We start from the raw sequence: 55,228 nt of genomic DNA on the forward strand, positions 1-55,228 counted from the left end.
CGGCGTCGGCGGTGGAGGCGGCGGGCGAAGGCTTCGCGGGCGGCGTGGTGGACATGTCTGCTCCTGAGGTTCGTACTTAGTACTGGTGGTGGACATGAGACTATTCGTACTTAGTACGTCTCGTCAAGGCCTTTCACTTTGACTTCTCGTACTAAGTACGTCTACCGTGAGGTCCCGACCTCGTCCAGAGCGACCGACGGACGCGACGGAGGTGCTCCCTGCTCGCGGGGAGGGGCTCCTCCTCATGCGGCGCGCGAGATGTGCGCGTCGTCGCAGGGCCCGAGGCGGAGCTGATGCAGAATGACTCGACGCTTCCACGCGGGAGCGCTGCGGGAGAGGAGCACGATGGCCGGGACCAGGACGCCAGGGCGGCTGTCGCCTGCGCGGATCGTCGACGCCGCACTCGGCCTCGCCGACCGTGACGGCATCGGCGCGCTGACCATCCGGGCGCTCGCCGAGGAGCTCGGCACCAAGCCGATGTCGATCTACCACCACGTCGCTGGCAAGGACCAGCTGCTCGGCCTCATGGTCGAGTCGGTCTTCGACGAGATGGGCCTGCCGGACGAGCGACTGGACTGGAAGGACGCGGTGCGCGACCGGTGCCTGAGCGCGCGTGCGGTGCTGGTGCGCCACCCGTGGGCCGTGCCGCTGCTCGAGTCGGGCACGACCCCGGGGCCCGTGTCGCTGCGTCACCACGAGGCGGTGCTCGCCACGCTCGCGCGCGGCGGCCTGCCGCTGCCGCTCATGGCGCACGCGTACGCGGTCCTCGACAGCTTCATCTACGGCTTCGCGATCCAGGAGTCCAACCTGCCCGTGCAGGGCGGAGAGGGCAGCGACGAGCTCGCCGCGGAGATCTCCCAGGCCTTCGACCCGGAGCAGTACCCCATGCTGGTGCGGCTCACGGTCGAGCACGTCATGCAGCCCGGCTACTCGTTCGGGTCCTCGTTCGAGTACGGCCTCGATCTTCTGCTCGACGGGCTCGAGCGGGCGATCCCGCGCGGCTGAGAGCGGCGAGGCGCGGCAGCCGCGTCCGGTCGCGGGGGACAATGGGGCCGTGCCCCTGTACCGAGACGATGCGATCGTGCTGCGCACCCACAAGCTGGGTGAGGCGGACCGGATCGTCACGCTGCTGACCAAGCGCCACGGCAAGGTGCGCGCGGTCGCCAAGGGAGTGCGACGCACTTCGAGCAGGATCGGCTCGCGCGTCGAGCCGTTCATGCTCGTGGATGTGCAGCTCTACGAGGGGCGCAACCTCGACATCGTGAGCCAGGTCGAGACCAAGGAGCCGTACGCCCGCCGGATCGCCGAGGACTACGCGCTGTTCACCTCGGCGACGGCGATGGTCGAGACGGCGGACAAGCTCGTCGACCACGAGAAGGAGCCCGCCTGGGACCAGTTCCGCCTCCTGCATGGCGGCCTCGGCGCGTTGAGCCGCCGCGAGCATGACCCCGGGCTCGTGCTCGACAGCTTCCTGCTGCGCTCGCTCGCGCTCGCGGGATACGAGCCGAGCTTCGACCTGTGTGCGAGCTGCGGCAGAGAGGGCCCGCATCGTGCCTTCGTGGTCGCCGCCGGCGGCGCGGTCTGCGAGAGCTGCCGTCCTCCCGGTGCGGCCGCTCCGGCGCCGGAGACGTTCTCGCTGCTGGAGGCGCTGCTGTCGGGCGACTGGGCGGGAGCGGAAGGATCCGAGCCGCGCCATCGTCGCGACGCGGCGGGCCTGATCGCCGCCTACGCGCAGTTCCACCTCGAGCGCAAGGTGCGGTCGCTCTCGCACGTCGACCGCGCGTGACCTCGCACTCTGCGGGGTTCGTGTAGGTCTCGCCCACATTCGGCCCCCTCGGGCGCCGAGCGTGTCGATCAGGGTTCGCCGCCTCGTGCCTTCTCCCACGGCGCCGAACCCACACTGACACGCCAGAGGCCAGGCATGCCCGAATGTGGGCGAGACCTACACGAACCCGGGAGGGGAACGAGGTTCGGCGCGGGATAGGGTGACCAGCGTGAGCCATGCCCGACCCTTCCCCCATGCCGGGGGAGCGACGCCGCCAGCCCTGCCCGCATCGGCCGTGCCGCGGCACGTGGCGGTGGTGATGGACGGCAACGGCCGCTGGGCGAAGGAGCGCGGGCTGCCGCGCACCGCGGGCCACGAGCGTGGAGAGGCCGCGTTGCTCGACGTGGTGGCCGGCGCCGTCGAGGTGGGCGTCAAGCACGTCAGCGCGTACGCGTTCAGCACCGAGAACTGGAAGCGCAGCCCCGACGAGGTCAGGTTCCTCATGGGATTCAATCGCGACGTCATCCGGCGCCGCCGCGACCAGATGGGCGAGTGGGGGGTGCGGGTGCGCTGGGCGGGGCGGCGTCCCCGGCTGTGGAAGTCCGTCATCGACGAGCTCGAACGCGCCGAGCGCATGACCGCCGACAACGACGTGCTCACCCTGACGATGTGCGTCAACTACGGCGGCCGGGCTGAGATCGCCGATGCTGCACGCGCCATCGCGCTCAAGGCGGCGGCAGGGGAGATCGACCCGGCGCGAGTGTCCGAGAAGACGCTCGCCGCGCACCTCGACGAGCCCGACATGCCGGACGTGGACCTGTTCTGGCGCTCGAGCGGTGAGCAGCGTAGCTCCAACTTCCTGCCGTGGCAGGCGGCCTACGCGGAGTACGTGTTCTCCGACGTGCTGTGGCCGGACGTCGACCGCACGCACCTGTGGGCGGCGATCGAGGAGTACGCGCGGCGCAACCGTCGGTTCGGCGCGGCCTAGCGGCGGTCAGGCCTCGACGACCGGGGCCGATGCGGTCGCTGGCTGGGCCTCGTCCGCCGCCTGGCGACGGCGCCGGCGCACGACGAGCACGGCGACCACCGCGCCCACCAGCACCACGCTGCCTGCGAGCACCCACGGCGACGTGGTGAAGGCACGCCACGCGGAGAACCCCACGAGCTCGTACGCGCCGGCCCACAGCAGGCAGCCGGGGATCATCGCGAGCGTGTAGCGACCCCAGTGCATGCGCGCGTAGCCAGCGCCGCCGTTGACGAGCGACTGGATCCCGATCGTGAGGAACGACAACGGGATCGCGATCCACCCCCACCGTTCGGTAAAGGCCTGCGCCTTGGTCATGCCGGGCCCCGAGAACCGGCGCGCGATGCGCGCACGCTTGCTGTCCTGCTTCTCGGCGCGGTCGGCGACGGCATCCGCGCCGGCGCGCGCCCACCGGGCGAGCCAGTAGGTCGCCTGCGTGCGGACGAACACGATGAGCACGAGCGCCAGGAACAGCCACCACCAGGGGCCGTCCATGACGAAGTCGGGGATGCCGGGCATCAGCCTCGGCCCTCGGCGGCACACGCCTCGCACACGCCGGTCAGCTCGACGGTGTGGTCGATCCGCGAGTAGCCGTGCTGGCTCGCGATCCGGTCCGCCCACCGCTCGAACTCAGGCATGTCGATGTCCTCGGCACGCCCGCACAGACGGCATCGCAGGTGGTGGTGGTGCTCCTCGCCGGCCTCGCAGCGCCGGTACAGCGTCTCGCCGGAGTCGGTGACGACCGCGTCGACGTCGCCCGACTCCGCGAGCGCCTGCAGCGCGCGATAGACGGTGGCGAGGCCCACGGTCGAGCCGTCGTGCCGCAGCCGGTCGTGCCACGCCTGCGCAGACCGGAACTCGGTGCTCGCCTCGAGCGCCTCGAGCACGGCGGCACGCTGCTTGGTCATGCGCTGCTGAGGCGCGGGGGACGGAGTCATCGGTGACTCTCCTCGGTCTCGTCGTGGGTGATGCGCGCCGGCGTGTGCGGGGGCGTGACGCGGTGACGGCCGCGGGCCCGGAGCATCGCGGCGATCGCTGTCACGACCACGTACAGCACGACTCCGAGCACGATGATCAGTGCGCCGGGCTGCAGGTCATGCTCGAGGGTGATGCCCACTCCGGTGACGCACAGGAGGACGCCGGTGATCATCGCGAGCGACATGGTGCGCGTGAACGACCGCGTCATGAGCTGTGCGATCGCGACGGGCAGGATCATCAGGCCGGACACGAGCAGCACGCCGACCACGCGCATCGACACCGTGATCGTGACCGCCGCGAGGATCGCGACGGTCATGTTCAGCGCGCGCACCGGCAGCCCGGTCGAGGACGCGAACTCCTGATCATGCGTGACCGCGAACAGCGCCGGTCGCAGGCCCAAGCCCACGGCCATGATCACGGCGGAGAGCCCGACGGTGACCCACACGTCGGTCCACGTCACCGTCGAGATCGACCCGAACAGGTAGCCCATGAGGTTGGCGTTCGAGCCGCCAGCGACCGAGATCAGCAGCACGCCGGTGGCGATGCCGCCGTAGAACATGATCGCCATGACGACGTCCGCGCTGGCGGTGCCGCGCGAGCGCATGTGCTCGATCACCACGGCGCCCGCGATGGCGAACACGATGGCGCCCGGGATGGCGAGAGCGTCCTGCTTCGCGAGGTCCGCCACGGAGCCCGCGAGCCAGCCGGCCGCGACACCCGCCAGCGCCACATGGCCGATGCCGTCTCCGAGCAGCGCCATCCGGCGCTGGACGAGGTAGGTGCCGACGATGGGCGCGCTCGCGCCGACCAGCAGCGCGACCAGCAGCATGCGCTGGACCAGCGGGTCGCTCAGCAGTGCCATCACAGCGAGTCCAATCCGAGGGTGCTCTGCGCGGGCTCGGGGTCCTCGTGCGCGTGCTCGTGGTCGTGGCCGGGAAGCGCATGGACGCCGAGGTCGGCGGGCGGCCTGCCGGCGTAGGTGACGCACCCGTGCTCGAGGACCACCGCGGTGTCGATGTGCCGGGCGAGGGCGCCGAGCTCGTGGAGGACGATGACGATCGCCGTACCGTCCTCCTTGAGGTGGCTCAGCGCGTGCGCGAAGGCGACCTGCGACTCCAGGTCGACCCCCGCCATCGGCTCGTCGAGCACGAGGATGCGAGGCTCTCGGACCAAGGCGCGAGCGATGAGCACGCGCTGCTGCTGGCCGCCGGACAGCCGGGCGACGTCGCGCCCGGCGAGGTCGGCCACGCCCATCGTGTCGAGCGCCGCGGCGATGCGGGCCGAGGCCCGGCGCGGCGGACGCAGGTGCGAGCGTCCGAGCAGGCCGGACGCGACCACCTCGGTGACCGTCGCGGAGACGCCGCCGGCGGCGCTGAGGCGCTGCGGGACGTAGCCCAGCGCCGTGCGGGCGGCCGCGCTCGCGGGAGCCCCGCCGATGCGGATCTCGCCGGCCGCGAGCGGGAGGGCGCCGACGATCGAGCGCACGAAGGTCGACTTGCCTGAGCCGTTGCCGCCCATGAGCGCCACGACCTCGCCGTCGTGGGCGTCGAGGGACACCCCGTGCAGGATCTCGGTGCCGCCGAGGGTCACGCGCACGTCCCGCGCCCGCACCGCGGGCGCGGAGACGCGTGAGGTGGCGTGGAGGTCAGGAGCAGCCAAGTCCGTCCTTCAGGGCGTCGAGGTTGCGGGTCATGACAGCAATGTAGTCGTCGTCGCCGGTGACGCCCTCGACGGGGTCGAGGACGGCGGTCTGGACGCCCGCGTCGGCGGCGAGCGCCTCGATCGCGGACGCGTCGACCAGCGACTCCGAGTAGACGGTGGTCGCGCCCGTCTCCGCGACCAGCTCGCGGATCTCGCGGATGCGCGCGGGGGAGGGCTCGGCCTCGGGGTCGAGGCCCGCGACGCCCTCCTGGTGGAGGTCGTAGCGCTCGGCGAGGTAGCCGAACGCCTCGTGGCTCACGAAGATGTCGTCGCGCTCGCACGAGGCGAGGCCCGCCTGGAAGTCCTCGTCGAGCGCGGTGAGCTCCGCGACGAGGGCCTCGGCGTTCGCCGCGTACGTGTCCGCGCCCGCCGGGTCGAGCTCGGCGAACTCGGCGGCGACGTCCTCGGCGTAGGCCGCGAGCAGCGTCGGGTCGGTCCAGAAGTGGGGGTCCGAGGACCCGTGGTCGTGGCCGTCCTCATCCGCGTGGTCCGCCTCGTCCTCGTGAACCTCGTCCTCGTGGCCCTCGTCCTCGTGAGCCGCGGCGTGCTCGTCCACGATGTGGTGGGCGTCGAGCGCGCGGGCATCCGTGGTCGCGATCGCGTCGTCGACGGCGGGCTGGAACTCGCTGAGGTACAGGACGGTGTCCATGGTCTGCAGGCTCCGCACGACGGCGGGTGACAGCTCGGCGTCGTGCGGCTCGACGCCAGGGGGCATGAGCGCCTCGACCGCGACGAGCTCGCCACCCACGTGCTCCGCGACGTACTGCAGCGGGTAGAAGGCAGCGGCAACGGTGAGCGAGGCGTCGGACTCGGGCGACGCCTCCCCGTCGGCCTCGGCGCCGGAGCAGCCGGCGAGCAGGAGGGTGCCGAGCGAGGCCGCGGCGATGAGGGGAGTGCGGAGCGTCATGACGGCAACTTTAAGTCTTACTGATAATCATTGTCAAAACGAGGGTCGGGCGACGGCGAGATCGCCCGAGCGCGCATCGGCCGTCTGGCGCACCCGCCGCGAGGCGGCGCGCCGCTAGACTGTCCGCGCACCCAGCCCTACCCCCGAGGAGCACCTCAGTGGCACAGCCGTCCCGTCTCGACAACGTGATCTCCCTCGCGAAGCGCCGTGGCTTCGTGTTCCCCTGCGGCGAGATCTACGGAGGCACGCGCTCAGCGTGGGACTACGGGCCGCTCGGCGTGGAGCTCAAGGAGAACATCAAGCGTCAGTGGTGGCGCGCGATGGTGTCGAGCCGCGACGACATCGTGGGGCTCGACTCGTCCGTGATCCTGCCACCCAAGGTGTGGGAGGCCTCCGGCCACCTCAAGGCGTTCGTCGACCCGCTGGTCGAGTGCCTGTCGTGCCACAAGCGCTTCCGCGAGGACCACCTCATCGAGGAGTTCGAGGAGAAGAAGGGTCGCGCCCCCGAAGGCGGGCTCGCGGGCATCGCGTGCGGCAACTGCGGCACCCGCGGCCAGTGGACCGAGCCCAAGATGTTCAATGGCCTGCTGAAGACCTACCTCGGCGTCACCGAGGACGAGTCAGGGCTGCACTACCTGCGTCCCGAGACCGCGCAGGGCATCTTCGTCAACTACGACAACGTCCAGCGGACCTCGCGCATGAAGGTGCCATTCGGCATCGGCCAGATCGGCAAGTCGTTCCGCAACGAGATCACGCCCGGAAACTTCATCTTCCGCACCCGCGAGTTCGAGCAGATGGAGATGGAGTTCTTCGTCAAGCCCGGCACGGACGACGAGTGGCACCAGTACTGGATCGACACGCGTCTGGCCTGGTACAAGGACCTCGGCATCTCCGACGACAACCTGCGCCTGTACGAGCACCCGCAGGAGAAGCTGTCGCACTACTCCAAGGGCACCACGGACATCGAGTACCGGTTCGGCTTCACCGGCTCCGAGTGGGGCGAGCTCGAGGGCATCGCCAACCGCACCGACTTCGACCTGTCGACGCACTCGGAGCACTCCGGCAAGGACCTGTCGTACCTCGATCCCGCGACCAACGAGCGCTACACGCCGTACGTCATCGAGCCCGCGGCGGGCCTCACGCGTTCGCTCATGGCGTTCCTCGTGGAGGCCTACGACGAGGACGAGGCGCCCAACACCAAGGGCGGCGTCGACAAGCGCACGGTCCTCCACCTCGACCCGCGCATCGCGCCCGTCAAGGCTGCGGTGCTGCCGCTGTCCAAGTCCGACGAGCTGCTGCCGACCGCCGACGCGCTCGCGAAGGAGCTGCGCGGCGCCTGGAACGTCGAGCTCGACGTGACCCAGGCCATCGGCAAGCGCTACCGCCGCCAGGACGAGATCGGCACGCCGTTCTGCATCACGGTCGACTTCGACACGAAGGATGACCAGGCGGTCACGATTCGCGACCGAGACACCATGCAGCAGGAGCGCGTCGCGCTGTCGCAGGTGCAGGCGTACCTCGCGACCCGCCTGATCGGGGCCTAGCAGCTCGATGACGGTCGACCGACGCCGCAGGGCCGATGCGCGTGCCGGCCGGGCGGCGACCGCGGTGGCCCTCGTGGGGGTGAGCTGATGGGGGCGGGTCACTCGCACGGGCTCGAACGGGCGCCCCAGGCGTCCGAGCGCACGACGATCATCCTGTCGTCCATCGTCGGCGCGGTGCTGTTCCTCACCGTGCTCGGCGCGATGGCGGTGTGGCCGACGGACTGGTCGTTCATGCGGTCGGTGCCGACGACGTACGAGGGAGCGACCTGGGTGTCCGTCGAGGTCGTCGACGTCGACCCGACCTCGGAGGCCGCGCAGGTCGTCGTGGACGGCCAGGAGGACGCCGGTGCCCAGGAGCTCGCTGCGCCGGCGCTCGGCACCTCGGCGTACGAGGTCGGCGACCACATCCGCGCCCTCCAGCTCGACACCGGCGAGCTCATCTTCGGCGACTTCGAGCGCGACGGGCCGTTGCTGCTGCTGCTCGTCGTGTACGTGCTGCTGGTCGTCGCGATCGCCTGGTGGCGGGGGATCGGCGCCCTGCTGGGCCTCGTCGCCGCCTTCGGGATCATCATCTTCTTCACGGTGCCGGCGCTGTTCGGCGGCGCCGATCCGCTCATCACCGGTCTCGTCACGGGCTCGGGTGCCCTCGCGGTGCTGCTGTACCTCGCGCATGGCTTCAACGCGCGCACCACGACGGCCTACCTCGGGACGCTCGCCGGCCTCACCATCACCGCGCTGCTCGCGTGGTGGGCCGTGGACGCGTCCCGCCTCACGGGGCTGTGGTCCGAGGAGGGCAGCCACCTCGAGCTGTCCGGTCGCTCCGTCGACCTCCAGGGCCTCGTGCTGTGCGGCATCATCATCGCGGGCCTCGGCGTCCTCAACGACGTCACCGTGACCCAGGCGTCCGCCATCTGGGAGCTGCGAGCGGCGCGCCCCGAGATCTCCCGCTGGAACCTCTTCCAGCGCGGCATGCGCATCGGCCGCGACCACATCGCGTCGACGGTCTACACGATCGCCTTCGCCTACGTGGGCGCCGCGTTGCCGACGATCATGCTCATCAGCCTCTACGACGCCTCGTTGGGAACGACGCTCACGGGCGCGGAGATCGCCGAGGAGGTGGTCCGCACGCTGGTGTCCTCGATCGGCCTCGTGCTCGCGGTGCCGCTGACCACCGGGATCGGTGCGCTGGTGGTGGGCCAGCATGCGATCGCCGAGGAGGACGTCATGGGCGACGAGCCTCGCGATGAGCCGCGCGACGAGCCTCGCAGCGAGTCGCCGGAACCCGCCTGATTGCTAGGGGTTTCGCACCTCCTCTGGGTATCATGAACCCCAAGCGCACGCCTCGGCCGCGGGGGTGCCTGACAACGTCTGTCGATGATCCCCGAGGTCAGGACTCCTGACCGTCCGAGAGGTGATCTGCGTGAGCACACCACGACCACGCGGCACAGGCCGCTGGCCCACCACCCTCGTGTGGACGGTCGCGTGCGGCATCGGCGGAGCGGCCGTGGGTGTGGCGATCGCGGTGGCGCCCGCCGAGCGCGCGACCCCGGTCGAGGCGACCTCCGAGGCCTCGCAGGACGGGCACAGCGCCGCTCCCAGCCCGACGCCGTCACCCGACGTCCTCGACGGCTACGAGCTCGACGAGCTCCAGGAGACCCACGTCGAGGAGCTGCGCGCGTTCATCGGATGGCTCGAGGACAACGAGGCGACGGGGTACGTGGGCGAGGTCGGCTGGCCCCGCGACGGCGATCCCGCGTGGACCACGCTCGGCGAGGCCTGGTACACGCTTGCCGACAGCGCCGGGCTGTGGACCTCGGCATGGGCCGCCGGCTCGGCGTGGCCCGACCAGTACCCTCTGGTGACCTACGGCGACTCCGGAAGCGGATCGCTCGACACCGGCAGCGCTCAGGGCGAGGTGATCGAGGCGCTCGCGTCCGACGGCGGAGCCCGGCACGGCGTGAACCTCGCGGGCCTCGAGTTCGGCACCGGCGGGGCCTTCTCGAACGAGACCCCGGGCGAGCTCGGCGTGGACTACTTCGCGGAGCCGGTCGCGTCCTACGCGTGGCTCGCGCAGCGCGGCATCGACCTCGTGCGCCTGCCTGTGAGGTGGGAGAGGCTCCAGCCGGCGCTCGACGGTGAGCTCGATGCCGGCCAGGTGGAGATCGTCACGGCCCAGCTCGACGCCGCCGCAGCCGCCGGGATCGAGGTGATCCTCGATCTCCACAACTACGGCGCCTACGTCACCCCTCATGGCGCCGCGCTGCTCGGCTCCGAGTGGCTGACGGAGGACCAGTTCGTCGACGTCTGGCTGCGGCTCGCCGACGCATGGGGCGACCACCCTGCGGTCGTGGGCTACGGGCTGATGAACGAGCCGCACGACATCGGCGGAGACTCCGCGACCGCCGCCGCCACCTGGGAGAGCGTCTCCCAGGCGGCGGTCGACGCGCTGAGGGCGGCCGGAGACGAGCGCCTCATCCTGGTGGCCGGCTACGACTGGTCGAGCCTCGCGCGGTGGGCGGGCACCCATCCGACCGGGTGGATCGACGACCCCGCCGACGCGTTCCGCTACGAGGCGCACCACTACTGGGACCAGCACGGCGCCGGCGAGTACTCGCAGAGCTACGCCGACGAGCTCGCCGCGCTGACCGCCTCCTAGGCGATCGCCGTCGCCACCGCCGTCGGGCCCGCCGTGGCCCCCGGGCCATCGGACGCGACCCTGGTCGGATCCGCCGCGAGCGACTCCTCCATGAGGCGCGCGACCTTGAGCCCGTCGCGCACCGCGTAGTTGGTGCCGCGGTCCTCGGGGAACACCTGCGAGAAGTTCGCGAGGAAGTATCCGGGAAGCGGCGTCTCCATCGCGGGGATCCGCGACTCGAAGGTCACGTCGACGATGTGCTGGGCGTTGCGGAACCGGAACACGTGCGACTCCGTGACGAGATCCCGCGAGAACTCGGGCAGCAGGCGCTCGAGGCCGCCGTACCAACGGTCGCGCAGAGCATCCTCATCCATCGTCATGATCTCGTCGTCGTTCTGGACGTAGTCACCCACGTAGTAGATGTACCGGCCGCCCGTGTTCTCCGCGCCGATCAGCGAGTCGAGGCTGAGGAACACGAGGAACGGGGCGTCGAGGTCGTGGATCTGGTGCCAATAGGTGTCGGTGATCGGCTCGCTCGTCGTGATCACCATGAGCGCTGCGCCCAGGTAGTCGATGTCCGTGAGCTGCTTCGAGTACTCGGGTGTCATCGCCGGGTGGCTCTGCGCGGCACGTGCCAGCGCGTTGCTGGGGATCGCACCCAGGACGGCGTCGAAGCGGCGCTCCTCGCCGTCGATCACGAGCGCCGGCTTGCCGTCTGCCTCCGTGAAAGCCTGGATGGGGGTGCCCGGCCGCAGCACCGCGCCGCGCGCCTCGAGCTCCTCGATCCACCGGTCGACCATCACGCGGAAGCCACCCTCGAAGTAGCCGAGCCGCTCGGTCCGCTCGCCCTTGATCTTCGAGGTCTGGCGTACGTGGATGCGCGTCCACAGCCACGCCATCGTGATCTTGTCCCAGTAGACGTCGAACTTGCCCACCAGCAGCGGCTTCCAGACGATGTCCGTGGCCCGCTTGCCGTTGACCTTGCACAGCCAGTCGTAGGCCGTCACGGTGGTCAGCGGCCGCCAGTCCTTGAGGGACAGCGTGCGCAGTCCGGTGAGTCCGGTGCGCACGCGGTCGATGAAGCGCAGCGGCTTGAACTGGAGCAGCTCGAGGGGCGTCGTGAAGCCGTACTGCTTGCCCTCGTGGAAGGCCTTGATCGAGCTCGGGTAGAAGTCGAGGCGATCGCGGATGCCGAGCTCCTCGGCCATCCCGATCATCCACTCGTCGGTCGTGTACAGGAAGTGGTAGGCGCGCTCGAGCGGGAAGCCGTCCGACAGCTCGAAGCCTGCGACGAGGCCTCCGAACGTCGGCGCAGCCTCGTAGACCTCGATGTGGTGGCCCGCCTTGGCGAGCTCGTAGGCGGCCGTGAGACCCGTGAAGCCCCCTCCGACGATGGCGATGCGAGCGGGCGTGGTGGTGGCGTTCATGCTGCGGTCCTTTCCCTCGGGGTGGCGAACGTGACTCTCTTGTTGAGCGTGAACTGGAGCAGGAGGACGACCGGCAGCGTGGCGGCCTTCGCCACGAGCGCGTCGACCCCGAAGCCGTCGATGAGGACGGCGAGCATGAGCGTGCTGACGACGAAGCCCACGCCGCCGACGAGCATGAAGGACAGGAAGCGGGCGACGATGCGGTCCGTGACCTTGAAGTTGAGGAGGCTGTTGGCGGTGAAGCTGAAGGCCATCCCCAGGAACGTCGACGTGGTGTTGGCGACGAGCGGGTGCCAGCCTGCGGGCCCGGCGAGCAGGGCGTACAGGCCCACGTCGATCACGACGGCGCCGCCGCCGATCAGGACGTAGAGGAGGAACCGTCGGTACCGCGAGAGCAGGCCGAGCAGGCCTGCGGGCTCGATCCGTGGGGTGGCCAATGCGTCCATCGGTGCCTCCTAGGTGGCGTGGGTCAGATCAGGGGAACGGTCATGGAGGCGGGCAGGTCCTCCTGGAAGCGATGCCAGCCGTACAGCCACGCGAAGTCGGCGAGGGTGCCGTCCCACGTGTGGGTCTCCGGGTCGAGCTCGGAGGCGATGTGCTCGAGGTACAGGTCGATCGGGTCGACGCCGACGTCGTGGACCTGGGCGAGCATCGTGAGCGTCGTCGCCGACCCGAGGCCGGGTGCATCGTCGGCGTAGGCGATGACGTCCGGGGTGATGGCGTCGAGGACGGCCGATGCGCGCTCCTCGCCGCCGAGCTCGTCGCGCAGGAGGGTGGGCACCAGGCGCAGCGCGTCCTCGCCGAACGTGTCCGCAGCGTCCCCCGTGAGAGACACGGCGGAGGCGAGCTCGCCGGACTCGGTGTACACGACCCAGTTGGGCACCGTCCCGCGCTCGTCCACGAGGCGGGCGAGCAGCGCGTACCCGTCGTCGATGAGCTCGTCCCACGCGAACACCGGCATCTCGTCCGCGAGGCGCCGGTACAGCACGGGGTCGAAGTAGGACGGGTTCACGAGGCGGTCGTCGATCGAGCCGTCCGCTGACGAGTCCACGAGCGTCATGCCGTCATACGTGAAGGTGCACTGCTCCCACCAGTCCACCGCGATCGAGTAGGCCTCGCGACGCAGGCTCTCGTCGTCCCACGCCGTGGCCGCGTCCAGCAGCAGCCCCATGAGTCGCTGGTCGGCGGCGCACACGGTGTCCGAGCTGCCGAGCTCGCCGCGTCCGAGGTCGTCGACGGCCCAGTGCCACGACGTCAGCCTGTCGCCGTCACGGTGGCGCAGATGGTCGCTGGTCCACTGCCAGATCCCGTCGAAGAGCACCTCGTCGTCCTGCGCGAGGGCCTGCTCGAGGGCGAGAGCCTGGTCGAGCGAGGTGGTCGACCCTGGCTGCAGCTCGAGCACCTGGCCGTAGGACACGACCCAGTCGTCGCGGAAGCGCTCCCACGCGTCCTGGAGCACGATCTGGTTGCGGCTCTTGACCTGCCACACCTGCGCCCAGTCGCCGTTGGTCGAGATGCGCTTGTCGAGGTCGATGAAGCTTGAGGTGCCATCCGTGTAGGACGCGACGAGCGTGGAGTGCTCGAGGATGTCGTTCATGCGCGGGACGGTGCCCTGCGAGATCTGCTCGACGACCTCGTGGGTGAGCACCAGGTAGTCGACGTTGCGCCAGTCGTCGCCGTAGACGTCGCGCAGCTCGGGGTCGTACTCCGCGTTGAAGAAGTACATGGTGTCCGGGTACGGCCCCTCGATGGCGAGCTCCGGGTACGCGTAGTTGTCGCCCACGATGATCGATCCAGGCTCGACGCGCTGCTCGATCCAGGTGACGGCTGCGTCCTGGTTTCGCGTCTCGTCGACCTCGAGGTGCGCGCTGGTGCCCCACACGACGTAGGCCCCGCCAATGGTGACGAGCATCGCGGCGGCGGTGGCGGAGCGAAGCGCACCGGGGCGCAGCAGGCCCGTGAGCCGGGCGCCCAGCATGCCGACGCCGATGGCGAGGAAGGGCAGCAGCGGGGCGATGTAGAGGTCGATCACGATGCCGCCGCGAGCGAGGAACGCCACGTAGCCGACGACGAAGGCCAGCAGCGCGAGGATGTGCGCGTCCCTGAAGCGCCTCGCGACCAGGAAGAGGGTGAGGCCCACGATCGCCGCCGCCCCCAGCAGCAGCGTCACCTGGTCCTTGACGAGCCACGAGTCGAACGCCATGCGGAAGCTCGAGGCGGGGTCCCACGGCCATGCGAAGTCGCCGCGGCCCAGCTGAAGCTCGAACGTGTCGATGAGGCTGACGTGGGTCGGTTGGCCCTCGTCATCGAGGGGAGCGGGGAAGAACTCGTTGTTCAGGAGCGCGTACACGAAGAACAGCAGCACCGTGCCGCCGGCGCTCGCGAGCCAGTTGAGGAACGCGTGCTTGCGCTGCGCCCCGACGGACCCGACCCAGAGCAGGATGAGGAAGCCGACGCCGAAGAAGGCTGCATTGAGCTTCGCCAGCACCGCGAGGCCGAACGCGACGCCGCTGCCCACCGTGGCGCCCAGCGTGAGCGGCCGGCGCAGCAGGAGCAGGATGGCCAGCAGCACCAGGACCGTCATGAGGTTGTCGAGCAGGACGCGGCGATGGAAGTAGATGCCGAGGGGGGTTAGGGCGAACACCAGCGCGGCGATCAGGCCAGCCGACATGCGGCCGCCCGACATCCGCTTGGCGATCACGTAGACCAGCACGGTGTTGGCGAGATGGATGAGCAGCATCAGGACGCGGCCGGCCTCGACCATGCCGCCGAACATGTCGCCGCCGCCCGTGAGCCCGAGCCAGCCACCGATGATCATCCATCCCACCGGCGCGTGGTCGTACCGATAGGTGTTGACGTCGAGCTGACCCTCCGTGACGAAGGACCAGCCGCGCGACAGGTACGTGGCCTCGTCGTTCTCGATGTACGGGTAGTCGAACATGTTCCACGCGTGCACCAGACCGCTCAGCAGCACCACCGCCGCGACCAGCAGCGCCTCGGTGCGCCGCGGGGTGCGCCGCGGCGTGGACGTGGAGACCGGCTTCACGGCCACCGTCGTCATGCGCGCTCCGAGGCCATCACGGGCACGAGCGCAGGCTTCGGCTGGTGCGCGCCCTGGCGGTGGCTGCCCGTGTGGACGGTCTTCTCCCACCCGCGCTTGCCCGTGAGCTCGCGGAGCGACGCGCGCACCGCGCTGAACATCAGCAGGCCCTGGTACGGGATGAAGCTGACGACCAGCGCCAGGTAGCGGTAGGGCGTGATCCGCAGTCCCTGGTCCTTGCCGAACTCGTACAGCCCGAGCACGCTCGTCATGAGCATGATCGCCGCGAGGATGAGAGGGACGAAGCTCAGCAGGCTCACCAGCACCGGGAGCTTGGTCGTCACGCCGATGAGGATGAACAGCGGCGCGCAGGCGATCACGATCGCCATGAACGTGGGCGCGGTGAGCACCGAGCCGATGAGCACGATCTTGCGCAGGCTCGGCAGGTGCAGCCACTCGCCCTTGCGAAGGATCTGGAGGAAGCCCTGGTTCCAGCGCGTGCGCTGCTTGACGAAGGCGCGAGTCGAGTGGGGCACCTCCTCGCGCGTGACGTGCTCGGCGTCGTACATGACGTCGAAGCGCTTGCCGCGGATGCTGAGGCGGATCCCGAGGTCGGCGTCCTCCGTGAGCCCGTGCTCGTCCCAGCCGCCCACCTCTCGCAGGTCGTCGGCGCGAAAGAACACTGTGTTCCCGCCGAGGGGGACGGCGCCCTCCTTGGCGAAGTAGTGCATGCGCGACTTGAACCAGAAGAAGTACTCGAGCACGTTGTGCGCGCTGAACCAGTGGCTGTCGTGGTCCATGAGCTGGACGCCGCACTGCAGGACGTCAACCTCTCGGCGTTGGTAGAGCGTGTCGACGATCGAGAAGATCTCCGGGCTCACGTCGTCCTCGGAGTCGAAGATGGTGATCAGCTCGTGCTTGGCGGCAGCGAGCCCGAGGTTCATCGCGCGCGACTTTCCCGGGGTGCCGTCGAACATCAGCACGGTGACGTGGTCCAGGCCGTGCTCCTCCTTCGCGGCCTCGGCAGCTTGGATGGTGGCGGTGTCGTCGGCGGTGCAGATGACCATGAGCTCGACCAGCTCGGTGGGGTACTGGGCCTCACCGAGTCGCCGTAGCGTCTCGCCGATGACCGCCGCCTCGTGGCGCGCGGGCAGCAGGACGGTGAAGCCGTGGCGGGGCTCCTCGTAGGTGTCGGGCCTTCCCGCGGCGCGGATGCGCTCAGGGGAGTCCCAGATGTACAGCGTCTGGATGAGGCTCGCGACGGCCTGCACGAGCAGCACCAGCGCGACCACCAGCACGACGCCGGTGAGCAGCTCAAGCGACATGGCTGACGCCCCTCGCGTGAGCGAGGATGGGCGCCGAGGCGCCTGCCATGCGTCGGCGCCAGTCCCAGATGTAGTGGCTGCTGACCCAGTAGTTGACGGCCACGGCGATCGCGATGCCCAGCGCCTGCGCGAGCAGATAGAAGACGCCGAGATTCGAGAAGATGACGAACGCGGAGAAGATCACCGTCTGCGTCAGCGCGCTCGCGCCCTCGAACTTGAGCAGGTTGATCGCGACCTGCCGAGCCCCGAGCCGGCCTCCTGCGCGCCGGTAGCGCTTGAAGGTGAAGGCCGTGTGCCACACGAAGTTCCACAGGATCGAGATCTGGATCGCCGCGGCGGACAGCACCCAGACGTTGTCGCCCACCGGATCCTCCGGGTAGAACACCTGGCGCAGCGCCCACAGCGAGGCGAGGTTCAGCACGGTGCCCGAGGCGCCCACGAGCAGGAACCGGACCAGCTGCTTGAACGGCGAGTCGTCGTTGAGCTGCAGGGCGATGCGGATGAACTCGAGGACGTCCTTGACGCTCGCCTTCGAGACGCCGTGGGCGCGGGTGTGGAAGCTGATAGGCACCTCCGTGACGTTCCACGCGCCGCTCGAGAAGGCGTTCGCGAGGAAGATCTGGAATCCGTAGCCGCGCGCCTTGACGCGGGAGAAGTCGATCGCCTCGAGCACCTCTCGGCGCATCGCGCGAAAGTTGGTGGTGAGCTCACGCAGGCCAGGGTTGATGCCGCCAACCTCGCGCGCCACCGTGCCCGCGACTCGGGTGCGGACGATCTGGCTGAGCGGCCAGTCGCCGGGGATGAGGCCGCCCGGCGTGTAGCGCGACCCCACGGCGACGTCCGCGCCGGCGTCGATCGCCGCGAGCAGCGGAAGGACGTCCTCCGGAGCGTGCGAGAAGTCCGCATCCATCGTCATGACGACCTCGTAGCCGAGGTCGAGCGCCTCGCCGAACGCGAGCTCGAGCGCCTTGCCAAGTCCCTGCTTGGTGCCCTGTGACAGGAGCAGGCGACCGCGGTAGCGGACCGTCGCGAGCGACTCGACGATCTCGCCGGTGCCGTCAGGGGAGCGGTCGTCCCTGACGAGGACGTGCAGGTCCCAGCCGGTGGTCTCCCGGGCGGGCAGGGCGAAGAGCTTGTGCAGAAGGGCGGCGATGTTGCCGGCCTCGTTGTAGGTGGGCACCACCATCAGCGCGGTGCGCCGGGGTGCCTGCGGGTTGCTGGGGTGGACGGTCTCGGTAGGCGCAAGTGCCATGGCCGTGGTCCTTCGTCGTGAACTGTCGAGCCCGGTCGCTGCTGCCATCCGATGCTCGGATGGTGCGTTTCGAGGGTGGCTCGCAGGACACGAATCCCCCCGGTCGTGAAAAGCGTGGACCCGTCAGAGGATTGCTGACCCGATCAAGGCGCCAGCCCGCCATGTGCCATGGTGGTGTCTGCGGGTTCAGCCTTGATCCCTGCCCCACCGGAACCGCCCCCGGTCCAGTGTGACGTATGTCACATTAGCGACGGCGGTCGCCGGGAGAAATGGGACGAACGTTAAGTCTGCGTTAAATACTTCTCTCGGACTCGTGGTGGAAACGCGTCCCCTCGCGCGCGGGCAGTAAAGGCTCTGGGTGACGGGCTGGCGGGCCTTGGTGAAGTCTTGACGAGGGTATTGCGGTGGCTGGGAGCCGCCTCTAGAGTGCCGAATGTCCGGCTCGCACCTGGCTCGGGGGTGTGCCGCGGCTGTCGACCTCCCAGCGAGGCGCCGCGGACTCGCAGCTCGCGCGATGTCGACGACGGCTCCACAGTTCCGAGGACGTGCGCCCGGCGAGGTCGCTGGGGGTTCTGGTGACGGTTCAGGCCTGACGTCACGCCGCACGAGCGCCCGCCCGGGTCCCCCTCAGCGCCCGGGCGGGCGTCTTGGCGTCCCCGAGCCGACCGTGCGATCGGGGACAATGGAGCCATGACCACCCCCGCATCGGCGATCGACCGCGTCCTGCCGCCACTGCGCATCGGCCCTCTCGAGGTTGACACCCCGGTGGTGCTGGCGCCGATGGCGGGCATCACCAACGCGGCGTTCCGGCGGCTGTGCCGGGAGCACGGCGGAGGGCTGTACGTCGCGGAGATGGTGACCTCCCGCGCGCTCGTCGAGCGCACGCCGGAGAGTCTGCGCATCATCCACCATGACCCTGACGAGACGCCGCGCTCGGTGCAGGTCTACGGCGTCGACCCCGCCACCATCGGCGTGGCGGTGCGCATGCTCGCGCAGGAGGACCGCGCCGACCACATCGACATGAACTTCGGCTGCCCGGTGCCCAAGGTGACGCGCAAGGGCGGGGGAGCGGTGCTGCCGTGGAAGCGCGACCTGTTCCGCGACATCGTGCGCGCGGCGGTCCGCGAGGCCGCGCCGTACGACATCCCCGTCACGGTGAAGATGCGCAAGGGCATCGACGACGACCACCTCACGTACCTCGACGCGGGCCGCATCGCGGAGTCCGAGGGGGCGGCCTCGGTCGCGCTGCACGCGCGCACGGCTGCCGACTTCTATTCGGGGACGGCCGACTGGTCGGCGATCGCCCGCCTCAAGGAGACGGTGACGTCGGTGCCGGTGCTCGGCAACGGCGACATCTGGTCCGCCGAGGACGCGCTCGCGATGGTCGAGCAGACGGGGTGCGACGGCGTGGTCGTCGGCCGCGGGTGCCAGGGCAGGCCGTGGCTCTTCCACGACCTCCAGGCGGCCTTCGAGGGGCGTGCCGACCGCGTGCACCCCGGGCTGCGCGCCGTCGCGGACACGATCTACCGGCACGGTGAGCTCATGGTGTCCTTCTTCGGCGACGACGAGCAGAAGGCGATGCGGGAGATCCGCAAGCACATGGCCTGGTACCTCAAGGGATACCCGGTCGGCGGCGACCTGCGTCGTGCGCTCGGGCTGGTGGAGACCCTCGCGCAGCTGCGCGAGCTGCTCGACGCGCTCCCGCTCGACACCCCCTATCCGGGTGAGGCCGCCGAGGGCGCCCGTGGGCGGCAGGGAACGCCCAAGCGTCCGGCCTGCCCCGAGGGTTGGCTCGACACGCAGGACATCACCCCAGACCTCGAGGCGCGGCTGCGCGAGGCGGAGCTCAGCGTCTCCGGCGGCTGAGCTCGGACACGCGCTCTACCAGTGTTGTCGCGATGCTTCGCGGGCTTGGCACACGACAAAGGTAGTCGACTCGCTTGTGCCTAGGCGAGACCCAGCGGTGGCTCGCCGGGGTCCTGGTCGCGGGCCGGCCCGCCACCCTCCGGCACGGGCGACGCGTCCCGCGGAGGGCGCGCGGGCGTGAGCGTGAGCTGCACCATCCCGTCGCCGTAGCGGCGGACGTCCGTCACCGTGATGTGCCGGCGGTGCTCCACCCCGGCGAACAGCGGATGACCCGACCCGAGGACGGTCGGGTGGAGCGTGACCGTCAGCTCGTCGATGAGGTCCGCGTCGAGCGCCTGGCGGATGACGCTTCCGCCGTCGAGGTAGACGTCGCGGCCCGCGGCAAGCGTGCGGGCCTCGTCGAGCAGGTTCGCGATGGGAGCCGATGCGCCCGTCACCGTGGCAGGCGCGTCCGGCAGCGGGCGCCCGGTCGCCACGAGGATGGGCGTATTGCCGTAGGGCCACTCGCCCCCCATCGCGCTCACGACGTCGTAGGTACGCCGTCCCATGAGCATCGCACCCACGTCGGCCATGAAGCCCTCGAAGCCGAGCGCGTCCGGCTCCGCGTCGGCCCACGGGCCCGCCGCCATGGGCGCCCACGCCGGCCGCGGGGCCTCGAGCCACGCGATGTCGTCGTGCGGCCCGGCGATGAACCCGTCGAGCGAGCTGGCGATGTACACGCGGACCCGTCCCATGGCTCTCACCGTACGCCGCACCTGTGACGCGCGCGCACTCACCCGGCGTGCGCATCGGCGCTGCGCGGGCGGGTGCCGCCCGTGTCCTCCAGGCTGACGCCGGGTCCCTGCGTGGGTGGGGACGATGCCGGCGTGCGTTCCGCACGGACGGTCGGCGCCACCGCCAGTCGCGACGCCGCGCGGCGGGCGCCTCGGTCGCGCGAGCCGGTTCTCGCGTACGCGCGGCGCGACCTCCGTGAGAATCGCGCGCGCCGGGTGCGGGGGTGACGTGCCTGGATGCGGTGCGGATAGCATCGAATCGTGACCGCCCTCCCGCCAGGCTACGAGCCGCACGACACCGAGCGCTTCGTGGCCGAGCCGCCCAAGGCGGCCCAGCGCACCCCGTTCGAGCGTGACCGTGCGCGTATCGTGCACTCGAGCGCGCTGCGACGGCTGGGAGCGAAGACGCAGGTGCTGGGGCTCGGCTCGGGCGACTTCGTGCGCACCCGCCTGACCCATTCGCTCGAGGTCGCGCAGGTGGGCCGTGAGCTCGGCAAGGCGCTCGGCTGCTCGCCGGACATCGTGGACGCGGCGTGCCTCGCGCACGACCTGGGCCACCCGCCGTTCGGCCACAACGGCGAGCGGGCGCTCGACCAGGTGGCGCGCGACATCGGCGGTTTCGAGGGCAACGCCCAGACGCTCCGGCTGCTCACCCGCCTCGAGCCCAAGTCGGTCAACCCGGACACGGGGGAGTCCGTGGGGCTGAACCTCACCCGCGCGAGCCTCGACGCCGCGGTGAAGTACCCGTGGCGGGAGCCCGCCGCCCCGGTCCGTCCGGACGGCACCCCCACCCGCAAGTTCGGCGTCTACGACGACGACCTGCCCGTGTTCGAGTGGGTGCGCGAGGGCACCGAGGGCACGCAGCAGAGCTTCGAGGCGCAGGTGATGGACGTCGCGGACGACATCTCCTACTCGGTGCACGACCTCGAGGACTCGGTGGTCTACCGGGCGGTCAGCATGAGCGTGCTGCGCGACCCCGGCCAGGCGCGAGCCGTGGTCGAGCACGCGCGCCAGTGGTACGGCGACGCGATCGAGGAGGAGGCCCTGCTGGGCGCCCTCGAGCGGCTGCAGGCCTTCCGGTGGTGGGCCGAGGCCTACGACGGCACGCGCGAGTCGCTCGCTGCCTTGAAGGACATGACCAGCCAGCTCATCGGGCGCTTCGCGCAGGCGATCATCGTCGCCACGCGGGCGGAGCACGGCGACGGCCCGCTCACGCGGCATCACGCGGGCCTCGTGGTCCCGCAGGAGACCCGCGACGAGATCATGATCCTCAAGGGCGTCGCCGTGCACTTCCTCATGGCGCCCCGCGAGACCAGCCCCACCTACGGCAAGCAGCGCAAGGTGCTGCGCGAGCTCGTCGGGGCGCTCGCCGAGCGCGGCGCGGAGGCGATGGAGCCGCAGTTCGCCGTGGACTACGTGGACGCCTCCACGGATGCGGACCGGCTCCGCGTCGCGATCGACCAGGTCGCGTCGCTCACCGACACGTCCGCGTACAACTGGCACCACCGGTACGTGGCGAGCAAGCGCGAGCTCGACTGATCCCGACGAGGGTGGGCTCGACCAGCCAGCTGCTACGCGTCTGAGGACGACTCGTCGCCCCCGGCAGAGACGACGCCACCGGCGACCGCATCGGCGCTCGAACGTCCCCTCAGGAGCACCACGAGGGCGATGACGGGCAGCGCGAGCGGCACCCACCCGTACGCGGAGCCGTAGCCCGTCCACACGGTCTCGTCGGGCCACAGCTCGGGCGCGACGTAGCCCAGGGTGCCGACGATCAGCACGCCGGCGAGCTCGAGTGCGGTGCCGACGATCGCGACCCGACGCCAGCCCCGCCACAGCGCGACGGCGATGACGACGTAGAGCAGCGCCGATGCGCCCGAGACGAGGTAGGGCAGGGGAGCCTGGTCGAGCTTGGTGGTGATCTGCACGACCGAGCGTCCGGTGGCGGCGAGGCCGAGCACGGCGTACGCGACGATGAGCAGGATCCGGCCGATGGGATTCACGCTGCCCCCAGGATGATGGCGATCCGCCACGCGAGCACGGCGGCCGTGATGGCGATGATGACGGCCGCGCCAGCGTCCACCCGGGCGATCTGGTCGGGCTGCAGCACGGGACGGTTGGGGTCCGGGTCCGCCGCGGCGGCATCGGGGGCGCCGAGCCGCCCGATCCCGAGCAGCGGCAGCACCGCGATGGTCGCGAGGAGGTACCCGAGCGTCAGCACGATGCCGGCGTCGTTGCCGCTGAGCAGCAGCACCACGATCGCGATGGCCTGGATGCCGGTGACGATCCACATGCCCGTCACGACCCATTCGAGGATGCGGTGGAGCCGCACCTGGACGAGCGTGGCGACGCCGACGACGAGGAGCACGAGGCACCAGCCGAGCGTCGCGGGGTAGATCACCCCGGCATACAGCGCCACCCGCGCTACTGCTGCTGAGCCTGCTTGACGCGCATCGGCAGGCGCGACACCTCTTCGCCGTCGATCGACACGACCCAGGTGAACATGCCGGCCTCGGAGAAGCGCAGGCCGTCGATGGTGAAGGCGAAGCAGGCGACCTGCTCGTCGCCGTCGACCAGCTGCGGCGGACGGCCGAGCGTGAACTCGCCGCCCATGGCGCGCACGGGAGCGGGCTTGCCCTCGGCATCGGCGCGCACGCCGATGGGGTACTCCTTGCCGTCCTCGGTCAGGAGCTTGAGCTCGAACTGGTGGCTCACGTTGGTGTCGGTGAACGGCACGTGCACCGTCGCGGCGACCGCCAGGCGTCGGTGCGCGGCGGGGAACGAGCGCACGTAGATGGTGTTCCATCCGGCGCCGAGCGCGTAGATCTTGCCCTGGACGACCTCGGCCGAATCCGCGAGGAAGGCGTCGACTCTCACTGTGTGTCCTTTCGTGGAGAACTCTGCCGTCAAGACTAGCGACCCGCGCGCGACGCCTCGGACGTGTTCGCGACGAGCCGATGCGCGGGCTGGGGAACGTGCTCAGCGCCGGGTGTCGCGCGAGTAGGGTGATGCCGTGGCAGGCACCATCAATCGGGACGACATCGCGGCCGTCCGCGAACGCGCCCCGATCGAGGACATCATCGGCCAGCATGTCGCGCTCAAGAGCGCCGGGGTGGGCTCCCTCAAGGGCCTGTGCCCGTTCCACGACGAGCGATCGCCGTCGTTCAACGTCCGCCCGGCCGCCGGGCGCTGGCACTGCTTCGGCTGCGGCGAGGGCGGCGACGTCATCGAGTTCGTCATGCGCATGGACGGGCTGCCGTTCGCCGAGGCCGTCGAGTACCTCGCCGAGCGCGCGGGCGTGACGCTGCGCTACGAGCAGGGCGCGGGCCCGCGCCGCGAGGGCGGAGCGGGTCAGCGCAAGCGCCTGCTGGAGGCCCACCGGGTGGCAGCCGCGTACTACGCCGAGCAGCTGCGCGGCCCCGAGGCTCGCATCGGCAGGGACTTCCTGCGCGAGCGGGGCTTCGACGGTGCCGCCGCCGAGACGTTCGGCGTCGGCTACGCGCCGCAGGGCTGGTCGCACCTGACCGAGCACCTGCAGGGCAAGGGCTTCACCCAGGAGGAGCTGCGCACCTCGGGCCTCGTGTCGGAGGGTGCTCGCGGCATCTACGACCGGTTCCGCGGCCGCCTGGTGTGGCCCATCCGGGACGTCACCGGCGAGGTGATCGGCTTCGGCGCGCGCCGCCTCCACGAGGACGACCAGGGCCCCAAGTACCTCAACACCCCCGAGACGCCGCTGTACAAGAAGGCTCAGGTCCTCTACGGCCTGGATCTCGCGAAGGGCGCCATCCGGTCGGAGCGGACCACCGTCGTCGTGGAGGGCTACACCGACGTCATGGCGTGCCACCTCGCGGGCGTGACCAACGCCGTCGCGACCTGCGGCACGGCGTTCGGCACGGACCACGTCAAGGTCGTCCGCCGGCTGATGGGCGACACCGGCGGCCCGCAGACCAAGGTGGGGGAGACCGGCGCGAAGGTGGTCTTCACCTTCGACGGCGACGAGGCGGGCCAGAACGCCGCCCTGAAGTCCTTCCAGCTGGACCAGCAGTTCCTCGCGCAGACGTTCGTCGCCGTCGACCCCGACGGCAAGGACCCGTGCGACCTGCGACAGGCCGGCGGAGACGAAGCGGTGGTCGCGCTCATGGGTCGCCGCGTGCCGCTGTTCGAGTTCGTCATCAAGGCGGCGCTCGCCTCCCACGACCTCGAGACCGCGGAGGGGCGGGTCGCCGCTCTGCGCGCCGCGGCGCCCGTCGTCGCCGGCATCAAGGACCGCGCCCTCCAGCCCGAGTACTCTCGCCGCCTCGCGGGGTGGCTCGGCATGGAGGTCGACGCGGTGACGCGCGCCGTCATCGGCGCCGCTCGCTCCCGCAGCGCTGGGCCTGGCGGAGAGGCGCCGCCCGTCACGGGCGCGGTGCCCGTGCAGGGGGCCGATGCGCCCTCACGCCCCAACCCGCGTGACCCGGTGGTGCGGGCGGAGGCCCTCTCGCTGGGGGTGCTCCTCCAGGCGCCGCGTGAGGCGGCGGCCGACCCGCTCGGCAAGGTGGTGCTGCCCGAGCTGACCGCCGCGTCCTACTCGGTGCCGCAGTACCGCGCGGTGCTCGAGGCGATCCTCGCCACCGGGGACCCCGCGCAGGCGGGCGCCGACTGGGCCAACGACGTCGCCGAGCAGGCGGGCGACACCCTCGCCAGCATCGTGTCCGAGCTGGCCGTGACGCCGCTGCCGCACGACAAGCCAGAGTCGCTCGGCCACTGGGCGGGCACGGTGCTCGCGCGCGTCCACGACCTGAGCCTGACGCGCCGGATCGCCGAGGTCCGCGGCCGGATGCAGCGCGCCGGAGCCGGCACCCCCGAGGGCCAGGAGGCGTTCGCCGAGATCGTCCGCCTCGAGACCTCGCGCCGCTCCCTGCGCGAGTCCTGAGCGTCCTTCGACGCGGTCGCGGGGCGGTCGGTCACGATCCGGACACGACCACGTGAACTCCCTGTTACCGGCGTGATAAATCTTGGCTTTCGCGCGCGGAACCCGCGTCACGGTGGGTAGGTTCGACAGAAGGCCGCGTGGGCGCGGCATCGGCCGGCGGCATTCGGCGCCGGCCCTGCAGAACAAACGGAAGGTGACACAGTGCGATTCACGAAGAAGCCGTTCGCAGCGGCGGCCCTGGTCGGAGCCACCGCTCTGATCGCGGCAGGCTGCTCCTCCTCGGACGAGCCCGAGGACGAGGCGACGCCGGACTCGACCGCGACCGAGGACGCGATGGAGGAGGGCGGCGAGGGTCTGCCCGACGAGCTCATCCTGGGCCTCGTGCCCTCGGACGAGGTCGACCAGCTGGTCACCGATGGCGAGGCTCTCGCCGAGCTGCTGGGCGCCGAGCTGGGCGTCCCCGTCGAGCTCTTCATCCCCGACAGCTACTCGGCCGTCGTCGTGGCCCTCCAGACCGACCAGGCCGACATCGGCTTCCTCGGCCCGATCGCCATGGTGCAGGCCGTCGACGAGGCGAGCGCCGTGCCGGTGCTGCAGTCGGTGCGCTACGGCTCGTCGAGCTACGTCACCCAGTGGATGACCAACGACCCCGACACCTTCTGCCTCGACGAGGTCACGACCGAGGCCGACGACGAGGGCGTCAACTACTCGTACTGCAACGGTGCGACCGGCTACGACGGCCCCCAGGGCGAGGACGCGCTGGCGCTCATCGACCCGAGCTCGTCGATCGCGTTCGTCGACGAGTCGTCGGCGTCGGGCTACTACTACCCGGCGACGCAGCTCGAGGAGATCCTGGGCATCGACCCGCTCGTGGACCTCACCGGCTCGTTCTTCGCCGGCGGCCACCCGCAGTCGGTGCAGTCGGTCTACGACGGCGACGCCGTGGTGGGCACCTCGTTCAACGACGCTCGCGGCGAGATCGCCGAGGAGTTCCCGGACGTCGGCGAGAAGGTCGTCGTCTTCGCGTACTCGACCAACATCCCCAACGACGGCGTGGTGCTCGCCGGCGACCTGTCCGCTGAGGCTCAGCAGCAGATCACCGACGCGCTCGTCGCGCTCGCCGGGACCGAGGAGGGCCTCGCGGCTCTCGACGCGGTCTACAACATCGAGGGTCTCGAGCCCGCCGACGTGGACGCGCTCGACGCCGCCCGCCAGGTGGCCGCGAACTTCGGCGAGGGCTGAGTCGACTGATCGGAGCGGTGGCCGCGTCCCCTCGGGACGCGGCCACCGCGCCGCTTTCCCCGCTCTCAGCACTCTCGTGAAACAGTGACCTCATGATCGAACTCAAGGACGTGACCGTCCGCTACCCCAACGGGGTCGTGGGCCTCGACGGCGTCGACCTCGAGATCCCGGATGGCCAGTTCGTGGTCGTCGTCGGCCTCTCGGGCGCCGGCAAGTCGACTCTGATCCGCACCATCAACGGCCTGGTGCCCGTGACGTCGGGCACCCTCACGGTGGACGGCAGGGACGTCTCCGGCGCCTCGAAGCGCGAGCTCCGCGCCATCCGCTCGAAGATCGGGATGATCTTCCAGTCCTTCAACCTCGTCAAGCGCACCTCGGTGATGAACAACGTCATCATGGGTCAGCTGCACCACATCCCCGGCTGGCGGGCGCTGCTCGGGGCGTGGACCAAGGACGAGAAGGAGAAGGGCTACCAGGCGCTCGAGCGCGTGGGCATCGTCGAGAAGACGTGGACGCGCGCCTCGGAGCTGTCCGGCGGACAGCAGCAGCGCGTCGCGATCGCCCGCGCCCTCGCGCAGGACCCGTCGGTGATGCTCGCTGACGAGCCCGTCGCCTCGCTCGACCCGCCCACGGCGCAGATGGTGATGAAGGACCTGCAGCGCATCAACCGCGAGCTGGGCATCACCACGCTGGTGAACCTGCACTTCCTGGACCTCGCCCGCGCCTACGGCGACCGCGTCATCGGCATGCGGGACGGCAAGGTGGTCTTCGACGGCACCGGCGCCGAGGCCGACGACGCCGTGTTCGAGAAGATCTACGGGCGCTCGCTGACCGCGGACGACACCCTCTCCTCGAACGCATGACGGCGACACCCGCGACGTCGCCGGCCACCGCATCGGCCCCCGAGCGCCCACAGAAGCCCAAGCCGTCGCTGACGGTCATCGCCGGGCTGGTGCTCGCCGCGGCCTTCACCTGGTGGGCCGCGAAGGAGATCGAGTTCTCGCTGCGCGACCTGTTCACCAACTTCACCAACGGGTGGGTGGTGATCGAGCAGTTCCTGAGCCCCAACTGGTCCTTCATCTGGCGCGTGTGGGAGGCGTGGGTCGAGACCATCGCGATCTCGATCATCGCCACGTGCGTGGGCGTGCTGTTCGGCCTCATCTTCGCGTTCATGGCTTCGCGCGTCACGAACCGCTCCGGCTGGCTGTACCGCGCGACCAAGATCTTCCTGTCGATCGTGCGCTCGCTGCCGGACATCGCCTACGTGCTGATCTTCGTGGCGCTCGTCGGCGTCGGCGCGCTCGCCGGAATCCTCGCGCTGATCATCTTCAACATCGGCATCGCCGCGAAGCTCACGGCGGAGACCATCGACGCCGTCGACCGCGGACCGCTCGAGGCCGCCGACGCGGCCGGCGCGGGCACGGCCGCCCGCTCGCGCTGGGCGGTCATGCCGCAGATCCTCCCCAACTTCCTGTCGTACTGCCTGTACATCTTCGAGCTGAACATCCGCTCGTCGGTCGTGATCGGCATCGCCGGCGGTGGCGGCATCGGCCAGGTGCTCAACGTGCAGTTCTCGCGCTTCGAGTACGAGAACGTCGCCGCGATCACGGTCGCGATCTTCGTGGTGGTGCTCCTCATCGACCAGCTCTCCCAGTACCTGCGCAGGAGGTTCGTGTGATGACCTCCTCGACCACCGCATCGGCCCGGCCCGCCACGCCGCGACCCACGGAGCCTTCGAAGACCAAGGAGACCCTGGTCTGGCTCGGCCTGCTCGTCCTGTTCGGCGGCGCCGTGGTGCTGTCCAACGCCCGCTGGAGCCAGATCACCGGCATCTTCACCGACGGCTGGCGCTACCTGCAGCTCATGGGCCAGGGGCTGTTCCAGAACCCCTTCTCCGAGCCCTACAGCGAGTACTGGTCGCTCGCGTTCGACCGCATGCTCGAGTCCGTCTACATGGCGTGGGTGGGCACCCTGCTGGGCGCGATCCTGTCGATCCCGCTGGGCTTCCTCGCGGCGCGCAACGTGGCGGGACCGGTCACCGTGCAGATCACGCGCATCGTGCTCAACGCGATCCGCGCGGTGCCGGAGCTGGTGTTCGCGATCATCCTGATGCTGCCGATCTTCGGCTTCGGCCCCGTGGCCGGCGCGGTCGCGCTCGGCGTCGGCGCGATCGGCACGCTCGGCAAGCTCACCGCTGAGGCTCTCGAGGGCATCGACCCCGGTCCCGTCGAGGCGGCCAAGGCCTCGGGCGCGGGGCGGTTCTCGATCCTGCGCTGGGCGTACTGGTCGCAGGTGCTGCCTGAGGTGATCGCGTTCTGGCTGTACCGCTTCGAGATCAACATCCGTGCCTCTGCGGTGCTGGGCGTCATCGGCGCCGGCGGCATCGGCTCGCTGCTCGGCCAGCTGTTCAGCCGGCGCGAGTGGGAGCAGATCGGCATCACCCTCGTGGTGATCATCATCGTCACCATCGCGGTCGACTCCGTGTCCGGAGCGATCCGTCACCGGATCATCGCCGGATCGGGTCAGAAGGTGACGACGGAGGAGAAGGCGGAGGCCGCGGTCTAGCGTGCACGTCCGGGCGGTAGCGCCGATGTGCCCGTCAGGGACCCTGTCTACCCTGGGTCCATGACGACGCAGCGGGTGTCCCTGGTGACCTTGGGCGTGAGCGACCTGGGTCGCTCGCGCGCCTTCTACGAGGCGTGGGGCTGGGTCAAGCGCCAGGACGCGCAGGAGGTCGTGTTCTTCCAGATGAACGGTCTGGTGCTGGCGCTCTTCCCGCTGCCGATGCTCGCGGAGGACCAAGGCAGGCCCGATGCCGCGCTCGGGGTGGGCGCGATGACGCTCGCGCAGAACTACGCGACCCAGGCTGAGGTCGACGAGCGCTTCGCCGCCGCGCTGGACGCGGGCGCCGCGGAGCTCAAGCGACCGGTGGCGGCGGAGTGGGGCGGCTACAGCGGCTACGTCGCGGACCCCGACGGGCACGTGTGGGAGCTCGCCGTGAACCCGTACTGGGACCTCGCCGAGGACGGCTCGGTGACGATCCCCGACCACCTGCCGGAGTCCTGAGCGGCCTCGTGAGACGCGAAAGGCCGGCCCTTGCGGACCGGCCTGCGTGAGCTCCTCCAGTTGGACTCGAACCAACAACCCTTCGATTAACAGTCGAATGCTCTGCCAATTGAGCTATGGAGGATCGCGATCCACGAGTTTACATGATCTGAGGGAGCCGGCGGACACCGGATCGGGCCGGGCGAGCCGCGCCGAACCGTCGACGAGAGCCGCGCGGCTAGACTGGCCCGCGGTCGCGCGGGCGGCCCCGGGCCAGTAGCTCAGCCGGTCAGAGCAGCGGACTCATAATCCGTCGGTCGTGGGTTCGAGCCCCACCTGGCCCACCCTCGCGAGCGGCGCCGATTCCGTCGTGCGGATGCCGGGTCCACCTCGCCGCCGTGGTGGCGTGCCGAGCTCGGCGCGCATCATCGCGACCGATGTCAGCTCACGGTTCTACTGTGGGCTCATGCGCCCTCCTCGATGCGACGTGTGCGATACGGAGGCCCCCACCGCGGCGGGCCTCGTGCAGTTCCTTCCGCGACCTTCGGACGTCGCGTGGCGAGAGCGCGCTGCCGAGCAGGGCTTCGTCGGCCAGGCTCCCGACTCGGCGTGGTTCTGCGCGGCGCATCTGGGCGACGCCCGAACGCTGGCGCCCCTCGTCGACATCGAGCTGGGACTGAGCCAGCTGCGGTCGGCCGCGCTCCAGGGCGACGCTGCGGTTGACGACCACGAGGTCGCAGCGCCCGGCGGGCGCGCATCGGAGGACGGGATGGAGATGGGGGCCTGGGTGCGTGTGCTGCGGCGGGCGATGCCGGACCTCGCCGTGGAGGCGGGGTGCGCCGACATCGTCGTCGAGAACCACGCCCAGGAGACCTACTATCCGATGGACGGATCGCCGCCGGAGGTATCGCCCTTCACCTGGACCGAGGCATGGACGGTGAGCGATGACGGAGCGACGGTCTGCCTGTACACGGAGACCGCTCGCTGGAACACGGACGAGATCGCTCGCGTCGAGGGCGTCATCATGGTCACGCCCTCGGCGGACGAGGCGCGGCGCTACGTCGTGAAGGCGATGAGTCCAGTCGGCTCCACGCGCATCGGACCCGAGCACGTCGTCCTCGAGGGTGAGCCTTCGCCAGCGATGCGCGACCTTCTGGAGACCCACGGCCTCTGGCAGCGCGACCAGGGCGAGGCGCCATGACGGCCTACGCCTTCGACGCCGAGCTGTGGAACTGGACGGGCGAGGGCGCGCAGTGGGTGTTCCTCACGGTGCCCGAGGACGTGGCCGACGAGGTCGAGGCGGCGCAGACCGGTCCGGAGCGCGGCTTCGGCGCCGTCAAGGTCGAGGTCGTGATCGGGTCGAGCACGTGGAGGACGTCGATGTTCCCCTCGAAGGAGCACGCCTCGTACATCCTCCCGATCAAGGCCTCGGTGCGCCGCTCGGAGGGCATCACGGCGGGGGACACGGCCACCGTCGCGATCACGCTCGTCGCACCCTGAGCAGGGGTCCTTCGCCCGCCGCGAACGGCGTCGCCTCCGCCCGCGCGGGCGTCACATGCGTGCGATAGCCTGGCGCCACACACCACGACGAGGGGGCAGGCATGGGTTTCATTCAGGCAGCAGTCGGGGCCATCGGCGGCACGCTGGCTGACCAGTGGATCGACTTCCTGCTCCCGCCTGACAACGTGCCCCAGACTGCGGTGGTGTTCCCCGCGGTGCCCAAGGGTCAGAACGCGGGCCGCGGCTCGAACGTGCGCGGCTCCGAGAACGTCATCACCAACGGCTCCAAGATCGTCGTGCCCGAGGGCATGGGCCTGATCACGTTCCAGGACGGCCGGATCACGAACTTCGTCGCCGAGGCAGGCGGCTACATCTTCTCCGACGACGATCAGCAGGCGAAGTCGCTGTTCACGGGCGGCGGCTTCCTGTCCTCGACGCTGCAGTCGTCGTGGGAGCGCTTCAAGTACGGCGGCCAGCCCGGCGTCCAGCACCTCGCGTTCTACGTGAACCTCAAGGAGATCCCGAACAACCGGTTCGGCACCCAGGGCCCCATCTACTGGGACGACCGCTACCTCGGCACCCAGGCGGGCGCGGTCACGCGCGGCTCTTACACGCTCAAGGTCGTCGATCCGATCCTGTTCACCAAGGCGCTGCTGCCCTCGTCCTACATCTCGGCCAATGCGGGGATCTTCGACCTCTCGGCCGTGGACAACCCCGTCTCCGAGCAGCTGTTCAACGAGGTCGTCGGCTCGCTGGCGGCGGCCTTCTCGCGCTACACGAACGACGTCGAGCGCGGCAACCGCATCTCGAAGATCCAGGGCGACGCGCTGGGCTTCGCGAAGTCGCTGTCCGAGGTCGTCGAGGAGAACTACCACTGGACCGACGAGCGCGGCCTGACGATCCACGCCGCGGCACTGCTCGCGATCGAGTACGACGCGCCCACCGCGAAGCTCCTGGAAGACGTGCAGAAGGCCGACGCGCTGTCCGGCGGTCGCGGCGACTCCTTCCTGCGCCAGTCGGCGGCGCGCGGCATCCAGGCTGCGGGCGAGACCGGCGGCGGAGACGGCCTCGCCTTCATGGGCATGGGCATGAACGCCGCGGGCGGAGCCCTCGGTGGCCTCATGCAGAACCAGCCCGGGCAGCAGCAGGTGCCGCAGCAGGGCGTGCCCCAGCAGGGCGCCGCTGCGGCCGAGCCCGCCGCGCCGAGCACCGCGGACCAGATCCGCGAGGCGAAGTCCATGCTCGACGAGGGGCTCATCACGCAGGAGGACTTCGACGCCCTCAAGCGCAAGGCCCTGGGCCTGTAGGCCCTGCATTCGCAGCGAAGGACCGTCATGACGCAGCCCGACCAGCACGGGGTGCCCTCCGAGCCCGAGGCGAGCGCGCAGGCCGAGCCTGCGGCAGCATCGGCCGACCAGCACCTCATCGACACGTCCACGGGACGTGCTCACGGCCACGACGACTGCCCGCAGTGCGGCTCGACCGAGGTATCGCGCAAGGGCAACACCCTGAGCCTGATCTGCGGCTTCTGCCGCTACGAGTGGGTGGGCAGCCGTCTGGAGGACACCCACGGGCTCGGCGAGGGCATCGGCGAACTCGAGGGCCGCACGTTCACGTCGGGAGCCGCGGACATCTCGAGCGGGGAGGACCTCGTCACGCTCAAGTGCCAAGGGTGCGGCTCCGAGGTCGTGATCGACACCGCGCGTTCGCTCGAGTCTCGCTGCCACTGGTGCCGCTCGATCCTGTCGATCAACGACAAGATCCCCAACGGCGCCGTGCCGGACGGCATCCTCCCGTTCCACATCACCAAGGAGGAGGCCATCGCGCGCATCGGCGAGTTCGCCGGCGCCAGGCGCTTCTTCGCGCTCAAGAAGTTCCGCGACGAGTTCAAGCCGGACAACGTGCTGGGTGTCTACATGCCGTACATGACGGTGGACGGCAACGTCTCCGCGCGCTTCCACGGCAAGGGCGAGGTCCAGACCCGCCGCTACACCGTGAAGACGGGCGAGAACACCCACACGACGTACTACGACGCCAACCAGTTCGACGTGATCCGCGACTTCGACCTCCACATCGACGACCTCATCATCGAGTCCTCGGCCGGCCGCTCGAACATCGACAACCGCGAGAACACCAACAACATCATCAACTCGCTGCTGCCGTACGACGTCAAGAACATGGTCGCCTTCGACTCCAACTACATGGGGGAGATGACGGCCGAGAAGCGCGACCTCAACATCGACGACGTCACGCGCAAGGCGCACGCCCAGTTCCTCACCATGGCGCGCGAGTCGATCCGCGACGACATCCGCGGGTACGACCGCGGCGTGCAGTGGACCCACGAGGACCTCGAGGTGCACGGCAGCCGGTGGGCCTCCGTGTTCGTCCCCGTGTGGCTCTACAGCTACGCCGAGCGACTCGACAACGGCCGCATGATGATCCACTACATCGCCGTCAACGGCCGCTACGGCAACGTCATGGGCTCGGTCCCGATCAACAAGTCCCGGCTATGGGGCGTGACCGCGCTGGTGACGGGGCTCACCGCGCTCGTCGCGTGGCCCATCGGCGCCGCGGCGATGCTGGCGGGGTGACCATGAACGAGATCCTTCACAGCGCCGATGCGGTCGTGCTCGCCTCGAGCGGCGAGGGAGGCGTCGCCTTCTTCGCGCTCATCCTGTTCGCCGTGCCCTTCGTCGCGGGCTGGTTCACCTACGCGACCCTCTACAAGCGCTACCGCAACCAGCACGAGCGCTACCAGTTCGAGCACACGACGGCGGCCGAGCGCCTGCAGCTGCAGCGCTGGGACACCTTCGTGCGCGAGAAGAAGCGCATGCGCAACAGCAAGATCGACGGCCGCAACGACGACAACTCCCACGAGCGCGCGTCGCACGCGGTGGTCCGCGAGGCCATGGGTCCGCGCAACGCGCAGGCCGCGAGGGAGGCTCAGCCGCCCCGCATGGCTCAGGAGGCGCGGGACGCCCAGGAGCCGCGCGATGCCCAGCAGGCACGCGATGCTCAGCAGGCGCGCGACGCCGATCCCGGACGCGAGGCCGAGCCGCCGCGAGAGGGCTGACGGGTCAGCGTCACGCCACAGCAGCGCGGTCTGTGCGCCATGCTGAGACCGCACAGCACGACGGCGGGCCCCCTGCTGGGGAGCCCGCCGTCGGCGTGGCTGAGGTGGTGAGGCTCAGGCGTCCTTGTCGCGGTCGGTGAGATCGTTGTACTTCTCCGCGACCGCGTCCTTGGCGTCCTCGACCTTGTCCTTGACGTCGGCCTTGGTCTGGTCCCACTTGCCCTCGGCCTCGAGCTGCTCGTCGTCAGTCGCCTTGCCCAAGCCTTCCTTCATCTTGCCCTGGGCGTCCTCTGCGGCGTTGCTCAGTCGGTCGGCGTTGCTCACGGTGATGCTCCTTTGCTCTCGGTGTGGTCCTACGCCAGAGAGAACACCTGTAGGGTCCGGCCGCATTCCTGGCGACGACCCCGGGAGTGGCGTCAGGAGGGGTCGGCGAGGAGGTCGCTGACGACGCCCGGCAGCGCCTCGGCGAGGTCCAATGCCGCGACCGGCCCGCGGAGGCTCGCGGCGGCACGAGCGTGCACCCACGCCGCTCCGGCGCCCGCGTCCACGGCGCTCAACCCCGCCGCGAGCAGCGCGCCGGCGATCCCGGCGAGGACGTCGCCGCTGCCCGCGGTGGCGAGCCACGCTGGCGCTGGCGGGAGCGCAAGGAGAGCGCCGCCGGGGGAGGTGATGAGGGTCTGCGAGCCCTTGAGCAGCACGGTGGCGCGCGCGGCCTCGGCGAGGAGCCGGGCGTGACCCGCGCGGTCGGAGGCGATGTCATGGACCGTGACGTCGTGGCGCAGGGCGCCGAGGGTCCGCATGAGCTCCTCCACGTGCGGGGTGAGCAGCACGCGGTCGGACGGCGCCTCCCGCGAGCCGGTCGCACGCGCTCGCGCGACCGCCTCGAGCGCGCCCGCGTCGACGACCATCGGTGCGCCGGAGGCCATGACGGAGCCGATCGCCGCGTCCTGCTCGGGATAGTCGGCGACTCCCGGCCCGACCACCCAGGCCTGGGCGCGCGGCAGCGACTCCGCGGCGTCACCGCTGTCGTGCACCACGCACTCCGGACGGTGCGCCAGCACCAGATCCTGCGCGCGCCGCGGACCGACGTACCGCACCATGCCCGCGCCGGCCCTGACCGCGCCGGACACGACGAGGGCCGCGGCGCCGGGGTAGGCGTCGGAGCCGGCGACGACTCCCACCACCCCGCGCGAGTACTTGTCGTCGCCTTCGACGGGCACGGGCCAGGACGCGCGCACCCGCGCCGCGTCCACCTGTGTCGCCCCGCTCACGCGACCAGCGTCGCACAGCCAGCCCGCGCATCGGCGCATTTCCAGCACGAACGCCGTCGAAGGAGCCGTCCGTGAGAGAATGCCGGGCATGGCCATGCGAGAGATCCGAACGACCGGCGACCCTGTCCTGCGCACCGTCTGCGAGCCCATCACCGTCATCGACGACCGCGTGCGGACCCTCGTCGAGGACCTGCTCGAGACGGTCGACTACGACGGCCGCGCGGGCCTCGCCGCGAACCAGATCGGCGTCTCGCTGCGGGCCTTCTCGTGGAACATCGACGGCAACATCGGCTACATCCTCAACCCGGAGATCGTCGAGAACTCCGACGAGATGCAGGAGCTGGGCGACGAGGGTTGCCTCTCCGTCCCGGGCCTGTGGTACCCGTGCGAGCGCCCGGCGTACGCCAAGGCCGTCGGCACCGACCTGGACGGCAACGAGGTCGTCGTCGAGGGCGAGGAGATCTGGGCCCGCCTCATCAACCACGAGGTGGACCACCTCGACGGCAAGCTCTACCTCGACCGACTCTCGCGCGAGGCGCGCAAGGCGGCGATGCGCGAGCTGCGCGAGTCCCTCGAGAACGCCTAGCTCGCCCGAGCAGGCGGAGCGCTCAGCTGCGCGGCACTCCCACGTCCGCGACGACCACCCGCCCGGCCGATGCGGCTGCTGGCTGCTCGACCAGGCACGGCTTGGCAGCGGTGAAGGTGACGGTGACGTCGGCGGTGACGTGAGCCGCCGCGGCGGCGCCCGAGTCGACGTCGAGCCCGCTCGGCACATCCACTGCCAGCACGGCGGCGCCGGAGGGGATCGCCGCGACCAGCGCATCGGCGGGGGAGCGCAGGCCGGGGCGGGCGCCCACGCCGACGATCCCGTCGATGACGAGAGCGGCGCCGGCGACTGCGGCCAGCGCGGGGTCCAGGCTTGCTGTCGCGTCGACGACCGCGGCGCCCGCAGCCTGGCACTCGCCCACACCGTGGTCGTGCGAGCGGGAGCCGACGAGGACCACGGTGACCTCGGCGCCGCGGTAGTGCAGCCGCGCTCCGGCGAGCAGCGCGTCCCCGCCGTTGTTGCCGCTGCCGGCGAGGACGACCACGCGCGCACCACGGATCCGCCCGGTGCGCTCGGCCAGCACCGCCTCCGCCTCGGCGGCCACCGCATCGGCCGCGCGGGCCATCAGCACGTGCTCGGGGACGGCGCGCATCGCGATCTCCTCGGCCGCGCGGATCTGCGCTGCTGTCATCACTCGGGCCGGCATGGGCCCAGGCTTCCACACACGCGGGCCGGTTGCTGGCGCATCCGCGCCGGATGAGGCACGATAGTCGGGAGAACACCCGGTGCAGCTGGGCGCTCCTTCGAGGTCGTAGGGGAAGACGCACCTCAACAGGAAGGAATGGGCCATGGCTGCGATCACCCGAGGTGTCCTTTTCGTGCACTCGGCGACCCGAGCGATGTGTCCTCACATCGAGTGGGCCGCCCAGTCGGTGCTGGGTCCGCGCGCCTCGTTCGAGTGGACGGATCAGCCCGCTGGCACGAGCCTCTACCGCGCGGAGGTCGCCTGGCAGGGCACCCCCGGCACCGGCGCGCGCCTCGCGTCCGCGCTGCGCGGCTGGGAGCACGTGCGCTACGAGGTCACCGAGGATCCGTCCTTCGGCTCGGACGGCGGCCGCTGGTCGCACACCCCGTCGCTGGGCATCTTCCACGCCGTCACCGACGTCCACGGCAACATCGTGGTGCCCGAGGACCGCATTCGCGCGGTGCTCGAGGCTGGCGCCTCCGTCGCGGAGTTCAAGCGCGCGATGGACCTCGCCCTCGGCGCCGCCTGGGATGAGGAGCTCGAGCCGTTCCGCTACGCCGGATCGGGCGCTCCTGTACGGTGGCTCCACCGCGTCGGCTGACGCGGATGGCGCCCGCGAGGGCGCCTGAGGAACGGGGACCATGCAGGAGCTGAACAGGGACGAGGCGCTGACCCTCCAGGCCATGGAGGAGGCGATGTGGCGCCCGGAGACGCGCTTCGATCGCGCCTACATGGAGGCCGTGCTCGCCGAGAACTTCTCCGAGGTGGGCCGTTCCGGGAGGGTCTTCACCCGCGAGGACACGCTCGAGCTCCAGCCGATCGACATCGACGTCCAGCTGCCCCTGACCGAGTTCAGCGCTGTCGCCATCTGCGAGGACGTCGCGCTGGTCACCTACGTGTCCATCCCCGCGCACGGCACCCGCGGCGCGACCCACCGCTCGAGCGTCTGGACCAACGATGGGCGCTGGCGGCTGCGGTTCCACCAGGCGACGCCGACCGACCTCTGAGCCCGCGCATCGGCGCCTGCTGTGCGGCCGTGGTCGCCCCATGAGCGCTACCCGGCGCTACCTCTCGGCGCCCGCTCCGTCCCTGATCGGCGTACCGGTCAACACACAGCTGGTGCAGGCGAGGCGGATGTGGCCCCCGGTGATCCCCATCAGACGCTGTGGCCCCACGCGTCACGGCCGTGTGTTGAGCGGTACGTGCGTGGCGAGGGACTGCGACCCGGCATGAGCGGTTTCGCAGCGCCGATGCGCGCTTCAGCACGAAGGCCCGTGCCCCTTGGTGGGGCACGGGCCTTCGTGGCGAGTGGTCGCTAGGCGGTCGCGAAGGTCAGCGCGACGTTGTGGCCGCCGAAGCCGAACGAGTTGTTGATCGCGGCGAGGTCGCCGTCGGCGGGCAGCGCGCGAGGCGTGTCGCGCACGAGGTCCACCTGGAGCTCGGGATCGGGGTCCGTGACGTTGATGGTCGGGGGAGCGGTGCGCTCCTGCAGGGCCTTGATGGTGAACACCGACTCGAGCGCGCCGGCGCCTCCCAGCAGGTGGCCGGTCATCGACTTCGTGGCGCTCAGCAGCACCTCGTCGGCGTGCTCGCCGAGCAGGCCGCGGATGCCGCGGGCCTCGATCATGTCGCCCACGGGGGTGGAGGTGGCGTGCGCGTTGACGTGGGCCACGTCGCGCGTCGTGAGCCCCGCACGCTCGAGGCTGAGCTGCATGGCGCGCGTCTGCCCGGCTCCGTTGGGCTCAGGCGCGGCGATGTGGTGGCCGTCGGCGGTCATGCCCACGCCGAGCAGTCGGGCGTAGATCTTCGCGCCGCGCGCCTTGGCGTGCTCCTCGGACTCGAGGACCACCACGCCCGCGCCCTCGCCGAGCACGAAGCCGTCGCGCGAGGTGTCGTACGGGCGCGAGGCGCCCGCCGGGTCGTCGTTGCGCTTGGACAGCGCCGCCATGGCGGCGAAGGCGGAGATCGGCAGCGGGTGGATCGCTGCCTCGGTGCCGCCGGCGACGACGACGTCCGCGCGGCCCGACTGGATCATCTCGAAGCCCATGCCGATCGCCTCGGCGCCCGAGGCGCAGGCCGACACGGGGGAGTGCGCTCCCGCACGGGCGGTGAGCTCGAGCGACACGTACGCGGTGGGCGAGTTCGGCATGAGCATCGGGACCGTGAGGGGCAGGACGCGCGCGGCGCCCTTCTCCTTCATCGTGTCCCACGCGCTCAGCAGCGTCCACACGCCGCCGATCCCCGAGGAGACCACGGCGCCCAGGCGCTCGTGGTCGACCTCGGGAGATCCGGCATCCGCCCACGCCTCGCGCGTGGCCACGATCGCCATCTGGGCGCTCGGGTCCATGCGCTTGGCCTCGGGCCGTGACAGCACCTCGGAGGTGGGCACCACGAGCTGGCCGGCGAAGTTCACGGCCATGCCGTAGGTCTCCGCCCAGTCGTTGTCGAGAGTCCGCACGCCGGAACGGCCGGCGAGGGCGGCGTCCCACGTGCTCGCCACGTCCCCGCCGAGCGGGTTGGTGGTGCCGAGTCCGGTGACGACGACGGTGGTCATGTGGTGCTCCTGTCGGGGTGGGGACGTGTGCTGCGGGATGGGCGCCCGTGGGCCTGGAAGCCGGGTGCGCTCACCCCAGGTGGATCAGGACTGCGCTGCCTCGATGAAGTCGACGGCGTCGCCCACGGTGGTGAGGTCCTTGACCTTCTCGTCGGGGATGCGCACGTCGAACTTCTCCTCGGCGAGGGTGACGATCGTCATCATCGACAGCGAGTCGATGTCGAGGTCGTCGGTGAAGGACTTGTCGAGCTGCACCTCGGCGGTGTCGAGGCCGGTCTCCTCGGCCACGATCTCGGCAAGGCCGGCGAGGATCTCGTTCTTGTCTGCCATGGGGTTCTCCTTGTGGTGGTGATGCACGCGCATCGGGGTTCGGACCTTTGGAACTCTAGTTGTGGGACCTGCGCTACGGCAGGACGACGACCTGCGCGGCGTACACCAGGCCGGCGCCGAAGCCGATCTGCAGGGCGAGGTCGCCGCTCGCGGCCTTGCCGTCGCGGATGAGCCGCTCGGTGGCCAGCGGGATCGACGCCGCCGAGGTGTTGCCGGAGTCGACGATGTCGCGGCCGACCGCGACGTGCTTGGGCAGGCCGATCTGCTTGACCATCTGGTCGATGATCCTGATGTTGGCCTGGTGGGGGATGAAGGCCGTGATGTCGTCAGGTGTCACGCCCGCGGCCTCGATGGCCTGCAGCGCGACGGGTGCCATCTTGAACGACGCCCACTTGAAGACGCTCGGACCCTCCTGGTAGAGCGTGGGGAACGCCTCGGCCTCGCCGTCACGGACCTCGAGCCACGACGACGTCTGGCGGATCAGCTGGGCGCCCGACCCGTCGGAGCCCCACACCGTGGGGCCGATGCGCGGCTCGTCGGAGGCGCTGATGACGACCGCGCCAGCGGCGTCGCCGAGGAGGTAGGAGATGGTGCGGTCCGCCGGATCGACGAAGTCGCTCATCTTCTCCGCACCCACGACGAGGACGTTGCGGGCCGAGCCCGACCTCACGAGCGCGTCCGCCTGGCCGATGCCGTAGCAGTAGCCAGCGCACGCGGCGGAGATGTCGAAGGCGGCGCCGGTCGAGCCCAGCCGGTCCGCGAGGACAGGGGCGCCGCCTGGCGTCATGTGTGGGTAGGTGATGGTCGACAGGATCACGGCGTCGACGTCGCCTCCGTCGATGCCCGCCGCGGCGAGCGCATCCCGCGACGCGGACTCAGCGAGGTCGATGACCGAGGTGTCGGCGTTCGCGCGCACGCGGGTCGCGATGCCGGTCATCTTGCGGATCCACTCGTCGGACGAGTTGATCGGCTCGATGATGTCCTCGTTGGGCACGGCGTTCTCGCCGCGCGCGACGCCGAGTCCGGCGATGCGGGAGAACTCGGGGCCCCGGCTGATGTTCAGTGTCGTCACGCGTGCTGCTCCAGGAGCTCTCGGGCGGCGGGGAGGTCATCGGGGGACTTGAGCGCCACCGCGGGAACACCCTTGAGCGAGCGCTTGGCCAGTCCGGTGAGCACACCTCCGGGCGCGACCTCGATGATGCCGGTCACTCCGAGGGCGAGCATACGCTCCTGGCACAGGTCCCAACGGACGGGGCTCGCGACCTGACGGACGATGCGCTCGAGGGCGTCCGCGCCCGACGCCACGGTCGCGCCGTCGGCGTTCGACAGGAGGGCGGCGGTGGGGTCCGCAGCCGTCACCTCCGCGGCTGCCGCCGCGAGGCTCGCGACCGCGGGCTCCATGTAGGAGGTGTGGAACGCACCGGCGACCTGCAGCTCGATCACGCGGGCGCGGGTGGGCGGCTCGGCGACGAGCGCCTCGATCCCGGCCTTGGCCCCGGCTGCGACGATCTGGCCGCCGCCGTTCATGTTCGCGGGCGTCAGGCCCAGCTGCTCGAGGCGGTCGAGGACCTCCTGCTCGACGCCGCCGAGCACCGCGGCCATCGAGGTGGGCTCGGCCGCGGTGGCGGCCTGCGCCATCGCGTTGGCACGCACGGTCACGAGGCTCATGGCCGTCGCGTCGTCGATGACGCCCGCGAGCGCGGCGGCCCCAAGCTCGCCGACGCTGTGGCCCGCCACGACTCCGGGGGTGACGCCGCCGAGCACGGCGCGGGCGGTCGCGATGCCCGTCGCGACCAGCAGCGGCTGCGCGATGGCCGTGTCGCGGATGGTGTCGGCATCCGAGGTGGTGCCGTGCGCGATCACGTCGGTCGCTGTGGCATCCGACAATGCGCGCAGGTGGCTGGCGACCTCGTCGACCTCGAGCCAAGCGTCCAGCATCCCGGGCGCCTGGGCGCCCTGGCCGGGGAACAGTACGGCGATCATGCGTCTAGCATCTCCCATCCCGCGGGCGGGTGCGCGGATATCGCTCACGGTTTCGCCCGCCCAGATTTGTCGGTGGTCTACAAAGGCGTGTGGCTGGAGTCGCGCAGGCGCCCGAGGGCGAACGCCGTCTCGAGCACATGGGCGTCGCGCGTCGACAGGACGTCCCAGCCGGTGAGCTGAGCGACCTTCTTGAGGCGGTAGCGGACCGTGTTGGCGTGGACGAACATCGTGCGCGCCGCGGTCTCCAGCGAGCGGCCGCAGTCGAGGTAGGTCGCGATGGTGTCGCCGAGCGAGCCGCCGGCGTTCTGGATGGGGTCGTAGGCGATGGCGATGAGCCGGTCGCGCGCCGCGGTGTCGCCTACGAGCACGCGCTCGGGCAGCAGGTCGTCCGCGGCGGCCGGTCGGGGCGTGAGGGACCACGCCGGGGCCGCGACGACGCCCGACAGGGCAGCGCGGGTCGCACGCGCGACCTCGACCAGCGTGATCGCCGCGGGGCCGATGACCACGGGGCCCGGACCGAACGAGGGAAGCAGGTGGCGCGACAAGCGCTCGTGATCGTCGTCCGTGCGGGCGATGACCACGAGGTCCTCGCCGTGGATCCCCACCAGGGCCCCGGGGGTCGCGCGGCGAATGGTGCGGCGGAGCTCGGCGGACTGGACCTCGCCGAGCGTGCCGTCTGTCAGCCCCACCATGACGAGGGTCGGACCGGGCTTCCAGCCGAGCGCGGCGGCTCGGGACGGCAGGTCCTCGTCGACCTCACCGCGCACGAGGGCGTCGACCACGAGCGCCTCGAGCCGCGCGTCCCAGGCGCCGCGCGACTCGGCGGCGCGGGCGTAGACCTCGGCCGCGGAGAACGCGATCTCGCGTGAATACATCAGAATCGCCTCGCGCACCTCGCGCTCGGAGCCGGGGGAGGCGAACTCCTCGGCATGCTCCTCCACCACGCGCACGACGGTGCGGACGATCGACAGGGTGTGCTGCAGCGACACGGAGCGGGTCAGCTCGGGCGGAGCCGCGGCGAAGACCTCGGTCGCCGAGCGGTGGCTGTGCTGCGGGTCCGCGTACCAGGCGACGAACGAGTCGATGCCGGCCTGGGCCACCGTGCCGACCCACGAGCGCTCCTGCGCCGGCAGCTCGCGAAACCAGCTGTACTCGGTGTCGAGGCTCTTCAGCGCCGCGGTCGAGAGACGGCCCGTGGCCGACCGCAGCCGGCGCAGCGTCTCCGAGCGCGCCTGTGCTGATGCCATGCGCGCCAGCATAGGGCGCGTTGTCGAAGGTCAACAACGCGAGGCCCGCAGAAGGCCTCAAGTCCGGCCGAGGTCGCGCCGTCAGATGTCGGGATCCACAGTCGACGCGGCCGCGCCTCCTCGCGCGAAACACGGCATCCGTCCTGGTGCAGTGCGGGTCGAGACGCTACGGTGCAAGAAGGTGGAGGGAGAAACCGATGACGGATGCTCGACCCAAGCCCCTGGTGGGCGCGCTGCTGGGAGCCCTGCTCGGGCTCGACGTGATGGCATTGCTGTGGATCCTGGGCATCGTGCCACCGGACCGCCTGCCGCTGTTCGGCATCGTCGCGATCGGCATCATCCTCGTGGGGTGGATCCTCACGCAGCGCATGAGCCTCGCGCGCGGGAAGTTCATCACCGTCGTGGTGCTGTCGGCGATGCTCGGCGGTGTCGCGCTCACGGGCATCCCCGAGTTCGTCGGCGGAGGGTCGCTCTCGGAGGGCTGCACCCTCGAGGGCACGTCGTCGGTCGAGTCTGAGCCCGTCGCCGTCGGGCAGACGTCCGCGCTCGACCCCTTCGACGTGACCACCACGGACACCATCGAGTGGACGGGGTCGGTCGGCGCCGACGCGCCCGAGGCCACCGCCGACGTCAGCCTCCTCGTGGGAGGCTTCGCCATCCCCATCGACTCCGCGACGATGACCAACGGCGCCGGCGCGACCGAGTGGTCGGGCTCGGCCGACGTGGCAGCGTTCCTGTCCGACGTCGAGGACGCCTCGGCGATCGTGCCGACGGGCACCTACCACGTCACCACCAGCGTCAGCGCGGCCGAGGGCTCGTGCGAGGGTGATGGGTACCTGCGGGTCCAGCCCGACGGCGCCTTCAGCGGCCTGCTGCTGGCGGCGCTCTGGGCGATCTTGGTGGTGCTCCTCGTCGTCATCGTGATCCTCGCCGTAGGCGTCCGTCGTTCCATCAAGGACGCGGACGGCGCCCTCGCGATGGTCGGCACGTCGGCGGTCGCCGGCGAGACGAGCACGACCCCGCCGAGCGCCTTCGCGCCCCGCACGGATGCGGACGGCGCCGCCGCGGCAGATGCGGCACGATCGACGCCGAAGAGCGAGGCTCCGGCCGGAGCCGCCGCGGGCGCTGCTGCAGGCGCTGCCGGCGCGACCGCGGCAGCGAGCAGGGACGATGCGGACCGCACGTCGGAGTCGCGCCGCGACGCGGGCGCCGCGTCGAGCGGGTCGACGGGGTCGAGTGGGTCAACGGGGTCGGGTGGCGCTGGGGACGGCGCTCGGTCGGGCGGTGTTCCGGCCGACGATGGCGCGGCCACGGCCGCGGCGGCGGGTCAGCCCGTCCACGACGGGGAGCCGGTGCACCACGCCGAGCCCGTCCACGACACCGAGCAAACCCATGACACCGCGCCGAGCCATGACACCGAGCCGAACCATGACCACGCTCCCGAGACTGAGCACGTCGAGGAGCCGACCCCGGAGGCGGCTCACGAGCCGGAGCACGATAGCGAGGGCTCGTCCGGCGACGCCGCCGCGGACCCCGACCCCGAGGTCGCGCCAGAGACGGGCGGCGAGCCCGAGGCGCCGACGCCAGCGCCGGTCGACGATGCACCAGCGGACGAGCCGCAGGCTCCCACCGGCGAGGGGGAGCCCCCGCGCGGCGGAGGGATCTGACGCCGCGACGGCATCACCCAAGGCATCACCCAGGGCATCGGCGGTGGCAGCGTCGCGGCGGCACCGCGTGCGGGCGACGTCACGGTGCTACCCAGCCAGCGCATCGGCGCTGTGCCAGGGCACAAGCGCGAGGGCCGCTCACCTGATCAGGTGAGCGGCCCTCGTCGTCAGGGTGCGGTGCGGTCTACGCGTCGCCGCCGGCGTTGCCCGACGTGCCCTTGGTGACGTCGTGCAGCTGGTAGCGGTCGATCGCGTCGCGCACGAGGTGCGCGGGGATGTCGCCGCGCTGCGCGAGCTGCTGAAGCACGCGGACCGCGGTCGACGGGCCGTCGATCTTGAAGTAGCGACGAGCCGCGGCACGCGTGTCGGAGAAGCCGAAGCCGTCCGCGCCGAGCGTCGCGTACTGGCCGGGGACCCACGCGCGGATCTGGTCGGGGACCAGGTGGTCGTAGTCGCTCGTCGCGACGAACGGCCCGGCGGCGCCCTGCAGCTTCTGCGTGACGTACGGTACGCGCGGCTGGTCCTCGGGGTTGAGGAAGGCGTGCTTCTCCGCGTCGAGCGCGTCGCGACGCAGCTCGTTCCACGAGGTCACCGACCACACGGTGGCACGAACGCCGTAGTGAGCAGCGAGGAGCTCCTGCGCCTCGAGCGCCCACGGCACGCCCACGCCGGACGCGAGGATCTGCGCCTCGGGTCCGTCGCCCTCGGGAGCGGCGGCGTACTTGTAGATGCCCTTGAGGATGCCCTCGACGTCCACGTCCTCCGGCTCGGCCGGCTGCTGGATGGGCTCGTTGTACACCGTGAGGTAGTACATGACGTTCTTGTCACGGCCGTCCTCGGGACCGTACATCCGCTCGATGCCGTCCTTCATGATGTGACGGATCTCGTAGCCGAACGCCGGGTCGTACTGGACGACGGCGGTGTTGGTGCCCGCGAGGATCGGGGAGTGGCCGTCGCCGTGCTGCAGGCCCTCGCCCGCGAGCGTCGTGCGACCGGCCGTCGCGCCGATGATGAAGCCACGGGTGAGCTGGTCGCCAGCGGCCCAGAACTGGTCACCCGTGCGCTGGAAGCCGAACATCGAGTAGAAGATGTAGAACGGCACCAGCGGCTCGCCGTGCGTCGCGTACGAGGTGCCGACGGCCTGGAACGCGGCCGCGGAGCCCGCCTCGTTGATGCCGGTGTGCATGATCTGCCCGGCCTCGGACTCCTTGTAGCTCAGCATGAGCTCGCGGTCCACCGGCAGGTAGTTCTGGCCGTTGGTGTTGAAGATCTTGGCCGACGGGAAGATCGAGTCGAGGCCGAAGGTGCGGGCCTCGTCGGGGATGATCGGCACCAGGCGGTGGCCGAACTCCTTGTCCTTCACCAGGTCCTTGAACAGACGCACGAGCGCCATCGTCGTGGCGACCTCCTGCTTGCCCGAGCCCTTCGCCAGCAGCTCGTAGGCCTTGTCCTCGGGAAGCTTGATCTGCTTGCCCGGGTCGCGACGCTCGGGCACGAAGCCGCCGAGCTCCTTGCGCCGGCCCAGCATGTACTGGATCGCCGGGTCGTCGGCGCCGGGGTGGAAGTACGGCGGGTTGTACGGGTCTTCCTCGAGCTGCTCGTCCGTGAACGGGATGTCGAAGGTGTCGCGCAGGACCTTGAGGTCGGCTGCGGCGAGCTTCTTCATCTGGTGCGTGGAGTTGCGGGCGGCGAAGTTCGAGCCCAGGCCGTAGCCCTTGATGGTCTTCGCGAGGATGACGGTGGGCTTGCCGTTGGCCTCGGTCGTGGCCTTGAGGTAGGCCGCGTAGAGCTTGCGGTAGTCGTGGCCGCCGCGCTTGAGCGCCCAGATCTCGTCGTCCGTCATGTCCTTGACGAGCTCCTTGGCGCGCGGGTCGCCGCCGAAGAACTGATCGCGGATGAACGCGCCGGACTCGGCGCGGAAGGTCTGGAAGTCGCCGTCGGGGACGGTGTTCATGAGGTTGACCAGGGCGCCATCCTCGTCGCGCTCCAGCAGCGGGTCCCAGTTGCGACCCCACACGACCTTGATGACGTTCCAGCCGGCGCCGCGGAAGTACGCCTCGAGCTCCTGGATGATCTTGCCGTTGCCGCGGACCGGGCCGTCGAGGCGCTGGAGGTTGCAGTTGACGACGAAGGTCAGGTTGTCGAGGTTCTGGTTGGCCGCGAGCTGCAGCATGCCGCGGCTCTCCGGCTCGTCCATCTCGCCGTCGCCCAGGAAGGCCCACACGTGCTGCTGGGAGGTGTCCTTGATGCCGCGCAGCTGCAGGTAGCGGTTGGTCCACGCCTGGTAGATCGCCGATGCGGGGCCGAGGCCCATCGACACCGTGGGGAACTCCCACAGCTCGGGCATGAGGCGGGGGTGGGGGTAGGACGACAGTCCGCGGCCCGCGCCGGACTTCTCCTGGCGGAAGGAGTCGAGGTCCTGCTCGCTCAGGCGGCCCTCGACGAAGCCACGGGCGTACACGCCGGGCGCTGCGTGGCCCTGGAAGTACACCTGGTCGCCGCCGCCGGGGTGGTCCTTGCCGCGGAAGAAGTGGTTGAGGCCCACCTCGTACAGCGTCGCGACCGACGCGTAGGAGGAGATGTGCCCGCCGACGCCTTTGTTGCCGGCCTGGGCGCGGGTCACCATGACGGCCGCGTTCCAGCGGATCCAGCCGCGGTAGCGACGCTCGATCTCCTCGTCACCGGGGAAGGCGGGCTCGTCGTCGACGTGGATGGTGTTGACGTACGGGGTGTTGAGGCTCAGCGGGACCGACAGCTGCTTGGAGGCGGCGTGGTCGACCAGGCGGTCGAGGACGTACTCGGCGCGCGACTCCCCGCTGCTCTCGATCAGCCCATCCAGCGACTCGAGCCACTCGCCGGTCTCGTTCGGGTCCTTGTCAACATCGCCGTGCTCTGCCACCGGTGGCCTTTCGTCTGGGCGCAGGGGTGATGCGCCGTCAATGCGTGTGGGTGGGGGCGGGGTGTGCCGCCGCTCCCGCCATTGTTCCCACATCTCGCGGGAATGTCACGCCAGCGTGTCGGGTGTGACGGGTCTGGCACGCGCACGCTGGGCGTTGCCACGGTCGTGCGGTGGCCTCTACTGTGAGACGTGAGCGAGCGGGCACTGACCCGCATCACCGACGAAGGGAGCATCGCCGCCGTGGCGACTGAGGACGGTGCCAGCACCATCGATGCTGGCGTCATCGACCGGTTCGGATTCGAACGCGGGATGATCATCCAGGAGTTTGGCTACGACGACGATGCGGACGAGGCGTTGCGCACCGCGATCGAGGACCTCACCGGCGAGGATCTCGCGGACGAGGACTTCGGCGACGTCACCGACGGCGCCCTCGTGTGGTTCCGCGACGGTGACGAGGATCTCGCCGACATGCTGATGGACGTGCAGTCCCTGCTGGACGACGGAGCGAGCGTGTGGCTGTTGACGCCCAAGGCGGGCACCACGGGCCACGTGCTGCCCGGAGAGGTGCAGGAGTCGAGCTCGCTTGCGGGCCTTCACGCCACCTCGACGTTCGTGGTGGGCGAGGGCTGGTCCTGCACGCAGCTCGTCGAGAAGGGCCGGTCCAAGTGACCGAGGCCCAGATCGGCCGCACCGCTCCAGACTTCACGCTCACCGATCAGCACGGCCGACGCGTGACGCTGAGCGACTACCGGGGCGCCGCGGTGCTGCTGGTGTTCGTGCCGTTCGCGTTCTCCGACACCTGCACCAACGAGCTGATCGAGCTGCGGGATGCCCCGGATCTCACCGAGGGCCGAGCGCTCGAGGTCATCGTCATCTCGTGTGACTCCATCTATACGTTGAAGGCCTGGGCCGACGCCCACGGCTATGGCGGCGAGCTGCTGAGCGACTTCTGGCCCCATGGGGAGGCGTCGCGCGACTACGGCGTGTTCAACCCGCAGAAGGGCCTCGCGACGCGCGGCACGTTCCTCATCGACCCCCAGGGCGTCGTCGCGTGGTCCGTGGTCAACCCCGTGGGAGAGGCTCGCGACATCGAGGACTACCGCGCGGCCATCGCGGCGCTGTAGAGCGGCCCGCCTGGCCGCTGCCGACCGGCACATGCGCAACAATGGGGCCGCGGGCCCTTAGCTCAGCTGGTTAGAGCACTGCGTTTACACCGCAGGTGTCGTCGGTTCGAGTCCGGCAGGGCCCACGCTGACCACGAGCCGTCGATGGAGGGAAGCCGACGTGGCCGAGCCGATGGGCGAGAAGTACGACCGGTACGCGATGCGCACCGACCGATGGCTGGCGGCGCTCGCGCTCGTGTTCCTGTTCGTGTGGTCGGGTCGCATCATCTTCGCGAACTCGATTCCCGTCGGACTCAACAACACCCTGCTCGCCGTCCAGTTCTGGATCTGGCTCGTCTTCCTCGTCGACATCATCATCCGCACGGTGATCTCGAAGAAGTCGTGGCGCTACCTGTGGACCCACCCGATCGACGTGATCGCCGTGCTGGTGCCGGCGGCTCGACCGCTCAAGGTCCTCACGACGTTCACGCAGTCCGCAGCGTTCGCGACCACCAAGGGGCGCATGCAGACCATGCAGGCTGTCGGCATGTCCGTGGTGCTGCTGCTGTGGATCGGCTCGGTCGCGGTGCTGTCCGCCGAGCGCAACGTCGACGACTCGGCGATCAACACCTTCGGCGACGCCCTGTGGTGGGCGATCGTCACCGTCACCACCGTCGGCTACGGCGACTTCGCGCCGGTAAGCGTGGAGGGCCGCATCATCGCCGTGATCATGATGCTGCTGGGCATCGCTCTCATCGGTGTCGTCACGGCGTCCGTCGCCGCCGCGTTCGTGCGCCTGACGTCGGCCGGCGACGAGCTGGACGACGAGCAGCGCGAGCAGCTGCGCCACGACGAGCTCATGGAGCGCATCGCCCGCCTCGAGGAGAAGCTCGACGCCGTCACGGAGCGGGACCGCTCCGAACCGCAGTAGCGTTGTCGCATGGCCACGGTCGCTGACATCGCGGAGATCCTCGAATCACGGTTCCGACCGGAGCTCGCGGAGTCCTGGGACGTCAACGGCCTCACCGTCGGCGACCCGTCCGCCCCGGTGCGGCGCGTGCTCTTCGCGGTCGACCCCACGCTCGCCGTGGTCGACGAGGCGATCGAGGTGGGAGCCGACCTCGTCGTCACCCACCACCCCCTGCTGCTGCGGGGCGTGACCACCGTCTCCGCGTCGACGCCCAAGGGCGCCGTGGTGCACCGGCTCATCTCCCACGGGATCGCTCTCTACAACGCCCACACGAACGCCGATGCGGCCGCCGGGGGCGTGTGCGACGCGCTCGCGGCGGCGGTCGGCATCACGGACCCGGTGCCCCTGATCCCCGCGGAGCCCGGGGGAGCGGAGGGGACCGGGCGCATCGGTCTGCTGCCGGGGCCCGTCACGTTGGGCGAGTTCGCAAAGGCTGTGGCGCGTGCCCTGCCGCCCACCGAGCACGGCGTCCGGGTGGCGGGAGAGCTCGACGGCCTCGTGTCCACCGTGGCGGTCGTCGGCGGAGCCGGCGACGGCTTCTTCGATGCGGTGCGCGGCTCCGGTGCCGACGTCTACGTCACCGCCGACCTGCGTCACCACCCCGCGTCCGAGGCTCGCGAGCTCGCCGAGTTGGGCGACGGGCGGCCCTACCTGGTGGACGTCTCGCACTACGCTTCGGAGTGGCTCTGGCTCGCGGACGCCGCGGAGCACGTGGCCGACGCCGCCGGCGTCGACGCCACCGTCTCGACGCTCTCGACCGACCCCTGGACCGCGCGCTTCACCGCGTGAACCCCTGATCCCTACGGAGGACCCTGTGCCCACCGCTCCCGCCGCCGACCAGCTGCGACTCCTCGACGTCCAGGATGCCGACCTGCGCATCCAGCAGGCCGAGCACCGCCGCGCCACGCTGCCGGTGCTCGCGCAGCTCGAGGCGCTCGCGGCCGAGGACGCCGAGCTTGAGGTCGAGGCGATCGCGCGCGGCACCGAGGCCTCGGACCTGCGCCGCGAGGTGACGAAGGCCGAGGATGACGTCCAGGCGGTGCGATCCCGCAAGGAGCGCGACGAGGGCCGGCTCGCGGCCGGTGGCTCGAACGCGAAGGATCTCCAGGCGCTGCAGGGAGAGCTCGAGGTGCTGACGCGGCGCCTGAGCGACCTCGAGGACATCGAGCTCGAGGTCATGGAGCGACTCGAGAACGCCGAGCGCGTCGAGGACGCGGTGAAAGCGCGCCGCGCCGAGATCGCCACGCGCCGCGGCGAGCTCGAGCAGGAGCTCGCCGTCGAGGAGCAGGCGATCGATGAGCAGGTGGCCGACGCCAAGGCCGAGCGCGTGCGCGCCGCCGAAGGCATCGATGCGGCCCTCGTCTCGCTCTACGAGCGCCTGCGCGACCAGCACGGCGGCGTCGGAGCGGCCGCGCTCCAGGGCTCCCAGTGCCTGGGCTGCCACATGTCGCTCAACCCGGCGGACCTGCGTGCGATCGAGGCGGCCGCGCCCGATCAGGTCGTGCGGTGCGAGGAGTGCGGCCGGATCCTCGTGCGCAAGGACTGAGCGTGACGGGACACGACCACGACACCGGCCCGGCGGCCGGCCCCGAGTACGACGACTCCGTCGACGGCGACGACACGCCGGTCGAGACGGCGCAGACGCGCGACCGGTCACTCTTCGCGGTGAGGGGCGGCGACCTCGTCAGCCCCCTCACGATGGTCCTCGTGCGCCACGGCGTGACGGACATGACCGTCACCCACGCGCTGTCCGGCTCGGGCGAGCTGGGGCCGTCGCTCAACGCGCAGGGACGCGTCCAGGTCGCCAAGGCCGCCGATGCGGTCTACAGCATCGGGCGCCGGACCTGGGACCGCGTCCCGCACGTGACCCGCGTGCTCGCCTCTCCCATGACCCGCACCCAGGAGACGGGCGGGGCGATCGGCAGGCGCATCGGCGCCCACGTCGAGACGGAGGACCGGGTGCGCGAGGTGCACTTCGGCGCGTGGGAGGGCCTCACGAGCGACGAGGTCGCCGAGCGTCACGGCGACGCCATCCACCGGTGGCGCTTCGGCGAGATCGCGGCTCCTGGCGGGGAGTCGATCCCCGACGTCGGTGCCCGCTTCGACGAGTTCCTGCGCGACGCCGCCCGCGAGCACGCACAGCTGAGTCGCGAGGATGACGTTCCCCGCGCGTGGGCCGTCGCGTCGCACGCGGTGGCGATCAAGTCCGCCGTCGGCATCTCGCTGGGCATGGGCACGGCGCACTGGGGGTCGATCTGGCCGCAGCCGGCGTCCCTGACGATCCTGCAGCTTCGCGTGCGGACCGACGGCGAGATCGCGGAGCGTCACGTGCTGTGCGTGGGCGCCCCGACCGGCTGACCGACCGCCGTTTCGACGAACAGCCCTGGGTTCGTGTCGACGTCGCCCACCTTCGCGGGGTCGGCGCGTGCTGCGTGTGACTGAGGGTTCGCCTCAGGGGTCCTCGCGCGGAACCTCGCCGTGGATCTCGCGGTGCAGGCGCGCCATGCGCGCGTCGAGCTCGGTCGCGGTGGCCGCGGCCTCCCGCAGCTCCTCGGTGAGGCGCTCGGGGACGTCGCCCGCGTACTTGTAGTGGATCTTGTGCTCCAGGCTCGCCCAGAAGTCCATCGCGATGGTGCGGAACTGCACCTCGACGGGCACTGAGACGGGCCCCGAGGACAGGAACACCGGGATCTCGACCACCGCGTGAAGGCTCTGGTAGCCGTTGGGCTTGGGGTTCGCGATGTAGTCCTTGACGAGCCGCACCGACACGTCGTCCTGGAGCGTGAGCAGGTCGAACAGGCGGTACACGTCCGACTCGAAGGAGCACGTCACACGCACGCCCGCGATGTCCGTCACGTGCTCGCGGATGGACTCGAGGTCAGCGCCGAGGCCCTTGCGCGCGACCTTGTCCACGAGGCTCTCGGGCGACTTCACCCGGCTCGACACGTGCTCGATGGGGTTGTAGTCGTGCAGCTCGAGGAACTCGTCGCGCAGGATGTCGATCTTGGTGCCGATCTCGCGCAGGCCGAACTCGTACTGGAGCAGGAAGCGCTGGACCTCGCGGCGCATGGACAGCAGCCGCTCGCGGTCGATGCTGGCGGGATCGACTCCGCCCAGCATGGCCATGGGGACGCTCAGCTGGTCGGTCATCGGATCCCTGTCGCTCGGTGGGGCGCCGGACGACGCCTTCTAGGAGAGTGACGTGCGCGGGGAGCCGGAGGTTCCCGCGTCAGGACTCGCCGCGCGTGGCGCGGCGCCGCAGGAACTTCCGGTCGTCGTTGGCGTAGGCGTAGTACCAGCCGATGAGCAGGCCCCCACCCACGAAGTTGCCGACCAGGACGATGCCGAGGTTGCCGAGTGCGAGCCCCACGTCGATGCCGTCGTGGAGCCCGACGATCGTGAACAGCACCGTGTTGGCGACCGAGTGCTCGAACCCGACGAACGCGAAGACGAACACGCTCATCACCATGGCGAGGGACTTGGTGAGGTCGTCCTTGATGAGGCCGTTGTAGACCAGCAGCATCGCGAGGTTGATCATGAAGTTGCACAGGATCGCGCGCACGAACAGGTCGGTCCATCCGGCGAGCCCGCCGCTGACGTAGGCGAGCTTGTGGTCCACCGAGTGCTGCATCTGCTCGCCGACGGCGCCGTCGCCGAGGCTCGACGCGAAGACCAGCAGCGCGACCACGAGGCCGCCGAGGATGTTGCCGAGGTAGCACAGCGCGAGGATGCGCAGCGAGCGCAGCGCGGTCGTCGCGCGGTAGTACAGGCCGATCGACACGATCATCATGTTCGACGTCAGCAGCTCGGACTTGCTGTAGTAGATGAACACGAGCGCGAAGCCGAACGCGAGCGCGCCGACGAGCGACCCGAGGCCGACGAGGCTGCCGTCCGCGAGCTGGGCGAACGTCGCCAGGATGGTGTAGTTCACGACGTACATCAGCCCGATGAGCATCCCCGCCATGGCGGCCCGCATGAGGTACACCCGCGCAAGTCCGCCGCTCATCGCCGTCTTGGTCTCGAGCGCGTCGAGGACCGTCGAGATGAAGTGCTTGCCGGGGAAGAGCTGGCTCGGATCGCTCATGGGCCCAGCCTGGCACGGCGTGCCCCTGAGCGCCCCGCGCGACGCGTCCGTTGACGCACCTCTCGCTCGCTACTCTGGCCGCATGGCTGATGCGACGGTGGTGCTCCTGCGCGAGCCGTGGCCCGCCGTGGCGCGCCGTCTCGCGGTGCGCACGAGCATCCTCGCGGCCGGGGTCCTGCTGGTCGCGCTGCCGGGGGTGTGGCCCGCGCTGCGCGTCCTCGGCGTGGTCCTCGCGCTCGTGGGGCTGCTGTTCCTGGGCCTGACCGCAGCGAATGTCGCGCGGAACCGCCGGGTGCTGCTGGCGTCGCCGGCTCCGGGCGTGATCGAGCGGCCCGCGTCGGTGCAGGAGGGCTGGCTCGGGCGCGCGGCGGAGCGGGTCGAGGGCCCGGAGGTCGAGGTCACCACCGCGATCCTGTCCGTCGTGTCTCCCGGCTCGGACCCGCGCGTGACCCTCGTGGCCGGCGACGGAAGGATCTCCGAGGTGCCGCTGTGGGGCATGGCTGCAGGCGACTTCGTCGCGCAGGCCAATGCGTCCCTCGCCGCCAGGGGGCCGCGCCTCACCGTGGTCGAGCCGCCGCCAGGTCCTGCCGAGCCCGAGGGCTGAGCTCAGCCACCCACGACGATTGTGAGCTCTGCCGGTGCGAGCGCGACGTCCACGACGCCGTCCAGGGTGCGGGCCGCATCGGCGACGTCCGAGGGGGACTCGGCGACCGCATCGGCCGTCACGAGCGCTCCGGTGAGCAAGCCGCGGGTGTGCTTGGCCATGTGGCTCACGACGGTGCGCTTGCCGTTCAGCTCGCGCTCGACACGCACCGACAGCAGGGGAGCGCCGGAGGGGCGCCACGCGGCGACATAGGAGGAGCTGCGGCAGTCCACGATGACGCGGCCGTCGGCGACGTGTGACAGCTCGCTGGCGAGATGCTGGCGCCAATACGAGGCGAGCGGACCGATGCGCCCCAGGCTCGTCGACATCGACAAGCGGTACGCGGGGATGCGGTCGGCGGGGGAGACGGCGCCCCAGAGCGCGGAGATGATGCGCACCCGCTCGGCGGCTCGTTCCAGGGTCCCGTCGCTCCAGGTGGAGGCTTGCGCGGCCTCGAACAGCACGCCGGTGTAGACGCGCGCTGCCGCGTCGGCCGGCTGATCCCACAGGCGCGTGTTGCGCTCGACCTCGGAGGCGAGGCTCGGGCCGACGCCGAGGGCGGTGAGCGCATTGCGCTGGCCGCTGACCTTGACGAGCGCGTCGCCGACGCGCCGCCGCGCGGAGGCGAGGTCGGGGTGCGTGAGGGCGTCCAGCTCGACGGCAGTGCCGTCGGCAGGGGCGGTCTTGCCCTCGGAGGGCGGGAGCAGGATCAGCACGCGCACCAGGGTACGGGGCGGCGGGGCCGTGCTGGGCCGATGCGCCCGTCGGGTTGACATCGACTGTTACTCGATATATCGTGAGCGAGTCGGAACATATCGAAGGGAGTTCGACATGAAGCACAACCACGACATGAGTGCCTGGCCCATCGAGGGCGGCGGCCCGGCTCGCGGCCGCCGCGGACGCGGTGGGCCTCCGTTCGGCCCCGGCGGGCCCGGTGGCCCCGGCGGCCGCGGTCATCGCGGCGGCGGCCGTGGGCGCGGACGAGGCGACGTGAGGGCCGCGGTCCTGGTCCTGCTCGCCGAGGAGCCCCGCCACGGCTACGACCTGATCCGTGCGATCGAGGAGCGCACCGACGGTGCGTGGGCCCCGAGCCCGGGATCGATCTACCCCACCCTGCAGTCGCTGCAGGACGAGGGGCTGGTCCAGGTCGAGGAGGTCGACGGCCGGCGCACC

58 protein-coding genes and 3 tRNA genes (2 of these 61 cut by a window edge) are annotated in these 55,228 nt (G+C 70.6%); 33 read left to right on the forward strand and 28 right to left on the reverse strand.

Annotated features, from left to right (window positions below):
- Positions 1–55, reverse strand: partial view of an NAD(P)-dependent alcohol dehydrogenase gene (locus B7K25_RS00545; protein WP_084103276.1) — the 5' end (the start) only. 1,001 nt of this gene lie to the left of the window's left edge; only the first 55 of its 1,056 coding nucleotides appear in the window; its start codon is at positions 53–55; its stop codon lies off the left edge, out of view.
- 290 nt (positions 56–345) lie between these two features.
- Between B7K25_RS00545 and B7K25_RS00550 the strand changes: the two genes are divergently transcribed.
- The 3 genes from B7K25_RS00550 to B7K25_RS00560 all read left to right on the forward strand — a co-directional run bounded on the left by B7K25_RS00550 (position 346) and on the right by B7K25_RS00560 (position 2,753).
- Complete coding sequence (locus B7K25_RS00550; RefSeq protein WP_084103277.1) at positions 346–1,005, forward strand: TetR/AcrR family transcriptional regulator; 660 nt, start codon at positions 346–348, stop codon at positions 1,003–1,005.
- Between the two features lie 49 nt (positions 1,006–1,054).
- Positions 1,055–1,786 (forward strand): DNA repair protein RecO, encoded by a 732-nt coding sequence (recO, locus tag B7K25_RS00555; protein ID WP_084103278.1) that lies wholly within the window; start codon positions 1,055–1,057, stop codon positions 1,784–1,786.
- A 199-nt stretch (positions 1,787–1,985) separates the two neighbouring features.
- A complete protein-coding gene (locus tag B7K25_RS00560; protein WP_084103279.1) occupies positions 1,986–2,753 on the forward strand; it encodes an isoprenyl transferase in 768 nt (255 codons plus the stop codon).
- 6 nt (positions 2,754–2,759) lie between these two features.
- On the opposite strand, the gene B7K25_RS00565 is transcribed toward B7K25_RS00560, so the two are convergent.
- Genes B7K25_RS00565 through B7K25_RS00585 form a run of 5 tightly spaced genes read right to left on the reverse strand, consistent with a single transcriptional unit; the run spans position 2,760 to position 6,375 of the window.
- Positions 2,760–3,308, reverse strand: a complete 549-nt coding sequence (locus B7K25_RS00565; RefSeq protein ID WP_084103280.1) for a DedA family protein — start codon at positions 3,306–3,308, stop codon at positions 2,760–2,762.
- Positions 3,308–3,727: a Fur family transcriptional regulator gene (locus tag B7K25_RS00570; protein WP_084103281.1), complete on the reverse strand. Its 420-nt coding sequence runs from the start codon at positions 3,725–3,727 to the stop codon at positions 3,308–3,310. Before B7K25_RS00570 ends, B7K25_RS00565 begins: the two co-directional genes overlap by 1 nt.
- Positions 3,724–4,629 carry a metal ABC transporter permease gene (locus B7K25_RS00575; RefSeq protein WP_084103282.1) on the reverse strand — a complete coding sequence of 302 codons (906 nt, stop codon included), beginning with the start codon at positions 4,627–4,629 and terminating at the stop codon, positions 3,724–3,726. Before B7K25_RS00575 ends, B7K25_RS00570 begins: the two co-directional genes overlap by 4 nt.
- Positions 4,629–5,426, reverse strand: a complete 798-nt coding sequence (locus tag B7K25_RS00580; protein WP_084103283.1) for a metal ABC transporter ATP-binding protein — start codon at positions 5,424–5,426, stop codon at positions 4,629–4,631. The genes B7K25_RS00575 and B7K25_RS00580 overlap by 1 nt, the downstream gene beginning before the upstream one ends.
- Complete coding sequence (locus B7K25_RS00585) at positions 5,413–6,375, reverse strand: metal ABC transporter substrate-binding protein (RefSeq protein ID WP_084103284.1); 963 nt, start codon at positions 6,373–6,375, stop codon at positions 5,413–5,415. The genes B7K25_RS00580 and B7K25_RS00585 overlap by 14 nt, the downstream gene beginning before the upstream one ends.
- Positions 6,376–6,533: 158 nt before the next feature.
- Here B7K25_RS00585 and B7K25_RS00590 point away from each other — a divergent pair, with 158 nt between their 5' ends.
- The 3 genes from B7K25_RS00590 (at position 6,534) to B7K25_RS00600 (ending at position 10,575) form a co-directional block, all read left to right on the forward strand.
- Positions 6,534–7,919: a glycine--tRNA ligase gene (locus B7K25_RS00590; protein ID WP_084103285.1), complete on the forward strand. Its 1,386-nt coding sequence runs from the start codon at positions 6,534–6,536 to the stop codon at positions 7,917–7,919.
- 87 nt (positions 7,920–8,006) lie between these two features.
- Positions 8,007–9,209, forward strand: a complete 1,203-nt coding sequence (locus B7K25_RS00595) for a YibE/F family protein (protein WP_084103286.1) — start codon at positions 8,007–8,009, stop codon at positions 9,207–9,209.
- A 130-nt stretch (positions 9,210–9,339) separates the two neighbouring features.
- On the forward strand, positions 9,340–10,575 hold the full coding sequence (locus B7K25_RS00600) for a glycoside hydrolase family 5 protein (RefSeq protein ID WP_144018783.1): 1,236 nt from the start codon (positions 9,340–9,342) through the stop codon (positions 10,573–10,575).
- Here the strand turns inward: B7K25_RS00600 and B7K25_RS00605 are convergent.
- Genes B7K25_RS00605 through B7K25_RS00625 form a run of 5 tightly spaced genes read right to left on the reverse strand, consistent with a single transcriptional unit; the run spans position 10,572 to position 17,598 of the window.
- On the reverse strand, positions 10,572–11,981 hold the full coding sequence (locus B7K25_RS00605) for an NAD(P)/FAD-dependent oxidoreductase (RefSeq protein ID WP_084103288.1): 1,410 nt from the start codon (positions 11,979–11,981) through the stop codon (positions 10,572–10,574). The genes B7K25_RS00600 and B7K25_RS00605 overlap by 4 nt on opposite strands.
- Positions 11,978–12,427: a GtrA family protein gene (locus tag B7K25_RS00610; RefSeq protein ID WP_084103289.1), complete on the reverse strand. Its 450-nt coding sequence runs from the start codon at positions 12,425–12,427 to the stop codon at positions 11,978–11,980. The genes B7K25_RS00605 and B7K25_RS00610 overlap by 4 nt, the downstream gene beginning before the upstream one ends.
- Before the next feature lie 23 nt (positions 12,428–12,450).
- A complete protein-coding gene (locus B7K25_RS00615) occupies positions 12,451–15,042 on the reverse strand; it encodes a glycosyl hydrolase family 8 (RefSeq protein WP_084103290.1) in 2,592 nt (863 codons plus the stop codon).
- Positions 15,039–16,346, reverse strand: coding sequence for a glycosyltransferase (locus tag B7K25_RS00620; RefSeq protein WP_084103291.1), 1,308 nt, complete (start codon positions 16,344–16,346; stop codon positions 15,039–15,041). The genes B7K25_RS00615 and B7K25_RS00620 overlap by 4 nt, the downstream gene beginning before the upstream one ends.
- On the reverse strand, positions 16,336–17,598 hold the full coding sequence (locus B7K25_RS00625) for a glycosyltransferase (RefSeq protein WP_159450074.1): 1,263 nt from the start codon (positions 17,596–17,598) through the stop codon (positions 16,336–16,338). The genes B7K25_RS00620 and B7K25_RS00625 overlap by 11 nt, the downstream gene beginning before the upstream one ends.
- Before the next feature lie 690 nt (positions 17,599–18,288).
- Between B7K25_RS00625 and dusB the strand changes: the two genes are divergently transcribed.
- Entirely contained in the window at positions 18,289–19,464 is a 1,176-nt protein-coding gene (gene dusB, locus B7K25_RS00630; protein WP_084103293.1) for a tRNA dihydrouridine synthase DusB, read from the forward strand.
- 80 nt (positions 19,465–19,544) lie between these two features.
- Here the strand turns inward: dusB and B7K25_RS00635 are convergent, their stop codons facing one another.
- The gene (locus tag B7K25_RS00635; RefSeq protein WP_159450075.1) at positions 19,545–20,198 is read right to left on the reverse strand and encodes a dihydrofolate reductase family protein; all 654 of its coding nucleotides are present in this window, start codon (positions 20,196–20,198) and stop codon (positions 19,545–19,547) included.
- 300 nt (positions 20,199–20,498) lie between these two features.
- Here B7K25_RS00635 and B7K25_RS00640 point away from each other — a divergent pair, with 300 nt between their 5' ends.
- Positions 20,499–21,776 carry a deoxyguanosinetriphosphate triphosphohydrolase gene (locus B7K25_RS00640; protein ID WP_234988011.1) on the forward strand — a complete coding sequence of 426 codons (1,278 nt, stop codon included), beginning with the start codon at positions 20,499–20,501 and terminating at the stop codon, positions 21,774–21,776.
- Positions 21,777–21,808: 32 nt separating this feature from the next.
- Here B7K25_RS00640 and B7K25_RS00645 read toward each other — a convergent pair whose 3' ends face one another.
- Genes B7K25_RS00645 through B7K25_RS00655 form a run of 3 tightly spaced genes read right to left on the reverse strand, consistent with a single transcriptional unit; the run spans position 21,809 to position 23,114 of the window.
- A complete protein-coding gene (locus B7K25_RS00645) occupies positions 21,809–22,240 on the reverse strand; it encodes a hypothetical protein (RefSeq protein WP_084103296.1) in 432 nt (143 codons plus the stop codon).
- Entirely contained in the window at positions 22,237–22,656 is a 420-nt protein-coding gene (locus tag B7K25_RS00650; RefSeq protein ID WP_084103297.1) for a hypothetical protein, read from the reverse strand. The genes B7K25_RS00645 and B7K25_RS00650 overlap by 4 nt, the downstream gene beginning before the upstream one ends.
- A 5-nt stretch (positions 22,657–22,661) precedes the next feature.
- The gene (locus B7K25_RS00655) at positions 22,662–23,114 is read right to left on the reverse strand and encodes a hypothetical protein (protein ID WP_084103298.1); all 453 of its coding nucleotides are present in this window, start codon (positions 23,112–23,114) and stop codon (positions 22,662–22,664) included.
- Between the two features lie 136 nt (positions 23,115–23,250).
- On the opposite strand from B7K25_RS00655, the gene dnaG reads away from it, so the two are divergent.
- The 6 genes from dnaG to B7K25_RS00685 all read left to right on the forward strand — a co-directional run bounded on the left by dnaG (position 23,251) and on the right by B7K25_RS00685 (position 29,460).
- Positions 23,251–25,152, forward strand: coding sequence for a DNA primase (gene dnaG, locus B7K25_RS00660; protein ID WP_084103299.1), 1,902 nt, complete (start codon positions 23,251–23,253; stop codon positions 25,150–25,152).
- 201 nt (positions 25,153–25,353) lie between these two features.
- Positions 25,354–26,394: a phosphate/phosphite/phosphonate ABC transporter substrate-binding protein gene (gene phnD / locus B7K25_RS00665; RefSeq protein ID WP_084103300.1), complete on the forward strand. Its 1,041-nt coding sequence runs from the start codon at positions 25,354–25,356 to the stop codon at positions 26,392–26,394.
- 92 nt (positions 26,395–26,486) lie between these two features.
- A complete protein-coding gene (phnC, locus tag B7K25_RS00670; protein ID WP_084103301.1) occupies positions 26,487–27,257 on the forward strand; it encodes a phosphonate ABC transporter ATP-binding protein in 771 nt (256 codons plus the stop codon).
- Complete coding sequence (gene phnE / locus B7K25_RS00675; protein ID WP_084103302.1) at positions 27,254–28,072, forward strand: phosphonate ABC transporter, permease protein PhnE; 819 nt, start codon at positions 27,254–27,256, stop codon at positions 28,070–28,072. The genes phnC and phnE (B7K25_RS00675) overlap by 4 nt, the downstream gene beginning before the upstream one ends.
- Positions 28,072–28,959, forward strand: a complete 888-nt coding sequence (gene phnE / locus B7K25_RS00680; RefSeq protein ID WP_084103303.1) for a phosphonate ABC transporter, permease protein PhnE — start codon at positions 28,072–28,074, stop codon at positions 28,957–28,959. The genes phnE (B7K25_RS00675) and phnE (B7K25_RS00680) overlap by 1 nt, the downstream gene beginning before the upstream one ends.
- A 60-nt stretch (positions 28,960–29,019) precedes the next feature.
- Complete coding sequence (locus B7K25_RS00685; protein WP_084103304.1) at positions 29,020–29,460, forward strand: VOC family protein; 441 nt, start codon at positions 29,020–29,022, stop codon at positions 29,458–29,460.
- Between the two features lie 51 nt (positions 29,461–29,511).
- Here B7K25_RS00685 and B7K25_RS00690 read toward each other — a convergent pair.
- Positions 29,512–29,584: transfer RNA gene (locus tag B7K25_RS00690), tRNA-Asn, on the reverse strand.
- Positions 29,585–29,709: 125 nt separating this feature from the next.
- Here B7K25_RS00690 and B7K25_RS00695 point away from each other — a divergent pair.
- The 6 genes from B7K25_RS00695 to B7K25_RS00720 all read left to right on the forward strand — a co-directional run bounded on the left by B7K25_RS00695 (position 29,710) and on the right by B7K25_RS00720 (position 34,012).
- Positions 29,710–29,783 (forward strand) — tRNA-Ile (locus tag B7K25_RS00695).
- Positions 29,784–29,905: 122 nt separating this feature from the next.
- Positions 29,906–30,640 carry a hypothetical protein gene (locus B7K25_RS00700; RefSeq protein WP_144018784.1) on the forward strand — a complete coding sequence of 245 codons (735 nt, stop codon included), beginning with the start codon at positions 29,906–29,908 and terminating at the stop codon, positions 30,638–30,640.
- Positions 30,637–30,939: a DUF1905 domain-containing protein gene (locus B7K25_RS00705; RefSeq protein ID WP_084103306.1), complete on the forward strand. Its 303-nt coding sequence runs from the start codon at positions 30,637–30,639 to the stop codon at positions 30,937–30,939. Before B7K25_RS00700 ends, B7K25_RS00705 begins: the two co-directional genes overlap by 4 nt.
- Positions 30,940–31,040: 101 nt before the next feature.
- Entirely contained in the window at positions 31,041–32,246 is a 1,206-nt protein-coding gene (locus tag B7K25_RS00710) for an SHOCT domain-containing protein (protein ID WP_084103308.1), read from the forward strand.
- 27 nt (positions 32,247–32,273) lie between these two features.
- Positions 32,274–33,530: a TFIIB-type zinc ribbon-containing protein gene (locus B7K25_RS00715; RefSeq protein WP_144018785.1), complete on the forward strand. Its 1,257-nt coding sequence runs from the start codon at positions 32,274–32,276 to the stop codon at positions 33,528–33,530.
- Between the two features lie 2 nt (positions 33,531–33,532).
- Positions 33,533–34,012 (forward strand): hypothetical protein, encoded by a 480-nt coding sequence (locus B7K25_RS00720; RefSeq protein ID WP_084103310.1) that lies wholly within the window; start codon positions 33,533–33,535, stop codon positions 34,010–34,012.
- 114 nt (positions 34,013–34,126) lie between these two features.
- On the opposite strand, the gene B7K25_RS00725 is transcribed toward B7K25_RS00720, so the two are convergent.
- Together B7K25_RS00725 and B7K25_RS00730 are read right to left on the reverse strand one after the other, a co-directional pair.
- The gene (locus B7K25_RS00725; protein WP_084103312.1) at positions 34,127–34,336 is read right to left on the reverse strand and encodes a CsbD family protein; all 210 of its coding nucleotides are present in this window, start codon (positions 34,334–34,336) and stop codon (positions 34,127–34,129) included.
- Between the two features lie 92 nt (positions 34,337–34,428).
- Positions 34,429–35,283, reverse strand: coding sequence for an NAD(P)H-hydrate dehydratase (locus B7K25_RS00730; protein WP_234988012.1), 855 nt, complete (start codon positions 35,281–35,283; stop codon positions 34,429–34,431).
- A gap of 88 nt (positions 35,284–35,371) precedes the next feature.
- Between B7K25_RS00730 and def the strand changes: the two genes are divergently transcribed.
- Positions 35,372–35,869, forward strand: a complete 498-nt coding sequence (gene def / locus B7K25_RS00735; protein ID WP_084103317.1) for a peptide deformylase — start codon at positions 35,372–35,374, stop codon at positions 35,867–35,869.
- 22 nt (positions 35,870–35,891) lie between these two features.
- On the opposite strand, the gene B7K25_RS00740 is transcribed toward def, so the two are convergent.
- The gene (locus tag B7K25_RS00740) at positions 35,892–36,536 is read right to left on the reverse strand and encodes an NAD(P)H-hydrate epimerase (protein ID WP_159450076.1); all 645 of its coding nucleotides are present in this window, start codon (positions 36,534–36,536) and stop codon (positions 35,892–35,894) included.
- A 142-nt stretch (positions 36,537–36,678) separates the two neighbouring features.
- On the opposite strand from B7K25_RS00740, the gene B7K25_RS00745 reads away from it, so the two are divergent.
- Positions 36,679–37,176, forward strand: a complete 498-nt coding sequence (locus tag B7K25_RS00745) for a DUF3145 domain-containing protein (RefSeq protein WP_084103321.1) — start codon at positions 36,679–36,681, stop codon at positions 37,174–37,176.
- Between the two features lie 40 nt (positions 37,177–37,216).
- Positions 37,217–37,582 (forward strand): DUF4440 domain-containing protein, encoded by a 366-nt coding sequence (locus B7K25_RS00750; protein ID WP_084103323.1) that lies wholly within the window; start codon positions 37,217–37,219, stop codon positions 37,580–37,582.
- 308 nt (positions 37,583–37,890) lie between these two features.
- Here B7K25_RS00750 and B7K25_RS00755 read toward each other — a convergent pair whose 3' ends face one another.
- The 5 genes from B7K25_RS00755 to B7K25_RS00775 all read right to left on the reverse strand — a co-directional run bounded on the left by B7K25_RS00755 (position 37,891) and on the right by B7K25_RS00775 (position 42,689).
- A complete protein-coding gene (locus B7K25_RS00755; protein WP_084103325.1) occupies positions 37,891–39,129 on the reverse strand; it encodes a beta-ketoacyl synthase in 1,239 nt (412 codons plus the stop codon).
- Positions 39,130–39,213: 84 nt separating this feature from the next.
- The gene (locus B7K25_RS00760; protein WP_084103327.1) at positions 39,214–39,459 is read right to left on the reverse strand and encodes an acyl carrier protein; all 246 of its coding nucleotides are present in this window, start codon (positions 39,457–39,459) and stop codon (positions 39,214–39,216) included.
- 73 nt (positions 39,460–39,532) lie between these two features.
- On the reverse strand, positions 39,533–40,531 hold the full coding sequence (locus B7K25_RS00765) for a beta-ketoacyl-ACP synthase III (protein WP_084103329.1): 999 nt from the start codon (positions 40,529–40,531) through the stop codon (positions 39,533–39,535).
- Positions 40,528–41,442 (reverse strand): ACP S-malonyltransferase, encoded by a 915-nt coding sequence (locus B7K25_RS00770; RefSeq protein WP_084103331.1) that lies wholly within the window; start codon positions 41,440–41,442, stop codon positions 40,528–40,530. Before B7K25_RS00770 ends, B7K25_RS00765 begins: the two co-directional genes overlap by 4 nt.
- Before the next feature lie 77 nt (positions 41,443–41,519).
- Positions 41,520–42,689 (reverse strand): CdaR family transcriptional regulator, encoded by a 1,170-nt coding sequence (locus tag B7K25_RS00775; RefSeq protein WP_234988013.1) that lies wholly within the window; start codon positions 42,687–42,689, stop codon positions 41,520–41,522.
- Between the two features lie 197 nt (positions 42,690–42,886).
- Between B7K25_RS00775 and B7K25_RS00780 the strand changes: the two genes are divergently transcribed.
- Complete coding sequence (locus B7K25_RS00780; protein WP_084103335.1) at positions 42,887–44,356, forward strand: hypothetical protein; 1,470 nt, start codon at positions 42,887–42,889, stop codon at positions 44,354–44,356.
- 184 nt (positions 44,357–44,540) lie between these two features.
- Here B7K25_RS00780 and aceE read toward each other — a convergent pair whose 3' ends face one another.
- Positions 44,541–47,255: a pyruvate dehydrogenase (acetyl-transferring), homodimeric type gene (aceE, locus tag B7K25_RS00785; RefSeq protein ID WP_234988014.1), complete on the reverse strand. Its 2,715-nt coding sequence runs from the start codon at positions 47,253–47,255 to the stop codon at positions 44,541–44,543.
- 189 nt (positions 47,256–47,444) lie between these two features.
- Between aceE and B7K25_RS00790 the strand changes: the two genes are divergently transcribed.
- From B7K25_RS00790 to B7K25_RS00820, 7 genes are all read left to right on the forward strand, one after another.
- Positions 47,445–47,924 carry a DUF3052 domain-containing protein gene (locus B7K25_RS00790; protein ID WP_234988015.1) on the forward strand — a complete coding sequence of 160 codons (480 nt, stop codon included), beginning with the start codon at positions 47,445–47,447 and terminating at the stop codon, positions 47,922–47,924.
- Positions 47,921–48,379, forward strand: a complete 459-nt coding sequence (locus tag B7K25_RS00795; protein WP_084103339.1) for a peroxiredoxin — start codon at positions 47,921–47,923, stop codon at positions 48,377–48,379. The genes B7K25_RS00790 and B7K25_RS00795 overlap by 4 nt, the downstream gene beginning before the upstream one ends.
- 51 nt (positions 48,380–48,430) lie before the next feature.
- A tRNA-Val gene (locus tag B7K25_RS00800) sits at positions 48,431–48,504 on the forward strand.
- 35 nt (positions 48,505–48,539) lie between these two features.
- Positions 48,540–49,289 carry a potassium channel family protein gene (locus B7K25_RS00805; protein WP_084103341.1) on the forward strand — a complete coding sequence of 250 codons (750 nt, stop codon included), beginning with the start codon at positions 48,540–48,542 and terminating at the stop codon, positions 49,287–49,289.
- A 9-nt stretch (positions 49,290–49,298) separates the two neighbouring features.
- Entirely contained in the window at positions 49,299–50,117 is an 819-nt protein-coding gene (locus B7K25_RS00810) for a Nif3-like dinuclear metal center hexameric protein (protein WP_084103343.1), read from the forward strand.
- 25 nt (positions 50,118–50,142) lie between these two features.
- Positions 50,143–50,874, forward strand: coding sequence for a zinc ribbon domain-containing protein (locus B7K25_RS00815; RefSeq protein WP_084103345.1), 732 nt, complete (start codon positions 50,143–50,145; stop codon positions 50,872–50,874).
- 2 nt (positions 50,875–50,876) lie between these two features.
- A complete protein-coding gene (locus tag B7K25_RS00820) occupies positions 50,877–51,686 on the forward strand; it encodes a histidine phosphatase family protein (protein WP_084103347.1) in 810 nt (269 codons plus the stop codon).
- A 93-nt stretch (positions 51,687–51,779) separates the two neighbouring features.
- Here the strand turns inward: B7K25_RS00820 and B7K25_RS00825 are convergent, their stop codons facing one another.
- Together B7K25_RS00825 and B7K25_RS00830 are read right to left on the reverse strand one after the other, a co-directional pair.
- Complete coding sequence (locus B7K25_RS00825; RefSeq protein WP_144018834.1) at positions 51,780–52,454, reverse strand: GTP pyrophosphokinase family protein; 675 nt, start codon at positions 52,452–52,454, stop codon at positions 51,780–51,782.
- Positions 52,455–52,557: 103 nt separating this feature from the next.
- Complete coding sequence (locus B7K25_RS00830; RefSeq protein ID WP_084103349.1) at positions 52,558–53,412, reverse strand: formate/nitrite transporter family protein; 855 nt, start codon at positions 53,410–53,412, stop codon at positions 52,558–52,560.
- Positions 53,413–53,494: 82 nt separating this feature from the next.
- Between B7K25_RS00830 and B7K25_RS00835 the strand changes: the two genes are divergently transcribed.
- On the forward strand, positions 53,495–54,016 hold the full coding sequence (locus B7K25_RS00835; protein ID WP_084103351.1) for a hypothetical protein: 522 nt from the start codon (positions 53,495–53,497) through the stop codon (positions 54,014–54,016).
- Positions 54,017–54,018: 2 nt separating this feature from the next.
- Here B7K25_RS00835 and B7K25_RS00840 read toward each other — a convergent pair whose 3' ends face one another.
- Entirely contained in the window at positions 54,019–54,771 is a 753-nt protein-coding gene (locus B7K25_RS00840) for a YaaA family protein (RefSeq protein WP_084103353.1), read from the reverse strand.
- Between the two features lie 274 nt (positions 54,772–55,045).
- Here B7K25_RS00840 and B7K25_RS00845 point away from each other — a divergent pair, with 274 nt between their 5' ends.
- On the forward strand, positions 55,046–55,228 hold the beginning of the coding sequence (locus tag B7K25_RS00845) for a PadR family transcriptional regulator (protein WP_234988016.1). The gene runs 240 nt beyond the window's last position; 183 of the gene's 423 nt are visible here — the first part of the coding sequence; the start codon lies at positions 55,046–55,048; the stop codon falls past the right edge of the window.

Source organism: Demequina sp. NBRC 110056 (genome assembly GCF_002090155.1).
GTDB lineage: Bacteria > Actinomycetota > Actinomycetes > Actinomycetales > Demequinaceae > Demequina.

What these genes read in the sequence shown, in the direction of transcription:
- B7K25_RS00550 (WP_084103277.1), top strand. Translation starts at nt 346, where the DNA reads ATGGCCGGGACCAGGACGCCAGGGCGGCTGTCGCCTGCGCGGATCGTC.
- B7K25_RS00565 (WP_084103280.1), bottom strand. Translation starts at nt 3,308, where the DNA reads ATGCCCGGCATCCCCGACTTCGTCATGGACGGCCCCTGGTGGTGGCTG.
- B7K25_RS00570 (WP_084103281.1), bottom strand. Translation starts at nt 3,727, where the DNA reads ATGACTCCGTCCCCCGCGCCTCAGCAGCGCATGACCAAGCAGCGTGCC.
- B7K25_RS00575 (WP_084103282.1), bottom strand. Translation starts at nt 4,629, where the DNA reads ATGGCACTGCTGAGCGACCCGCTGGTCCAGCGCATGCTGCTGGTCGCG.
- B7K25_RS00585 (WP_084103284.1), bottom strand. Translation starts at nt 6,375, where the DNA reads ATGACGCTCCGCACTCCCCTCATCGCCGCGGCCTCGCTCGGCACCCTC.
- B7K25_RS00595 (WP_084103286.1), top strand. Translation starts at nt 8,007, where the DNA reads ATGGGGGCGGGTCACTCGCACGGGCTCGAACGGGCGCCCCAGGCGTCC.
- B7K25_RS00605 (WP_084103288.1), bottom strand. Translation starts at nt 11,981, where the DNA reads ATGAACGCCACCACCACGCCCGCTCGCATCGCCATCGTCGGAGGGGGC.
- B7K25_RS00610 (WP_084103289.1), bottom strand. Translation starts at nt 12,427, where the DNA reads ATGGACGCATTGGCCACCCCACGGATCGAGCCCGCAGGCCTGCTCGGC.
- B7K25_RS00615 (WP_084103290.1), bottom strand. Translation starts at nt 15,042, where the DNA reads ATGACGACGGTGGCCGTGAAGCCGGTCTCCACGTCCACGCCGCGGCGC.
- B7K25_RS00620 (WP_084103291.1), bottom strand. Translation starts at nt 16,346, where the DNA reads ATGTCGCTTGAGCTGCTCACCGGCGTCGTGCTGGTGGTCGCGCTGGTG.
- B7K25_RS00625 (WP_159450074.1), bottom strand. Translation starts at nt 17,598, where the DNA reads ATGGCACTTGCGCCTACCGAGACCGTCCACCCCAGCAACCCGCAGGCA.
- dusB (WP_084103293.1), top strand. Translation starts at nt 18,289, where the DNA reads ATGACCACCCCCGCATCGGCGATCGACCGCGTCCTGCCGCCACTGCGC.
- B7K25_RS00635 (WP_159450075.1), bottom strand. Translation starts at nt 20,198, where the DNA reads ATGGGACGGGTCCGCGTGTACATCGCCAGCTCGCTCGACGGGTTCATC.
- phnC (WP_084103301.1), top strand. Translation starts at nt 26,487, where the DNA reads ATGATCGAACTCAAGGACGTGACCGTCCGCTACCCCAACGGGGTCGTG.
- phnE (WP_084103302.1), top strand. Translation starts at nt 27,254, where the DNA reads ATGACGGCGACACCCGCGACGTCGCCGGCCACCGCATCGGCCCCCGAG.
- phnE (WP_084103303.1), top strand. Translation starts at nt 28,072, where the DNA reads ATGACCTCCTCGACCACCGCATCGGCCCGGCCCGCCACGCCGCGACCC.
- B7K25_RS00685 (WP_084103304.1), top strand. Translation starts at nt 29,020, where the DNA reads ATGACGACGCAGCGGGTGTCCCTGGTGACCTTGGGCGTGAGCGACCTG.
- B7K25_RS00700 (WP_144018784.1), top strand. Translation starts at nt 29,906, where the DNA reads ATGCGCCCTCCTCGATGCGACGTGTGCGATACGGAGGCCCCCACCGCG.
- B7K25_RS00705 (WP_084103306.1), top strand. Translation starts at nt 30,637, where the DNA reads ATGACGGCCTACGCCTTCGACGCCGAGCTGTGGAACTGGACGGGCGAG.
- B7K25_RS00710 (WP_084103308.1), top strand. Translation starts at nt 31,041, where the DNA reads ATGGGTTTCATTCAGGCAGCAGTCGGGGCCATCGGCGGCACGCTGGCT.
- B7K25_RS00715 (WP_144018785.1), top strand. Translation starts at nt 32,274, where the DNA reads ATGACGCAGCCCGACCAGCACGGGGTGCCCTCCGAGCCCGAGGCGAGC.
- B7K25_RS00720 (WP_084103310.1), top strand. Translation starts at nt 33,533, where the DNA reads ATGAACGAGATCCTTCACAGCGCCGATGCGGTCGTGCTCGCCTCGAGC.
- def (WP_084103317.1), top strand. Translation starts at nt 35,372, where the DNA reads ATGGCCATGCGAGAGATCCGAACGACCGGCGACCCTGTCCTGCGCACC.
- B7K25_RS00740 (WP_159450076.1), bottom strand. Translation starts at nt 36,536, where the DNA reads ATGCCGGCCCGAGTGATGACAGCAGCGCAGATCCGCGCGGCCGAGGAG.
- B7K25_RS00745 (WP_084103321.1), top strand. Translation starts at nt 36,679, where the DNA reads ATGGCTGCGATCACCCGAGGTGTCCTTTTCGTGCACTCGGCGACCCGA.
- B7K25_RS00750 (WP_084103323.1), top strand. Translation starts at nt 37,217, where the DNA reads ATGCAGGAGCTGAACAGGGACGAGGCGCTGACCCTCCAGGCCATGGAG.
- B7K25_RS00755 (WP_084103325.1), bottom strand. Translation starts at nt 39,129, where the DNA reads ATGACCACCGTCGTCGTCACCGGACTCGGCACCACCAACCCGCTCGGC.
- B7K25_RS00760 (WP_084103327.1), bottom strand. Translation starts at nt 39,459, where the DNA reads ATGGCAGACAAGAACGAGATCCTCGCCGGCCTTGCCGAGATCGTGGCC.
- B7K25_RS00770 (WP_084103331.1), bottom strand. Translation starts at nt 41,442, where the DNA reads ATGATCGCCGTACTGTTCCCCGGCCAGGGCGCCCAGGCGCCCGGGATG.
- B7K25_RS00775 (WP_234988013.1), bottom strand. Translation starts at nt 42,689, where the DNA reads ATGGCATCAGCACAGGCGCGCTCGGAGACGCTGCGCCGGCTGCGGTCG.
- B7K25_RS00780 (WP_084103335.1), top strand. Translation starts at nt 42,887, where the DNA reads ATGACGGATGCTCGACCCAAGCCCCTGGTGGGCGCGCTGCTGGGAGCC.
- B7K25_RS00810 (WP_084103343.1), top strand. Translation starts at nt 49,299, where the DNA reads ATGGCCACGGTCGCTGACATCGCGGAGATCCTCGAATCACGGTTCCGA.
- B7K25_RS00825 (WP_144018834.1), bottom strand. Translation starts at nt 52,454, where the DNA reads ATGGCCATGCTGGGCGGAGTCGATCCCGCCAGCATCGACCGCGAGCGG.
- B7K25_RS00830 (WP_084103349.1), bottom strand. Translation starts at nt 53,412, where the DNA reads ATGAGCGATCCGAGCCAGCTCTTCCCCGGCAAGCACTTCATCTCGACG.
- B7K25_RS00835 (WP_084103351.1), top strand. Translation starts at nt 53,495, where the DNA reads ATGGCTGATGCGACGGTGGTGCTCCTGCGCGAGCCGTGGCCCGCCGTG.